Annotated in this window: 55 protein-coding genes and 1 riboswitch (2 of these 56 cut by a window edge); of the genes, 18 read left to right on the top strand and 37 right to left on the bottom strand. The window is 59.5% G+C overall.

The window, feature by feature from the left end; translation table 11 throughout:
• The 7 genes from ileS to ACR0C5_RS15435 all read right to left on the bottom strand — a co-directional run.
• A protein-coding gene (gene ileS / locus ACR0C5_RS15465; protein ID WP_480877730.1) for an isoleucine--tRNA ligase crosses the window boundary here: on the bottom strand, positions 1-554 show its beginning. The gene continues 2,359 nt to the left of window position 1, outside the view; only the first 554 of its 2,913 coding nucleotides appear in the window; it begins with the start codon at positions 552-554; its stop codon lies beyond the left edge, outside the window.
• A 208-nt stretch (positions 555-762) separates the two neighbouring features.
• A complete protein-coding gene (locus tag ACR0C5_RS15460; protein ID WP_170790504.1) occupies positions 763-1,242 on the bottom strand; it encodes a DUF2269 family protein in 480 nt (159 codons plus the stop codon).
• A complete protein-coding gene (locus tag ACR0C5_RS15455) occupies positions 1,242-2,564 on the bottom strand; it encodes an SDR family oxidoreductase (RefSeq protein WP_480877728.1) in 1,323 nt (440 codons plus the stop codon). Before ACR0C5_RS15455 ends, ACR0C5_RS15460 begins: the two co-directional genes overlap by 1 nt.
• Before the next feature lie 76 nt (positions 2,565-2,640).
• Positions 2,641-3,351 carry a VIT1/CCC1 transporter family protein gene (locus tag ACR0C5_RS15450; protein WP_480877726.1) on the bottom strand — a complete coding sequence of 237 codons (711 nt, stop codon included), beginning with the start codon at positions 3,349-3,351 and terminating at the stop codon, positions 2,641-2,643.
• 54 nt (positions 3,352-3,405) lie between these two features.
• Positions 3,406-4,395, bottom strand: a complete 990-nt coding sequence (locus ACR0C5_RS15445) for a YcjF family protein (protein WP_480877724.1) — start codon at positions 4,393-4,395, stop codon at positions 3,406-3,408.
• Positions 4,388-4,843 (bottom strand): N-acetyltransferase family protein, encoded by a 456-nt coding sequence (locus ACR0C5_RS15440; protein WP_480877722.1) that lies wholly within the window; start codon positions 4,841-4,843, stop codon positions 4,388-4,390. The genes ACR0C5_RS15445 and ACR0C5_RS15440 overlap by 8 nt, the downstream gene beginning before the upstream one ends.
• The gene (locus ACR0C5_RS15435) at positions 4,840-6,252 is read right to left on the bottom strand and encodes a YcjX family GTP-binding protein (RefSeq protein WP_480877720.1); all 1,413 of its coding nucleotides are present in this window, start codon (positions 6,250-6,252) and stop codon (positions 4,840-4,842) included. The genes ACR0C5_RS15440 and ACR0C5_RS15435 overlap by 4 nt, the downstream gene beginning before the upstream one ends.
• 107 nt (positions 6,253-6,359) lie before the next feature.
• Between ACR0C5_RS15435 and truA the strand changes: the two genes are divergently transcribed.
• A complete protein-coding gene (truA, locus tag ACR0C5_RS15430) occupies positions 6,360-7,127 on the top strand; it encodes a tRNA pseudouridine(38-40) synthase TruA (RefSeq protein ID WP_170790370.1) in 768 nt (255 codons plus the stop codon).
• Here truA and ACR0C5_RS15425 read toward each other — a convergent pair.
• The 4 genes from ACR0C5_RS15425 to ACR0C5_RS15410 form a co-directional block, all read right to left on the bottom strand.
• Positions 7,124-8,044: a nickel/cobalt transporter gene (locus ACR0C5_RS15425; RefSeq protein ID WP_170790369.1), complete on the bottom strand. Its 921-nt coding sequence runs from the start codon at positions 8,042-8,044 to the stop codon at positions 7,124-7,126. The two genes, truA and ACR0C5_RS15425, sit on opposite strands and share 4 nt — an antisense overlap.
• Positions 8,029-8,676 carry a DUF1007 family protein gene (locus ACR0C5_RS15420; protein WP_480877717.1) on the bottom strand — a complete coding sequence of 216 codons (648 nt, stop codon included), beginning with the start codon at positions 8,674-8,676 and terminating at the stop codon, positions 8,029-8,031. Before ACR0C5_RS15420 ends, ACR0C5_RS15425 begins: the two co-directional genes overlap by 16 nt.
• A gap of 72 nt (positions 8,677-8,748) precedes the next feature.
• Positions 8,749-9,555, bottom strand: coding sequence for a thioesterase family protein (locus ACR0C5_RS15415; protein ID WP_480877715.1), 807 nt, complete (start codon positions 9,553-9,555; stop codon positions 8,749-8,751).
• Between the two features lie 8 nt (positions 9,556-9,563).
• Positions 9,564-10,799, bottom strand: coding sequence for an acyl-CoA dehydrogenase family protein (locus ACR0C5_RS15410; protein ID WP_480877713.1), 1,236 nt, complete (start codon positions 10,797-10,799; stop codon positions 9,564-9,566).
• Between the two features lie 124 nt (positions 10,800-10,923).
• On the opposite strand from ACR0C5_RS15410, the gene ACR0C5_RS15405 reads away from it, so the two are divergent.
• The gene (locus ACR0C5_RS15405) at positions 10,924-11,859 is read left to right on the top strand and encodes a 2-hydroxyacid dehydrogenase (protein ID WP_480877711.1); all 936 of its coding nucleotides are present in this window, start codon (positions 10,924-10,926) and stop codon (positions 11,857-11,859) included.
• A 7-nt stretch (positions 11,860-11,866) separates the two neighbouring features.
• On the opposite strand, the gene ACR0C5_RS15400 is transcribed toward ACR0C5_RS15405, so the two are convergent.
• Positions 11,867-12,223, bottom strand: a complete 357-nt coding sequence (locus ACR0C5_RS15400; protein WP_237217229.1) for a hypothetical protein — start codon at positions 12,221-12,223, stop codon at positions 11,867-11,869.
• Between the two features lie 394 nt (positions 12,224-12,617).
• Between ACR0C5_RS15400 and ACR0C5_RS15395 the strand changes: the two genes are divergently transcribed.
• The 4 genes from ACR0C5_RS15395 to ACR0C5_RS15380 all read left to right on the top strand — a co-directional run bounded on the left by ACR0C5_RS15395 (position 12,618) and on the right by ACR0C5_RS15380 (position 20,180).
• Positions 12,618-12,941, top strand: coding sequence for a hypothetical protein (locus tag ACR0C5_RS15395; protein ID WP_170769937.1), 324 nt, complete (start codon positions 12,618-12,620; stop codon positions 12,939-12,941).
• Between the two features lie 54 nt (positions 12,942-12,995).
• The gene (locus ACR0C5_RS15390) at positions 12,996-13,982 is read left to right on the top strand and encodes a type I glyceraldehyde-3-phosphate dehydrogenase (protein WP_170769936.1); all 987 of its coding nucleotides are present in this window, start codon (positions 12,996-12,998) and stop codon (positions 13,980-13,982) included.
• A gap of 325 nt (positions 13,983-14,307) precedes the next feature.
• The gene (locus ACR0C5_RS15385) at positions 14,308-16,110 is read left to right on the top strand and encodes an autotransporter assembly complex protein TamA (protein ID WP_480877708.1); all 1,803 of its coding nucleotides are present in this window, start codon (positions 14,308-14,310) and stop codon (positions 16,108-16,110) included.
• Positions 16,107-20,180: a translocation/assembly module TamB domain-containing protein gene (locus ACR0C5_RS15380; protein ID WP_480877706.1), complete on the top strand. Its 4,074-nt coding sequence runs from the start codon at positions 16,107-16,109 to the stop codon at positions 20,178-20,180. The genes ACR0C5_RS15385 and ACR0C5_RS15380 overlap by 4 nt, the downstream gene beginning before the upstream one ends.
• On the opposite strand, the gene ACR0C5_RS15375 is transcribed toward ACR0C5_RS15380, so the two are convergent.
• From ACR0C5_RS15375 to ACR0C5_RS15360, 4 genes are all read right to left on the bottom strand, one after another.
• Positions 20,174-20,683, bottom strand: a complete 510-nt coding sequence (locus ACR0C5_RS15375) for a thioesterase family protein (RefSeq protein WP_237217226.1) — start codon at positions 20,681-20,683, stop codon at positions 20,174-20,176. The two genes, ACR0C5_RS15380 and ACR0C5_RS15375, sit on opposite strands and share 7 nt — an antisense overlap.
• A 94-nt stretch (positions 20,684-20,777) precedes the next feature.
• Entirely contained in the window at positions 20,778-23,561 is a 2,784-nt protein-coding gene (fdhF, locus tag ACR0C5_RS15370; RefSeq protein WP_480502818.1) for a formate dehydrogenase subunit alpha, read from the bottom strand.
• Positions 23,562-23,575: 14 nt separating this feature from the next.
• Positions 23,576-25,279 carry an NAD(P)H-dependent oxidoreductase subunit E gene (locus tag ACR0C5_RS15365; protein ID WP_480877704.1) on the bottom strand — a complete coding sequence of 568 codons (1,704 nt, stop codon included), beginning with the start codon at positions 25,277-25,279 and terminating at the stop codon, positions 23,576-23,578.
• Between the two features lie 85 nt (positions 25,280-25,364).
• The gene (locus ACR0C5_RS15360; protein ID WP_170769931.1) at positions 25,365-26,246 is read right to left on the bottom strand and encodes a LysR family transcriptional regulator; all 882 of its coding nucleotides are present in this window, start codon (positions 26,244-26,246) and stop codon (positions 25,365-25,367) included.
• Positions 26,247-26,402: 156 nt separating this feature from the next.
• Here ACR0C5_RS15360 and ACR0C5_RS15355 point away from each other — a divergent pair, with 156 nt between their 5' ends.
• Positions 26,403-26,759 carry a YybH family protein gene (locus ACR0C5_RS15355; protein WP_170782911.1) on the top strand — a complete coding sequence of 119 codons (357 nt, stop codon included), beginning with the start codon at positions 26,403-26,405 and terminating at the stop codon, positions 26,757-26,759.
• Positions 26,760-26,781: 22 nt separating this feature from the next.
• Here ACR0C5_RS15355 and ychF read toward each other — a convergent pair whose 3' ends face one another.
• Positions 26,782-27,879, bottom strand: coding sequence for a redox-regulated ATPase YchF (gene ychF / locus ACR0C5_RS15350; RefSeq protein WP_170769929.1), 1,098 nt, complete (start codon positions 27,877-27,879; stop codon positions 26,782-26,784).
• 193 nt (positions 27,880-28,072) lie between these two features.
• Between ychF and ACR0C5_RS15345 the strand changes: the two genes are divergently transcribed.
• The 7 genes from ACR0C5_RS15345 (at position 28,073) to ACR0C5_RS15315 (ending at position 34,089) form a co-directional block, all read left to right on the top strand.
• Positions 28,073-28,558, top strand: coding sequence for an acyloxyacyl hydrolase (locus ACR0C5_RS15345; RefSeq protein WP_480877701.1), 486 nt, complete (start codon positions 28,073-28,075; stop codon positions 28,556-28,558).
• A 78-nt stretch (positions 28,559-28,636) separates the two neighbouring features.
• Positions 28,637-29,428, top strand: a complete 792-nt coding sequence (gene trpA, locus ACR0C5_RS15340) for a tryptophan synthase subunit alpha (RefSeq protein ID WP_480877699.1) — start codon at positions 28,637-28,639, stop codon at positions 29,426-29,428.
• 153 nt (positions 29,429-29,581) lie between these two features.
• Positions 29,582-30,748: an alpha-hydroxy acid oxidase gene (locus ACR0C5_RS15335; RefSeq protein ID WP_480877697.1), complete on the top strand. Its 1,167-nt coding sequence runs from the start codon at positions 29,582-29,584 to the stop codon at positions 30,746-30,748.
• Between the two features lie 247 nt (positions 30,749-30,995).
• Positions 30,996-31,649 carry a 50S ribosomal protein L25/general stress protein Ctc gene (locus tag ACR0C5_RS15330; protein WP_170769925.1) on the top strand — a complete coding sequence of 218 codons (654 nt, stop codon included), beginning with the start codon at positions 30,996-30,998 and terminating at the stop codon, positions 31,647-31,649.
• 126 nt (positions 31,650-31,775) lie between these two features.
• Positions 31,776-32,456, top strand: a complete 681-nt coding sequence (gene pth, locus ACR0C5_RS15325) for an aminoacyl-tRNA hydrolase (RefSeq protein WP_480877694.1) — start codon at positions 31,776-31,778, stop codon at positions 32,454-32,456.
• A gap of 82 nt (positions 32,457-32,538) precedes the next feature.
• Positions 32,539-33,702, top strand: coding sequence for a serine hydrolase domain-containing protein (locus tag ACR0C5_RS15320; RefSeq protein WP_480877692.1), 1,164 nt, complete (start codon positions 32,539-32,541; stop codon positions 33,700-33,702).
• A 9-nt stretch (positions 33,703-33,711) separates the two neighbouring features.
• On the top strand, positions 33,712-34,089 hold the full coding sequence (locus tag ACR0C5_RS15315) for a DUF2237 family protein (protein ID WP_480877690.1): 378 nt from the start codon (positions 33,712-33,714) through the stop codon (positions 34,087-34,089).
• 120 nt (positions 34,090-34,209) lie between these two features.
• On the opposite strand, the gene trpB is transcribed toward ACR0C5_RS15315, so the two are convergent.
• The 8 genes from trpB to ACR0C5_RS15275 all read right to left on the bottom strand — a co-directional run bounded on the left by trpB (position 34,210) and on the right by ACR0C5_RS15275 (position 41,754).
• Positions 34,210-35,457: a tryptophan synthase subunit beta gene (gene trpB / locus ACR0C5_RS15310; protein ID WP_170782916.1), complete on the bottom strand. Its 1,248-nt coding sequence runs from the start codon at positions 35,455-35,457 to the stop codon at positions 34,210-34,212.
• A 67-nt stretch (positions 35,458-35,524) separates the two neighbouring features.
• Positions 35,525-36,166: a phosphoribosylanthranilate isomerase gene (locus ACR0C5_RS15305; RefSeq protein WP_480877688.1), complete on the bottom strand. Its 642-nt coding sequence runs from the start codon at positions 36,164-36,166 to the stop codon at positions 35,525-35,527.
• Between the two features lie 4 nt (positions 36,167-36,170).
• Positions 36,171-36,521 (bottom strand): lipopolysaccharide assembly protein LapA domain-containing protein, encoded by a 351-nt coding sequence (locus ACR0C5_RS15300; RefSeq protein ID WP_170783005.1) that lies wholly within the window; start codon positions 36,519-36,521, stop codon positions 36,171-36,173.
• A gap of 6 nt (positions 36,522-36,527) precedes the next feature.
• A complete protein-coding gene (gene ihfB, locus ACR0C5_RS15295; RefSeq protein ID WP_050603110.1) occupies positions 36,528-36,812 on the bottom strand; it encodes an integration host factor subunit beta in 285 nt (94 codons plus the stop codon).
• 270 nt (positions 36,813-37,082) lie between these two features.
• On the bottom strand, positions 37,083-38,759 hold the full coding sequence (gene rpsA / locus ACR0C5_RS15290) for a 30S ribosomal protein S1 (RefSeq protein ID WP_170769919.1): 1,677 nt from the start codon (positions 38,757-38,759) through the stop codon (positions 37,083-37,085).
• A 225-nt stretch (positions 38,760-38,984) separates the two neighbouring features.
• Positions 38,985-39,278, bottom strand: coding sequence for a DUF6525 family protein (locus tag ACR0C5_RS15285; protein ID WP_269149768.1), 294 nt, complete (start codon positions 39,276-39,278; stop codon positions 38,985-38,987).
• Between the two features lie 141 nt (positions 39,279-39,419).
• A complete protein-coding gene (locus tag ACR0C5_RS15280; protein ID WP_170769917.1) occupies positions 39,420-41,099 on the bottom strand; it encodes a tryptophan halogenase family protein in 1,680 nt (559 codons plus the stop codon).
• Positions 41,100-41,220: 121 nt separating this feature from the next.
• A complete protein-coding gene (locus ACR0C5_RS15275; protein ID WP_170790351.1) occupies positions 41,221-41,754 on the bottom strand; it encodes a hypothetical protein in 534 nt (177 codons plus the stop codon).
• 218 nt (positions 41,755-41,972) lie between these two features.
• Between ACR0C5_RS15275 and ACR0C5_RS15270 the strand changes: the two genes are divergently transcribed.
• The gene (locus ACR0C5_RS15270; RefSeq protein ID WP_170769915.1) at positions 41,973-42,452 is read left to right on the top strand and encodes a YHS domain-containing (seleno)protein; all 480 of its coding nucleotides are present in this window, start codon (positions 41,973-41,975) and stop codon (positions 42,450-42,452) included.
• 31 nt (positions 42,453-42,483) lie between these two features.
• Here the strand turns inward: ACR0C5_RS15270 and ACR0C5_RS15265 are convergent, their stop codons facing one another.
• The 10 genes from ACR0C5_RS15265 to miaB form a co-directional block, all read right to left on the bottom strand.
• Entirely contained in the window at positions 42,484-43,101 is a 618-nt protein-coding gene (locus tag ACR0C5_RS15265) for a (d)CMP kinase (RefSeq protein WP_170769914.1), read from the bottom strand.
• Positions 43,098-44,444: a 3-phosphoshikimate 1-carboxyvinyltransferase gene (gene aroA / locus ACR0C5_RS15260; protein ID WP_170769913.1), complete on the bottom strand. Its 1,347-nt coding sequence runs from the start codon at positions 44,442-44,444 to the stop codon at positions 43,098-43,100. Before aroA ends, ACR0C5_RS15265 begins: the two co-directional genes overlap by 4 nt.
• Positions 44,445-44,513: 69 nt before the next feature.
• Entirely contained in the window at positions 44,514-45,224 is a 711-nt protein-coding gene (trmB, locus tag ACR0C5_RS15255) for a tRNA (guanine(46)-N(7))-methyltransferase TrmB (RefSeq protein ID WP_480877684.1), read from the bottom strand.
• 125 nt (positions 45,225-45,349) lie between these two features.
• Positions 45,350-46,531, bottom strand: a complete 1,182-nt coding sequence (metK, locus tag ACR0C5_RS15250; RefSeq protein WP_480877682.1) for a methionine adenosyltransferase — start codon at positions 46,529-46,531, stop codon at positions 45,350-45,352.
• A 5-nt stretch (positions 46,532-46,536) separates the two neighbouring features.
• Positions 46,537-46,585, bottom strand: a riboswitch (SAM-SAH riboswitch).
• A 42-nt stretch (positions 46,586-46,627) separates the two neighbouring features.
• Positions 46,628-48,124: an apolipoprotein N-acyltransferase gene (gene lnt / locus ACR0C5_RS15245; RefSeq protein WP_480877680.1), complete on the bottom strand. Its 1,497-nt coding sequence runs from the start codon at positions 48,122-48,124 to the stop codon at positions 46,628-46,630.
• Positions 48,121-49,008, bottom strand: a complete 888-nt coding sequence (locus ACR0C5_RS15240) for a hemolysin family protein (protein ID WP_170769909.1) — start codon at positions 49,006-49,008, stop codon at positions 48,121-48,123. Before ACR0C5_RS15240 ends, lnt begins: the two co-directional genes overlap by 4 nt.
• Before the next feature lie 36 nt (positions 49,009-49,044).
• Complete coding sequence (ybeY, locus tag ACR0C5_RS15235) at positions 49,045-49,539, bottom strand: rRNA maturation RNase YbeY (RefSeq protein ID WP_170769908.1); 495 nt, start codon at positions 49,537-49,539, stop codon at positions 49,045-49,047.
• Positions 49,540-49,577: 38 nt separating this feature from the next.
• Complete coding sequence (locus ACR0C5_RS15230; RefSeq protein WP_170769907.1) at positions 49,578-50,600, bottom strand: PhoH family protein; 1,023 nt, start codon at positions 50,598-50,600, stop codon at positions 49,578-49,580.
• Between the two features lie 156 nt (positions 50,601-50,756).
• Complete coding sequence (locus ACR0C5_RS15225; RefSeq protein ID WP_480877677.1) at positions 50,757-51,488, bottom strand: outer membrane protein; 732 nt, start codon at positions 51,486-51,488, stop codon at positions 50,757-50,759.
• 218 nt (positions 51,489-51,706) lie between these two features.
• Positions 51,707-53,026, bottom strand: a complete 1,320-nt coding sequence (miaB, locus tag ACR0C5_RS15220; RefSeq protein WP_480877675.1) for a tRNA (N6-isopentenyl adenosine(37)-C2)-methylthiotransferase MiaB — start codon at positions 53,024-53,026, stop codon at positions 51,707-51,709.
• Between the two features lie 120 nt (positions 53,027-53,146).
• Between miaB and ACR0C5_RS15215 the strand changes: the two genes are divergently transcribed.
• Positions 53,147-54,010: a glycosyltransferase family protein gene (locus tag ACR0C5_RS15215; protein ID WP_480877817.1), complete on the top strand. Its 864-nt coding sequence runs from the start codon at positions 53,147-53,149 to the stop codon at positions 54,008-54,010.
• A 68-nt stretch (positions 54,011-54,078) separates the two neighbouring features.
• Here the strand turns inward: ACR0C5_RS15215 and ACR0C5_RS15210 are convergent, their stop codons facing one another.
• Positions 54,079-54,876: a phytanoyl-CoA dioxygenase family protein gene (locus ACR0C5_RS15210; protein ID WP_170769905.1), complete on the bottom strand. Its 798-nt coding sequence runs from the start codon at positions 54,874-54,876 to the stop codon at positions 54,079-54,081.
• An 86-nt stretch (positions 54,877-54,962) separates the two neighbouring features.
• Here ACR0C5_RS15210 and ACR0C5_RS15205 point away from each other — a divergent pair, with 86 nt between their 5' ends.
• The gene (locus ACR0C5_RS15205) at positions 54,963-55,853 is read left to right on the top strand and encodes a LysR family transcriptional regulator (protein WP_480877673.1); all 891 of its coding nucleotides are present in this window, start codon (positions 54,963-54,965) and stop codon (positions 55,851-55,853) included.
• Positions 55,854-55,855: 2 nt separating this feature from the next.
• On the opposite strand, the gene irrA is transcribed toward ACR0C5_RS15205, so the two are convergent.
• Positions 55,856-56,272: an iron response transcriptional regulator IrrA gene (irrA, locus tag ACR0C5_RS15200; RefSeq protein WP_170769903.1), complete on the bottom strand. Its 417-nt coding sequence runs from the start codon at positions 56,270-56,272 to the stop codon at positions 55,856-55,858.
• Positions 56,273-56,460: 188 nt separating this feature from the next.
• Between irrA and fabA the strand changes: the two genes are divergently transcribed.
• Positions 56,461-56,481 carry the start of a bifunctional 3-hydroxydecanoyl-ACP dehydratase/trans-2-decenoyl-ACP isomerase gene (fabA, locus tag ACR0C5_RS15195; RefSeq protein ID WP_170326986.1) on the top strand. 489 nt of this gene lie beyond the right edge of the window, so the window shows 21 of its 510 coding nt (coding positions 1-21); the start codon lies at positions 56,461-56,463; the stop codon falls past the right edge of the window.

The following is a 56,481-nucleotide window of genomic DNA, read 5'->3' as shown; positions in this document are numbered from 1 at the left end:
CCGTTCATCAGGAACTTCATGAACTCATCGGCGATCACGGCCTCGGCGTGATAATCCATGGTGATATAAGGGTCAGGCCAATTGCCGGTGATCCCCAGGCGCTTGAATTCTTCGCGCTGGATGTCGATCCAGCCTTCGGCGAACTTGCGGCATTCCTGACGAAAATCGACGACGTTCACCTCGTCCTTGTTCTTGCCCTTCTTGCGGTACTGCTCTTCGATCTTCCATTCGATCGGCAGGCCGTGGCAGTCCCAACCCGGCACATAGCGCGCGTCATGGCCCATCATTTGGTGCGAGCGCACGATCATGTCCTTGATGGTCTTGTTCAACGCGTGTCCGATATGCAGGTGGCCGTTCGCATAGGGGGGGCCATCGTGCAGGGTAAAGGGCGTCCGACCCTTTTTCTCACGCAGGCGGTCATAGACGCCGATGGTTTCCCAACGCTCCAGCCATGCAGGTTCGCGCTTGGGCAGGCCAGCGCGCATGGGGAAATCGGTTTTGGGTAGGTTCAGCGTGTCTTTGTAGTCAGGTGTCTGGATCGTGTCGGCGCACATTGGGGGCGTCCTTTGAATGATCTGGTCGTCGTATGGATCGAAGCGGTCGGTGCGAAGTCTCAAACACCTTTGCCCGGCGTCTCAGGATGTCAGAGCGCCGGGGATATAATTCGAATAATGATGGCCATCCGGTCATACATGGCCGCGCTTATAAGACGCCCTTGGCGGATGGTCCAGAGCTTCCGCCCCCTGCGGTGAATGGTGCGGTTCAAAACAGCTCGATCGCGGGGCGCGCGATCATCAACCAGAGGATGCTCAGCACCGAAAGAAAGGCCGGGATGCCGCATAGAAACCAGATGCGGAACAAGCGGTGATAGCTATCAGGCAACGGTGCACCCTGTGCAGCAGCCGTCTGTGCCAGATCCCGCAGGCGGACCTGTATCCACACCACAGGCAGCCAGAACACGCCCGTCACGCCGTAAAGCATCAGCGACAGCACGATCCACCCTTCGGCAAGGGACCAACCCAGTCGCCAGGCCAACAAAGCTCCGGTCACGGGTTGGACGACTACGGCGGTCGTCGTGAACAGAAGGTCAGCCAGAATGACCACACGGGCAGTTTGCGCAATAAACCGCGCGTCGCCGGACCGATGCGCCATCAGCATGAAAAACGCGATCCCGGCTCCGGTGCCCAGCAGAACGCTAGCACCGATGACGTGCAGCCATCGCAGGATCAGGTCTGGATCCATCATCGGCTTTGCACCATAGGCCAGGCAACCAGCGACAGCAGCATTGCAGGCAGCACTTTGACGAGTGGGCCCAACGGGTCCAGCCACAGGCCTGGTGTCACGACCGTTGCCGCCAGCACATAGAACGCTGCCACCCCAACTTGCGCCAGACACACGCGCGCGGTCCAAGGACGATATAGAACGGCCAGTCCCAAAGCGATATCGACGAAAGACCAGAACACGACAGAACTGACGGCAGCGGCATCGGTCCATCCGGCCTCGGTCAGAACACCGGCAGCCTCGGGCAGTCCGACCAATCCGAAAATGCCGGACAGGACCCAGAAAAGACTCAGTACAGCTATGACAAGCGGGGCCAACAAGGACATTCGCGCGGTCAGCCGGTGTTCACGCGCGCTGGTCATTGACCCATAAATTTCGGGAAGCGGCCTGAGCGACCGACCCGTTGCTGCGCGATAGGGCGCGGGATCACCCACAACACCCGAAGCCATGACCGTCATCGTCGTGCTGCGCAGGGGCGAGCGCCACCCAAGATAGCCCAGCGCGTCAGCACACCGTGCAACTGCCTTGGTCAAGACCGGAGGCATGACAAGCCGAAAGCGGGCCGCCGGGAAACCCAGCCAACGGCGCGTGGTGGCCAGGACATCCCCCAACGATTGGGCTTGATCCTCAACAAGATCGTAGGCGCCTTGCGGTATTTCGTCGGCGCAGCAGGTAACCACGGCATGGCACAAATCCTCCATCCCAACGCACTGGACCGGTGTCGCTGGATAGGCAATCGGCTGCACCAGCGGAACCGCTGCCAGCATCCGCAGTAGGGCCGTTCCACCGTAATCTGATTGCCCGATAACCAGCCCGGGGCGCAAAATCCACAGGTCCGCACCGCTGCTTTCAAGGGCCGCATCACCAGCGGCCTTCGTGCGCATGAACTCGGTGTCCGCATTGGGCGTCGCCCCGATGGCTGATATTTGTACGACCGAAACACCTCGTTTTGCACAGGCCTGACCCAGCGCTGCAATGGCGTGATGATGCACCGCCGCAAGATCATCCGAGGGGCCGTCCTGCAACGCGCCTGCGCAGTTCACAACGCAGTCGATGCCAGTGAGTGCGGCCTCCCAATCCTGCGGGTGCGTAAAACGGCGCAAATCGCCCTGAACCAACTTAATTCCGTCCAGTAGCAACGCGCCTTGCACAGGCTTACGAACAAGCCCCGTGACCTGCGCGCCCCGGCCTCGCAAGGCGCGGACCACCGCCGCGCCTATGAAGCCGTAAGCGCCTAGAACAAGGATATTTTTCCCAGTGAGTGTCAGAGCACACCTCGCCACCACGTTGATGCCTTCACCCTAGCCATCTGAGGTATATCCGCCATGGGGACTGTGCCGCCTGCGACAATTCTAGCCGTCAGGGATGAAACAGCGATCCAACCAGATAGGCGATTGATGCCGCAGCGCCCCCAATCAACAAGGTCTCACCACCCGACCGCCACCACGGGGCCAGCGACCAGCGGCTTTTGAGCGCGCCGATGGCAAAAAAGACCCCCATCGTCATCCAAGCTGAGAGCGCAAAGGCGCGCTCGACCCCGGCCAGAAACGGCAAGAGCGGGATCATGCCCGCAACCAGAAAGGCCAGAAACGTCGCCATCGCGGCCTTCATCGGGTGCGGGTCCACACTGCCCAGACCATATTCACCCTCGATCATCAGGTTGATCCAGTTGTCGTGATTGGCGGTGATGGCATCGGTTGCCTCATCCAGAACGCGCCCCGACAGGCCCTTCTGCGACAGGATTTCCCGGACTTCATCGCGCTCACCATCCGGGTAAAGGTGGATGTGGCGCTCTTCGATGGCGCGGATGCGGCGGATATTGTCCAACTCAGCTTTGGTGCCCGAGTAATTACCTGCAGCCATGGAAAACCCATCAGCCAGCACATTGGCCAGCCCCAAGGCCACGATGACGAACGGCGACAACCCGGCCCCCGCAACGCCAGCTACGATCGCAAAAGTCGTCACCGATCCGTCGATGCCGCCGTAAACTACATCGCGCAACACGCCCCGACCGGGGGGCGCGTTGATCCGGGCTGCAATTTCCTGCTGGCTGTGTCCGTGCTCGGTCATGGCTGGCTCCACCTTTGGTATGGCAACCAGCAGGGCAGAGGTCTTTGCGTCAGGTCAAGTCTTGGAAAACAATCCCGCCAACGCCCCTTTGATGATCCGCCGGGTCGAGGGCTTGTGACGGTCCGAGAAAGGCAGCGGGCGGCAGACCTCCATCGCGGCCACCCCGACGCGCGCGCTAAGCGCGCCGTTGACCAGACCTTCGCCGAACCGGCGGGACAGTTTGCTTAGGACCGAGCCCCCCAGAACCGGTTCCAGCAGGTCATCGCCCACAGCCACCGCGCCCGTGGCCACCAGATGCACGAACACAGCGCGAGTCAAACGCCAGCTGCCCAGAAACCCGGCGTGGCCCCCGTAGATTTCAGCAATTCGCCGGATCATCCTCAGGGAAGCCGCCAGTGCCGTTACCACATCTGCCAGCGCCAGCGGAACCAGCGCCGTCACCGTGGCCACCTGACGGGCGGCGGCCTCAACCTCGCGGCTGGCGGCTTCGTCCAGCGGGGCCAGAAGTTCGTCTTCTGTCAGGGTAAGCAGGCCGGAGGCATCAAACTGCTCGCCCATGCGTTCGGATAGGCGATCGCGGCCCCATTTGGTGTCGTCGCGCCCCTTGTAGAAGGCCATCAGCCGGTTCGTGACTGCCCGTGCCTGCCCCAGATCACCCTCGGCCAGCGCGGCATCGGCGGCGCGACGCATCCCGTCCACCCGCGACAGACGCCCAATCGCAGCCAGCTCGCGCAGGGCGATGATCAGCCCGACTACCAGCAACGCGCCGATCAAGCCCGTTACGACCCAGCCCAGAACCGGCGCGCGCAGCAACAGAGACGTCACGAAATCCCAAGCCGCGACCGAGACCACAACCCCTATCACAGCCACCGCCAGCCCCCAGAACCAATGCGACAAGGCCGAAGGTTTTCGCGCTGCCAACCGCGCAGCGGTCTGCATCGCCTGCCCCTGCGGAGCGGCGACATCCGGAACCGGCGGTGCCTGCGCCACGTCCGCACCGGGGGCCTCGGCCTCCAAGTCAATCAGGACCGGACCTTTAGCCATCTGCGTGTTCCTCTCGATGCCAGACATATTTAATGTCGGGCAGGTTTTCGTCGTTGTCAGAACCATCGCTGCGGGCAACCTCGGCAAACCCGTTGCGTTCGTAGAACCGGCGCGCGCCACCATTGGCCTGAAAGGCGAACAGCGACAGGTGTGAGCGTTCGGCTTTGGCGTGATCCAGCAAGCGCTGTCCGATCCCCTGCCCACGTGCCGGGGCACTTAGATATAGTGAGTGTACCTCGACCCCGTTCAGGGCCAGAAACCCGATTACACCATCGTCGGATTCCGCTACCGTGACCCAATCCTGATCTATCATGCGGCCGCAAAAGGCGATGGTTTCCGCACAGGAGTGCAGCTCGGGCATCCAGTCATGCTCGCGGGCGAATCCGTGCAGGATTTCTCCGGTGGCTCCGGCATCGGTGCTGCGGGCGGGGCGCAGGACTACAGTCATAGCCGATCTCCGATCAGGAACTGGGCCGCGCGATCCAGCCGGATATGTGGAGGGCCGTCACCGGGGCGAAGGGTCAGCTGCGCGGGCGCAAAGGCCATGAACTCATAGTCTTCGCCCAGCCAGCTTTCAGCCCCGTTGCGCGCAGGCCCCAACAGATGCGCGGGGTCTTCGGGCAACTCGCCGGGATAGAAAGCGGCTTGCTTCCCGTCCAGCAAAGTGCCGCGCACGCACGGCAAGTCCGCCCCATCATGTGCGCGAATTTCTTCGGTCGTGGCGCGGAGCGAGGCCAGCGACAATGCCGCCGTTTCCGCCCCGGCAAAGCTGGCCCGATCGCGCGCGTCGCGGGTCAGCGCCTCCATGATGTGGGTTAGGCGGGCGTGTTGGTGGTGGTGCAGATGATCCGCCTTGGTGGCGGCAAACAGGATGCGTTCCACGCGCTTTCCCAGCAGCAACTGGCTGAGCCACGCGTTCCGCCCCGGCCGGAACGCCGACAGGATATCGCCCATCGCGCGGCGCATATCCTCAACTGCCTGCGGCCCTTTGTGAATCGCGCCCAGCGCATCAACCAGTACCACTTGCCGGTCAATGCGCGAAAAGTGATCGCGGAAGAAGGGTTTGACCACTTGCGATTTATACGCCTCGAACCGACGGGCCATTTCGCGGTGCAGGCTGCGTCTTGCACCACTCCCTTCGACAGGCAGCGGCGCGAAGGTCAAAACCGGAGAACCCGCCAAGTCCCCCGGCAGCAAAAACCGTCCGGGCGTGCAATCATAGTAACCGGCATCGCGCGCGGTGTTGAGGTAATCGGAAAACGCCTTCGACAGGGCCTGCGCCTGCGGCTCATCATGTTCGGCCTCTGGGACGGCGGCTTTGGCCTGCGCAAGGTAGCCTGCCGCTTCGGCGCGGTTGGCGATACGGTCCAGTGTCTCGGACGACCAAGTGGCATAGGACTTGTCCAGCAAAGCCAGGTCCAAAAGCCATTCGCCGGGGTAGTCCACGATGTCCAGATGAACCTTACGCGGGCCTTGCAGGCCGGACAGCAACCCCGCAGGCCGGGCCTTGAAGGACAGGCGCAGTTCAGAAACCGCCCGCGTGCTGTCCGGCCAATGCGGCTTTGGGCCGGTCAAGGCTGCCAAATGGTTTTCATAATCGAACCGCGGCACCGTGTCGTCGGGCTGGGGTTGCAGATAGGCTGCGTTGATCCGCCCCTCTTGCTGCGCCACTAAGCCGGGCATCCGGCCCCTGTCCAGCAGGTTGGCGACCAGCGACGTGATGAACACCGTCTTGCCCGACCGTGCCAAGCCGGTCACACCCAGACGGATCACCGGTTCGAACAATGCCTCGGACACGCTGTCGCCCACGGTTTCAAATCCGCGCACAAGACTGTCTGCCAGCGATGAAATGACCAAATTGTCGTCCCGCTTTTATCGTTTTTCCCAAGATAGGTAGCCGGTGCGCGACATACCAGCGCTTTCCTGCCCTTGCCCGTCTCGTCACCGCGCGCTACCAGCAGCACATGCCCAGATACGCGCTGAAAGTCGAATACCTTGGAGAACCGTTTGCCGGATGGCAGCGGCAAAAGGATCAACCCTCGGTTCAGGGGGCGATCGAGCAGGCCTTGTCGCGCATTCAACCCGGCGCGCATACCATTGCCGCCGCTGGTCGTACTGATGCGGGCGTTCACGCGCTGGGACAGGTCGCCCATTGCGATCTGGTCAAGGATTGGGACCCGTTTCGCCTGTCCGAGGCGCTGAACTATCACCTCAAGCCCGACCCTGTTGCGATTGTGCAAGCCGCGCGGGTCGAGGACGATTGGCATGCCCGGTTCTCAGCGGTCGAGCGGCAGTATCTGTTCCGTATCCTGATGCGCCGCGCGCCCGCGACCCATGACGCGGGGCAAGTTTGGCAGATCAATCACCAACTGGACGTGGCGGCGATGCAGGCCGGGGCAGATATGCTGATCGGGCGGCATGATTTCACCACCTTCCGGTCGTCCATTTGTCAGGCCGCCAGCCCGGTGAAAACGCTGGATGAGCTGCGGGTTGAACAGGTGCAGGGTTTCTCTGGTCCCGAGATTCACTTTCACGTCCGCGCGCGGTCTTTCCTGCACAATCAGGTCCGCAGTTTCGTCGGCACGCTGGAACGGGTGGGCGCCGGTGCTTGGTCACCCGAAGATGTGCGGGACGCGTTAGAGGCACAAGACCGCGCCGCCTGCGGGCCCGTATGCCCGCCGCAGGGGCTGTATCTGGCGCGGGTCGGCTATCCCGAACCCATCTTCAACTAGATCGCACGCAGCAGCAGCCCGCTAGCAATAACGGCAATCAACAACCCTGCCACCAGTTCAATCGTGGGGGCCAGCACCTGCGCGAAACGGGTGGCAGAGGCTGAGGCCAACAACCCGCCGCGTAAGCCAAACGAAGTCCAACCGACCAGAGTTGTCACTGTCGCCGTGCCCAGTGCCATGGCGAACGCACCGGCAATACCCACCATGGCGATACCCATCTGCCACGTCAGGATCAGCACGAACAAAGCGCCGGTACAGGGGCGCGCCGCGATGCCTGCGATTAGCAATGCCGCCTCTTTCCAATTGCCGATCTGCGCCACTTCTTCAGCGGTGGGGCCGTGGCGGTGGCCGCAATCGGAACAGACCTCATGATCATGGTGATGATGATCGTGGTGATGATGCGCGTGAGATTTCTCTGCCCGGTTTCGGCGGGCGAAACTACGCAGGCCCCGGAACACCAGCCACAGACCGATTGCAGCGATGGCGCCGTAGCTGACCGGGGCCATGACCTGCTCGGTCGTGCCAACCAGACTGTCCCGCGACATCTGGAACACCAGAACACCCGCATAAACCAGCACAACAGCCGTGACGGCCTGGCCCAGACTGGACAGCACGCTGATCGCAGACAAACGCCAAAAGGCGACGTTGCGGCCCAGTCCATAGCCTCCGATCAGCACCTTGCCGTGACCGGGACCGATGGCGTGAAAAAACCCATAGGCGAAACATACGGTCAACAGAGTGGCTACGGCCTGAGGCTGTTCTGCCCGCGCAGCACGCAGGGATCGGGCGATCTGGTTCTGAAATTCCCGCTGTTCCCCGGCGGCCCAAGCGGCGAGGTTGTCAAACCCTCCGCTGCCCCAGAACCACAACAGCAGGCCCAAAGCCAAGGCGACAGGGACAATCAGGTACTTGGACATGAAACGCGGATCTCAGTCGCGAAGTCTTCGCCCACCAGCGGGATATCGTTTTCCTCAAGATCATAATCGGCATCCAATGTCAGAAGGAACGCCCGCATCTGCGCAAGCTGGCCGTCAATGTCGGGAACAATCTTTTCGATATTGCACGATATATTTCCCGTGACCGTCACAGGGCGCGTCACTTCGTAGGCGGTGTAGTAGGTCTCGTCGAACGCTTTGGCTGAAAGCGCAGACGCCGCCACCGGTGCGCCATCAACCGCCCGCAGATGGGTCGAGACGATGCGGCCATTTTCGGTGGTGGCCGTGGGTTCAGTCGGACCCGACAAAGGTACGATGCGCCCCTCGGACCTAAGAACCAGATCACCATTGTAGCCTTCCAACCATTGGGCGTCGAACCCGGCCAGAAACGCCTGCTCGCTTTCGCTCAGCAGACCATCACCATCTTGATCCAGCTTTCTGTCTTCAAGCTCGAACAGGGAATACAGCTCATCATAGGCCCAAGTGACGCGCACATGGGTCAGGTTGCCCGCGTCATCCACGATAAACTCCAGCCCCGTGTCGATGAAAACATGAGGGTGGGCCAATGCCGGGATCGGCAGGCAACAGGTCAACAAGGAGATCAACAAACGCATGATCGGAAGATAGGGCCTTGTCCCCGCCGCGACAATGCACATTCAAGCCAACGCGCAGAAACCGGCCCACCTTCAGGCCCGAGGAAACAGAACCAGTGTTTGCAGGGCCGTGCCCACGGGGCCTTGGGTGTCGAACAAAACCGACTGCGACATGCCGATACCCGATGGCTGCCAATGGCAGACCGACTCTGACGCCAGCCAGTCCGAGACCGGTTCGCGGTGGACTTGAACCGTCAGGTCAGTGTTCATGAAGCCCATCTCGGTTGTCGGCGCGTTCCACGAAATACCGTTGCCGCAATCGGCCAGCGGACAGAGCGCCTGGATCGGAGATTGCGTTTCGTCCGCCAACAGCGGCGGCGTGCGCATCCAGATGGTTTTGGGGCCCGGCCCCTGATTGCCGCCCTTGGGGTAGAGGATATCGGAGTGATTGGCGAAACCGGGCAGGTTGTGGCGGGTCTCTCCAATCGGAAACGGCCCGGTCACTGCGTCATCCAACTGCGGCGGGGGCATGGTCACATTCGCAACGGGGCCAAGATCACGGCGCACCAAATGCATGGTAGTGGCCGTCGCGCAGAGCGTGTCGTCAAGATCATGCACCGTGACCCGCGTGGTCGCCAGTGTCTTGGTGTGGCGGGTCGTCTCGGCGGCGACACGCAGTCCGGCCAGCGGTAGCGGGCGCAACAAGTCTACTGACAGCCGGGTCAGCATCTTCTCGGGCCCGACCTCGGTTTCGGCTGCGCGCACGATCAGGCCGCTGACGGGACCTGCATGGCAATGATCGGCGGACCAAGGTCCCCGAGCCGCGTCATTGCCCACAAATGCGCCATCCGAGCTGATTTGGAAATAGGCGGGTTGGCTCCCGTCGAGCTCTGCCTGCATACCGATGCTTACACCTTTTCCTGCGTGTGTTTCTTCAACTCGGCCCGCGCGACCTGACGGCGATGCACTGCATCCGGCCCATCGGCCAGACGCAGCGTGCGCACGTGGGTCCAGGCCGTGGCCAACGGCGTATCCTGACTGATCCCTTGCGCACCAAACATCTGGACCGCCTCGTCAATCACCTTCAACGCGACCCGAGGGGCCACGACCTTGATCTGGCTAATCCAAGGCGCCGCCGCCCGCGCATCGCCCTGATCCATGTACCACGCGGCCTTAAGGCACAGCAGGCGGGCCATCTCGATCTCCATCCGGCATTCGGCGATGATATCGAAATTCGCTCCAAGCTGCGCCAGTTTCTTGCCAAATGCCTCGCGCTGAAGCGACCTTTTGCACATCTGTTCCAGCGCGCTTTCTGCCTGACCGATGGCGCGCATGCAGTGGTGGATACGTCCCGGCCCCAGACGGCCCTGCGCGATTTCGAATCCCCGCCCTTCGCCCAGCAGGATGTTTTCTGCAGGAACGCGCACATTGGTGAACCGGATATGCATATGCCCATGGGGCGCATCGTCATGGCCATAAACTTCCATCGGGCGCAGAACCTCGATCCCCGGCGCATCGGCAGGCACGACGATCATCGACTGACGTTGGTGCTTGGGCTGTTCCTCGCCTGCGGTCTTAACCATCACGATATAGACCTTGCAGCGCGGATCACCGGCCCCCGACGACCACCACTTTTCGCCGTTCAGAACATAGTCGTCCCCGTCCCGCACACAGGACATCGACACATTCGTGGCATCCGACGAGGCCACATCCGGTTCCGTCATCAGATAAGCCGAGCGAATCTGGCCGTCCAGCAGAGGCTTCAGCCACTGTTCTTTCATCTTGTCCGAGCCGTAGCGTTCGAACACCTCCATGTTGCCGGTATCGGGCGCCGAGCAGTTGAACACCTCAGCCCCCAACGGGGTCTTGCCCATCTCTTCGGCGAAAAAGGCATATTCGACCGTGGTCAGCCCAATCCCTTTCTCGCTATCCGTCAGCCAGAAATTCCACAGCCCCGCCGCCTTGGCCTTGGCTTTCAGACCTTCCAGAATCTCGGCCTGACGTTCGGTATATTGCCAGCGGTCGCCCTTGGCGATTTCACCCTGATATTCTGCCTCCAGCGGCATAACCTCGTCACGGATCATCTCGACCACCCGTTGCAGCAGGGCGCGGTTTTCCTCGCGCAGGGTGAATGACATGTTCATGGGCTTCCTCCTTGCACCCGGCAGACGGGCTTTACCTTCGGCCTGAGAATGACTTAGCTGCCGACATGATGTCCAGTTGGGTGACGAAACGTCAACTCAATCAAATTAGTAGGTGGAGACAAATATGGCGCTGTTGATCGAAACCGGGTTAACCGGCTGGATGGGTGATGCGGATATCGCTCGTGACATTCGAGCTGTGGACCCTGATCTGGATGTGCGGACGCCCGATACGATCGGCGATGCGGATCAGATTACCATGGTGGCTGTGGCTGGACTGCGAGACGCGCGCTTAAAAGAATTGCCCAACCTTAAACTGGTGCAAAAGCTTGGTGCAGGGGTTGAAACGATTGTGGGCAACCCAAATCTGCCAGACCACGTCCGCGTCGCAAGGTTGAAACCGGATGCGCCCGCGCAAGGCATTGCCGAGTGGTTCGTGGCCTATGTTCTGCGACACCAGCGCCACATGCCCTTTTACGAAGCCGCCCAGACCCGCGCTGAATGGCTGCCAAAAGAGCCCGGCTATTCGCCCGATACCACGGTCGGCGTACTGGGGCTGGGGCATATCGGGTCACGCAGCGCCCTGATGCTGCGCGCAATCGGCTTTCAAGTTTTGGGGTGGAGCCGCTCGCCCAAAGAAATTGACGGCGTAACCTGCCTTCACGGCGATGATGCTCTACCCGAACTGCTGGGGCAATGTGATCATGTCTGCGCGATCTTGCCCTCGACCCCTGAAACCAAGGGCCTGTTTGATGCCGACATGCTGGGGACTATGAAACCGGGTAGCCAGCTGTTGAATGCTGGACGCGGGGACCTGATCGACGAGGCGGCCCTGATTGACGCGCTGGATGTGGGCCGCCCGGCTCACGCGGTTCTGGACGTGACAAGCACCGAGCCGCTTCCGTCGAACAGCCCGCTCTGGTCCCATTCCGGTGTCACGATCACCCCGCATGTTTCGGGTTGGCATTTGGGCGACGCATTGGCTGATGTGGCCGAGAATTACCGGCGGCTGAATGCAGGATCGCCCCTGCTTCATGAGGTAGACCGCACACGCGGCTATTGATGGCGGTTCAAGGGGTCAAAATCCACTTGCCGTCCGCGCTGCGGCAACGCTGTGTGCCCACCTCACGCGTTTGATCGGTGCCGTCGGGCTGGATAAAGTGTTGCAGTTGCACGCAATTGTCGCGCACGCCTTGCACCCGAATTGTGCCTTTGGACCCACTTTCGGGATTGCTCCAGCTTTGTTCTGCCCCTACTTGCGGCCTGCCGGATTCAAGCATCGCGTCTGCCGTCGCATTGACGACTTTGAAATCGTCAGGGCTCAGCCCCATTTCTGCGATGATCCGCGACAATGGTTTCGCATAGCTCAACGTGCCGGCGGTCAACGCCACCGCCAAAACCGTAGCTGAAATAATCCGGGCCATCATAGCTGCCTCTTCTTTTTCGAAATGAATTTGCAATCAACACTATACAGGCTCTGACCATGCGTCCAAGCCCCCGCCGCGCCCATCAGTCAAACACAGCCGTCCCCGCCCCAAGGCATCGGAACCCTTCGCAATAGGTACGACCCAAATTCCAAAGCCGCTGCTTGGCTCTGGTCCAGATTTGCGCGCTCATCACCCTCACATTCCCTGCCCGCAAGCCGCACATTCCAGCTATTCAGGACGTTTTTGATACCCGACCTTCTGGGACAAGTAGCGTCGCATGCCCATAACCCTGTAAAAACAGTGTGTTTCCGAGCGGTTTCTTTGGCGCAGGGCTTCACAGGATGAGTTGAATCTGATGAAATACGCGTAGTTTTTTAGCACTGGAGATTGTTCAATGGTACTGCGTGGATCCCTGTTGGCGCTGGCCGCTGTCATCGGCTTGACGGCTTTTAACGCAACCCCTGTTGTCGCCAAGGAAGAGACCAAGTCCGTCTCGGTCTTCAGCCGTACCTGGGCGATCACGCAAGTCTCGGATGGTCCGATCGTATATCGTGCGACGCGGGACAACAATAACCTCAATCCATTTGGCCCGCCGCCGCGACTGCGCACGCTACAGGCCATTGCGGCGATCCAGCAGGCCACCGGGTGCAAACCCATCGTATCCAGCATGTATCAGAACATCTCGGGCCAGTTCTTTTCCCAAGTTAGCTGTAACTGAACCCGGCACAAAACGGGCATTGAGGTCAACGCAACGCGCTGCCATAGCTTGCGCATGAAACTTGCGATCAACGGATTCGGCCGCATTGGCCGCACGATCCTGCGGCAGCTGCTGGCCATGCCGCAGGACAATGGTATCGACCTGGTGCTGATCAACGATATCGCACCGCTGGAGACCTGTGCCTATCTGTTCAAATATGACAGCACCTTTGGCCCCTATGCGGGACAGGTAGATCAGGACGACGCCCATTTGGTCGTGGACGGGCGCAGGATTCCCGTGACGCACAGCCCCGACCTGTCACGCGTTGATCTGACAGGCGTGGATGTGCTGATGGATTGCACCGGCGTTGCCCGAACTTCGGATGTGGCTGGTCAAGGGTTGGTGGCAGGTGCAGGCAAGGTCTTGATCTCGGGCCCATCACCTGCGACCGAAGTTACGATTGTTCTTGGAGCAAACGAAGATCAGCTTGGGTCTGCGCGCATCGTTTCGAATGCCTCGTGCACGACCAACGGTTTGGCGCCTCTGGTCAAGGTGCTGGACGGGATCGGCGGCGTCGTTTCCGGGCACATGACCACCATTCACTGTTATACCAACAGCCAGCCCATGGTGGACGCGCCCCGCGGTGATCTGACCCGGTCGCGGGCGGGGGCGCTGTCGATGGTTCCGACAACCACCAGCGCCATGCATCTGATCGACGAGGTTTTGCCCCATCTTGCGGGCCGTATCTCGGGTGCGGCGGTACGGGTTCCCACGGCCAGCGTGTCAGCAGTCGATCTGATCGTGACGCTGGAACGCGGTATGCCGGCCGAAATTTTCGAAACAGCGCTGCGAGAGGTCGTGACACAATCGCCGGTTCTGGGCTGGACGGATGAACCTCTGGTCTCATCGGATTTGCGCACGCGCCCCGAGTCTCTGGTGATCGCTGGCCCCGAGACGCGTCAAATCGGAGAACACCAGATCCGCGTATTCGGCTGGTACGACAATGAATGGGGATTTTCCGCCCGGATGCTGGATGTCGCGCAGCTAATGGCTGCAAGCTAAAAATCGCGGACCAGCTACAGCACCCTCCGGGTCGCAGATCAACGTGACGCTGAAGAACACCCGCACATTGAATTCACTTGGCGCTTTTGCGCGACCTGCCGCGATGCGGCCAAATATCACCAATTTAACGCGCCACTACCATTCAATACGGTCCTCCAGCACCATTGCGTAGGGTCCTGGCCACCACACCCGCCTGCAATTCCCAGTACATATTCGATAATTTCTTTCCCAACGCCGTGACTGATGATCTAACTGTTCAGAAAGAGCTGTCACCCTTCTTAAGGCAGCAATATTGCGTTCGATTTTGGGCAGTTGGAGCCAACAGATGCAGGGAAGCAGGCTGCGCTTTTCTAAACCCTTGGTACTGGGCATCATGGCTGCCGCTATGCCGACCGGACTGTCCGCTCTGGAAACCTCGCTGGTCGCGCCAGGCGCTCCGCAAGAGTTGGTGGACCGGATCGAGGAGACATCTTCGGTTACCACCGCAGAATCCCGCGGGTTGGATACTCCGCTGGAAATCCTGTCCGCCGCACTGTCGGATTATCGGACTATCGTCCAGATCATGTATGATGAGGGATATTTCAGCCCGGAAGTCAGCATCAAGCTAGATGGTCAGGAAGCAGCAGAGCTCAGCTCGCTCAGCGTCCCGGCCAAGATAGACCGCGCGGTGATTACCGTGGCAACGGGCCCTTCCTACCGTTTTGGCGAGGCGACCTTGCGACCGATTGCACCGGAAACCGTCTTGCCCGAGGATTTTGCGATTGGCAAACCAGCCTCGACCGGGGCCATCCAGCGGGCGGCCTCGGCCGGTGTTCAGGGCTGGCGCAACGTAGGTCATGCCAAGGCCGGTGTCGCCGGACAAAAGGTGATCGCTCGCCACCCACAGGCCCGGCTGGACGCAGAGATCGACGTCGATCCCGGTCCGCGCCTGAGATTTGGCGAAATGTTCATTCTGGGTGATTCTGACGTCAAACACTCTTCGATCGAAAAGATCGCGGGTTTCCCCTCGGGTCAGGTCTATTCACCCGAAGAAATCCAGAAGGTCGGCACCCGATTGCGCAGGACCGGAACGTTCAATGTGGTCGCCATCGAAGAGCGTGAAACCCCGAACGCCGACGGCACGTTGGATTTCGACGTCTATTTCGAAGACCTGCCCAAGCGCCGCCTGACGCTGGGTTTCGAAATAGCCTCGCGCGATGGGATCGACCTGACCGCCACCTGGACACACCGCAACGTGTTCAAACGCGCCGAGCGTCTGCGTTTTGAAGCTGCATTGCGCAACATCGGCGGGTCCGAGGACTTGGATGGCCGGATCGGCTTGCGACTGGACCAGCCAGACCGGCTTGGCCCCGATGACAGCACCTTCTGGAATGCCCTGATCGACCGCCGCAATACGGACAACTACAGTGTGTCAATCACCTCGCTGGCATATGGTGCGCGCCGGACCTTCTCAGACCGGCTTTATGCCGAGGCTTCGGCAGGGTTTCAGTTGTCAAACGCGGACGATGCCTTCGGCGACGGACGCAAATTCAGGTATTTCATCCTTCCGTTCCGCGCCGAGTGGGATGAACGCGACAGCAAGGTCAGCGCCACGCGCGGGTTCTATCTGGATGCGCAGGCTATGCCATTTGTTGGACTGTCAGGCACGGAAACAGGTGCCCGCTTCTTCGCGGATGCGCGCAGCTATACCAGCCTTGGAACCGACGGGCGCATCGTGCTGGCGGGTCGGGTGCAAATCGGCTCAGTCATCGGCCCCTCGCTGGACGGTGTGACCCCGGACTTCCTGTTCTATTCTGGCGGCGCAGGCACAGTTCGCGGGCAGCCCTTTGAAAGCCTTGGTATCCCCATCGGAGATGAGGTCGCAGGCGGCAAGTCGTTTTTGGGGCTTTCGGGCGAAGTTCGTGGTAAAATCACCGATACTATCTCGTTGGTCGGGTTTTATGACTACGGGGCGGTCGATACGACGGCTTTTGTGACCAGCACGGCGAACTCCCATTCGGGGGCTGGTCTGGGGGTCAGGTACGATTTGGGCGGCTTTGGCCCGTTGCGGCTTGATCTGGCTGTGCCGGTTCAGGGTGACACGGGCAATGGTCTGCAATTCTATATCGGGATCGGACAGGCATTTTGATACGACGCACTTCATATACGATTGTCAGTGCCACTCTGATCGCAATCGCACCGCCGGTATTCGCGCAGGAAGACGGCGGCGGCAGTATGCTCGAGACCTTCTTGCAGGACACATTGTCGGGCGACAATCAGAACGTAACGGTCAAGGGCCTGCAAGGCGCGCTCAGCGCCCGTGCCACGATTGAGGAAATCACTGTCGCCGATGATGAAGGTGTCTGGCTGACCATCAAGGACGCCCAGCTTGATTGGAACCGACTGGCCCTGATCCGGGGACGGTTCTCGGTCAATGCGCTGACGGCGCAGGAAATCGACATCGCCCGCGCGCCGGGGGCGACGACAACGCAGGAACCCGCCGCTTCGGCTGAGACACAGCCCTTTCAACTTCCTGAATTGCCGGTTTCCATTGAGATCGGCGAGATTCGGGTGGATGAGCTGGCCTTGGGAGAGCCTCTAATCGGTGTGGCGGCCGATCTGTCTGTCACTGGAAATCTGTCTCTGGCCGACGGAACGATGGACACCAATCTGGACATCACCCGGCTGGATCGCGCTGGGGATGAGATCAAGCTGACCGCTGGATTCCAGAACGACTCGAGCCAGATCACACTGGATTTGCAGGTGATCGAGGCGTCGGGCGGGCTCATATCGACCGCGCTGAAAATCCCTGACAGCCCGCCGATTGGGTTGACGGCCAAGGGATCAGGCCCGCTGACGGATTTTACTGCCGATATCGGGCTGAGCAGCGATAACAAGCAGCGCGTTTCGGGCCAAGTGCGCCTGCGCGCGGCTGAGGCCGATCAGGGTATCGCCTTCACCACCAACCTCAGCGGCGACCTGACCCCGTTTCTGACCGCCGAGATTGACCCGTTCTTTGGCCCCGAGACCCGCCTGTTCGTCGACGGGCAGACCAAACCCGACGGCGCTCTGGAAGTATCGGACCTTGAACTGACGACGCAGGCTCTGAGCCTGAAAGGGGAATTGCAACTGGGCGAAGGCAGCGCTTTGCAACTGGCGGCCCTGCAAGGGCGGATCACCCCGCCCGACGGGCAATCCGTGACCCTACCCGTCGCAGGTGGGGATACGTCGATCAAAGCGGCACAGATTTCGGCGCTGTTTGACCGGAAAAACGGCAATCTGTGGGATCTCAGCCTGACGGCCAACGGGCTGAACGCACCGCAAGCCAATCTGCAAAACGCGCGCATTACCGCTCAGGGCGTTCTGGATCAGGACGAGGGCTTTGCGGTCAGCGGCGATCTTCAGGCCAGTGTTTCCGGCATTGACCTGAACGATCCCGCCCTGAACGCCGCTTTGGGGCAGCGGATCATATTGGACGGACAGTTCGACTATGGCAGCGATCAGTCCTTGAACCTGTCCGGGTTCGAGCTGATCGGCTCGGACTATGATCTGGCGCTGGATGCGCTGGTCAACGGCCTGAACAGCGGGCTCAGCATCGATGGCTCGGCCGAGTTGAACGCAACCGACCTGTCGCGCTTTTCCGATCTGGCGCAGATGGAACTGGGCGGTCAGATCACGGCGCGGGTCGAGGGCAAAGGATCCCCGCTTGATGGCAGCTTTGACGGCAAACTGACCGTTGAGGGGGCCGACCTGTCGACTGGGCGCGAGGATATCGACCCGATTATCACCGGCAACACCACCGTCACGCTGGACGGTCAGCGGGGGGCGGACGGCATCACGGTGCGTACCTTCGCTCTGGACAGTTCCGCCGCGCAGGTCGAGGCCAGTGGCAACGTCACGACACCAGATGGAAACCTGACAATTGACGGGCAGGCAAAAGTCAACGCCCCGGATCTGTCGGTCTTTTCCGGGTTGGCCCAACATGATCTGGGCGGCTCTGTCCGGGCCGAGTTCGCGGGCCAGGGCACCGCGCAAACACAAGAATTCGACGGTACGCTCAACATCGTCGCGCGCGATCTACAGACCGGCTTGGCCGATTACGATCCATTGCTGACCGGGCAAACCACGATTCTGTGGGATGGCGCGCGTTCGCTCGACAAGATTGAAATTCGCAAAGCAACCGTGAACGGCACAGCGCTGCGTGCGCAGGTACAGGCGACGGTCAACAACCCAACGGACGCGCCTTCGGGTGAAGGGACGGTGCAGTTGGTCGTGCCCGACCTGTCGCTTTTCTCGGGCATTGCGGATCGGGAACTGACCGGTGTGGTCAACGCCAATTTGACGGGCAGCGGCGACCTATCGAGCCGCGCTTTTGATGTGCAAGGTGATGTGGATGCCGACAATATCCAGATTGGAATGGACCTTGTGGACCGCCTAATTCAGGGCCGCACGACCCTGTCTGTGGACGCCCAAAACAGCGACGAAGGCTTGGATGTCAGAACCTTTCGCCTGAAGGGCACCGCAATCTCGGCCGATGCGTCGGGCAAGGTGGCGCGTCAGTCGGGCGGGCTGAATTATTCGGTTCAGCTGGATGACCTAGCGCGGATCACGGACATCCTGTCAGGGCCGCTAACATTGACAGGCAATGTCGCACCCACCGCGGATGGCGTCGAGGGCACGACAACCCTGAGTGGTCCCGACAGCTCCTACGCGTCATTGATCGGGTCGGTAGACGCGGACGGTTCGGCGGATTTTGACTTTGACGCCAAGTTCAACCGGATCGAGCGGTTCCTGCCAGAGTTCCCTGGCTCAGTCGCCACAAGCGGCACGGCAAAGCGGCAGAACGGGGTCTGGACCATCGATTCCAACACCGAAGGTCCGGCACAAATTAGCAGCACTTTGTCGGGTACGTTCGATGAAACCTCGGGCGAAGCCGATTTGAAGGCCGTGGGCGGTGTCAATATCGGCATCGCGAACCTGTTCATCTCGCCCAACAAGATCGACGGCACGGCCCAGTTTGACGTGGCGCTCAAGGGCAAGCCCGCGCTGGATGCGCTGAGCGGGACAATCACCACCAACGGCACCTCGCTGGCGCTGCCAACCGCAGGACAGACCTTCACCGGGATCGACGGAACGGTAACATTAGCGCAAAGCCGGGCAACCATTGCGATAACCGGCGGCCCGCGCTCGGGTGGCAGTTTCAACGTGTCCGGACCGATTGACCTGACCCCGCCCTTCAACGCCAATGTGACGACGACGCTGAACAATCTGGTGCTGACAGATCAGCTCTTATTCGAAACATCGCTGAACGGTCAGATCGCGCTGACCGGCGCCCTGGCTGCCAACAGTGCCGTTTCAGGCCAGATCAATTTCGGCGAAACCAATATCAATCTTGCTGCGGCGTCCGGCGCCGTAGGTGCCGCGCCGATCCCGAATATCGAACATGTCGGGGAAAGCCCGGCCAGCTACCTGACGCGGGAACGCGCTGGTTTGATCGTGGACGAGGAGGCCACCCAAAGCGACTCGCGCATCGCGCTTGATGTTTCACTGCTGGCTCCGAAGGCTGTGTTCGTTCGCGGTCGCGGCGTAAATGCAGAGCTGGGTGGGCGTTTGTTCATTGGCGGGACAACCAGTTCCGTGGTCCCATCCGGTCAGATCGAGCTGATCCGAGGTAACTTGGACATCCTTGGCCGCCGTCTGGCCCTGACCAAGGGGGTCGTAACCCTGCAAGGCGACCTGACGCCCTATATCGAGTTCGCATCCTCGACCAGCACATCAGAGGGCACCGCGACAATCGAGATCGCAGGCCCGCTGGATGCGCCCGAGGTCAATGTATTCTCAGACCCCGAGCGCCCTGCAGAAGAGGCGTTGGCGATCCTGCTGTTCGGCAACCGGTTCTCGGAATTGTCGCCCTTTGTCATCGCCCAGATGGCCGCGTCATTGGCGCAGCTCAGCGGGGCGGGCGGGGACGCGACCAAAGGCCTGCGCGACAGCACCGGAGTTGATACTGTTGATATCGGCGCCACCGAGGGCGGCGCTGGACGCCTGGGCGCAGGCGCGTATCTGAGCGACAACCTCTATACCGATTTCACCGTGAACACCGAAGGTGACACCGAGGTGAACCTGAACCTGGACGTGACGGATAACTTCACCGTGCGCGGCACTGTCGACGGACAGGGTGAGACAGGGATCGGCATGTTCTTTCAACGCGACTACTGACGGCGGATACCAATCGGCTGACCGACCTGCGGCGCAGGCGTAAGCCCCGCGTGGTCGCGCACCATTTGGGCCAACCGGGCGGCGGCCCACTCTGGATACGCCTCAGACCGACCGGTGGTGTGGCTGACATTCATGAACAACGCCTCTTGCGTGGCGCAAACCTCTCCCGTGTCTGACAGCATTTCGGCAAAATAATGCCCGCGCTTGTGATCGGCATCCAACATGCGGATACGAAATGTCAGAGGCTGCCCCTCGAGCACCTCTTGCAGGAAGGACATCTGCGATTGCAGCACATAGGGTCCCTGCCCCAGCGCGTTGACCTGCACCTCACCCAAGCCCAGATGATCCACCATCAGCCGCTCGAGCGCCATGTCGAACGCAACGCCGTAGTAGCCCACATTCATATGGCCGTTATAGTCGATCCATTCGGGCAGCACTTCAAAGCCCCGAATCTCGACCGGCGCATCATAGGGGCCGTCATGCCCGCTTAACGGTTCTGTCATCTGCATCATCCTCGCAACAGGGCGGCATGTTTGGACGCACGAACCCTGCTGTCAAGAAAAGTTAAAGGCGGCCATAAGGGCCGCCTTTGTTCGGTTATTCCGCCGCGATAGCGTCTTCGATCTTTTCTACCCTGATGGCCGAGAACTTGAACTCGGGGATTTTGCCATATGGGTCGATAGCCGAGTTGGTCAGGATGTTGGCCGCCGCCTCGACGTAGGCGAAGGGGATGAACACCATATCCTCGGCAATCGCACGGTCGGCGCGCACCATGATGTCGATGCTGCCGCGACGGGTCGTCAGTCGGATTGTCTCGCCCGGCTCGATCCCCATCAACTTAAGCGTTCGGGGGTTCATCGAACAGTTCGCCTCGGGCTCAACCGCGTCCAGAACGTTGGACCGGCGCGTCATCGACCCGGTGTGCCAGTGTTCCAGCTGACGGCCCGTAGTGGCAATCATCGGGTATTCGTCATCCGGGGCTTCATCCGGCGGGATAACGCTTGCCGGGGTGAACTTGGCCTTACCGTCCGTTCGCGGGAAGCCATCACCAAACACGATGGACTGACCAGGATCGGTTTCCGACAGAGACGGATAGGTGATCGTCTCGGACTTCAGTCGATCCCAAGTGATGTTATCGAGCGATGCCATTGTCAGCTTCATCTCATCAAACACCTGAGACACGTCCGTGTAGCCCCAGTTCAGCCCGATGCGCTGCGCTAGTTCAACAGTGATCGCCCAGTCCTCGCGCGCCTCACCCGGAGGCGGCACGGCGGGGCGCACCCGCTGCACCTGACGGTTGGTGTTCGACACGGTGCCGTTCTTTTCATACAGCGCCGAGGCAGGCAGGATGATGTCGGCATAGTTCGCTGTCTCGGTCAGGAAGATATCCTGCACGATCATCAGGTCCAACTTGGCCAGCGCATCGCGGGCGTGGTTCACATCCGGGTCAGACATGGCCGGGTTCTCACCCATGATGTACATACCCTTGATGTTGCCCTGATAGGCTTGGTCGATGATCTCGGTCACCGTCAGACCCTTCTCGTTCGAGAAGTCGTCCGAGTTCCAGACCTCGTTGAACTTGGCGCGAATGCCATCGTCAGTCACGGTCTGATAGTCGGGCAGGAACATCGGGATCAGACCCGCGTCCGAGGCACCTTGCACGTTGTTCTGACCGCGCAGCGGGTGCAGACCTGCGCCCGGTTTACCAACGTTGCCGGTCATCAGGGCCAGCGAGATCAGGCAGCGCGAATTATCCGTGCCGTGGATGTGCTGACTGACGCCCATCCCCCAGAAAATCAGACCGGCCTTGGCCTGCGCAAAAGTGCGCGCGACGCGGCGCAGCTGATCGGCTTCGATACCGCAGATCGGGGCCATTGCCTCGGGCGTAAACTGGCGCAGATGCTCTTTCTCCGCTTCCCAGTTCTCGGTCCAACGGTGGATGTACTGGCTGTCGTAAAGCTCTTCCTCGACGATCACGTTCATGATCGCGTTGAGCATCGAGACATCCGCCCCGGGGCGGAATTGCAGCATCTCATCGGCAAACTTGCGCATGCCGACGCCGCGCGGATCCATTACGATCAGCTTGCCGCCGCGTTTGGCGAATTGTTTGAAATACGTTGCCGCGACGGGATGGTTTTCAATCGGGTTCGACCCGATAATGATCGCCACGTCCGCGTCCTTGATGTCGTTGAACGCAGCTGTCACCGCACCTGATCCGACATTTTCAATCAGCGCTGCCACAGACGACGCGTGGCACAGACGGGTGCAGTGGTCGACATTGTTATGCTTGAACCCCTGACGGATGAACTTCTGGAATAGATAGGCTTCTTCGTTGGTGCATTTGGCCGAGCCGAAACCGGCCACGCTGCGCGGGTCTTCGTCGCGCAGGGCCACCAGTTTGGAGGCGGCCAGATCCATCGCCTCTTCCCATGTCGCTTCGCGGAAATGGGTCGACAGGTTCGCGGGATCGACATTCAGCCCCTTGGCAGGCGCGTCCTCGCGCCGGATCAGCGGCTTGGTCAAACGGTGCGGGTGGTGGATGTAATCAAAGCCAAAACGGCCTTTGACACACAGACGGCCTTCGTTGGCGGGGCCATTGATGCCCTCGACGTATTTGACCTTGCCGTCCTTAACCTTCAGCGAGACCTTACAGCCCACACCACAGAACGGGCAGACGCTTTCGGTTTCGCTGTCATAATCCTTGCTGTCGCCCTTCTGCTGATCGTCCAGAACGGTGGCAGGCATCAGCGCGCCGGTGGGGCAAGCCTGAACGCATTCACCACAGGCTACACAGGTCGAATCGCCCATCGGGTCGTTCTGGTCGAACACCACCTGCGCAGTATGGCCACGACCGGCCATGCCGATCACGTCATTCACCTGAACCTCGCGGCAGGCACGGACGCAGAGATTGCAGTTGATGCAGGCGTCCAGATTGACGCGCATCGCAACGTGGCTGTCATCCAGCAGCGGGATTTTCTCGGCCTCTTTCGCAGGGAAACGGCTGCCCGATACATCGTTCAGCTTGGCCATATCCCAGAAGTGGCTGGAGGTGTCATGCGCCTCTTCCGGCTGATCTGCGACCAGCAGTTCCATGACCATCGCGCGTGATTTCTCGGCGCGGTCACTGTCGGTCTTGACGACCATACCGTCCGCCGCAGGACGGATACACGAGGCGACCAGAGTGCGCTCGCCTTCCACCTCGACCATACAGGCGCGGCAATTGCCGTCCGGGCGATAGCCGGGCTGCGGCTTGTGGCACAGGTGCGGAATGGTGAACCCTTGGCCCTTGGCGGCTTCCCAGATGGTCCAGCCTTCGGGCACGGTGACATCTTCGCCGTTCAGGTTGAAGGTGACGGTCTTGTTTGGGCTTGCGTCTAGCATGGCACTGTCTCCCTTCAGATTTCGTCAGCGAAATGTTTGATGACAAGGCGGATCGGGTTCGGAGCCGCCTGCCCCAGACCGCAGATCGAGGCGTCGCCCATCACCTGACACAGATCCTCGAGCAGATCGGTGTCCCACTTGTCGGCCTGCATCAGCTTGACCGCCTTTTCGCAGCCTGCGCGGCAGGGCGTACATTGGCCACAGCTTTCATCCTCGAAAAACCGCAGCATGTTCAGCGCCGCATCGCGGGCCGTGTCCTGATCGGACAGAACCACAACCGCAGCGGACCCGATGAACGTGCCCAGCGGCTGCAACGTGTCAAAGTCGAGCGGGACGTCGTCAATATGGGAGGGGAGAAGACCTGACGACGGCCCGCCCGGTTGATACGCCTTGAATACATGGCCGTCCGCCATGCCACCGGCGGCATCAATCACGTCAAGAATGGTCGAGCCTGCGGGCAACAAGTAAACACCCGGCTTCGCGACACGGCCCGAGACCGAGTAGCTACGCAGGCCCTTACGGCCATTCTTTTCAACTGAATTCAAAATCTGCGGGCCCTCGCGGCAGATTTTCGACACCCAATACAGCGTCTCGACATTGTGGACCAAGGTCGGGCGGTTGAACACGCCGACCTGGGCCACGAACGGAGGACGGTGGCGCGGCAGGCCCTTTTTGCCCTCGATGGATTCGATCATCGCGGATTCTTCACCGCAGATGTACGCACCAGCACCCCGACGCAGGTCAATATAGCCGGGCGCAACGATACCGGCCTGCTCAAGCGCGGCAATCTCACGGTGCAGGATTTCCAGCACCGCCGGGTATTCGTCGCGCATGTAGATAAAGCAGGTCTCGGCCTCGACCGCCCATGCGGCGATCAGCATGCCCTCAAGGAAAACGTGCGGCGTGCGCTCAAGGTAGTAGCGGTCCTTGAACGTGCCGGGCTCGCCTTCGTCGCCGTTCACGGCCAGATAGCGGGTGCCTTTGTTCATGCGAACAAAGCCCCATTTCTTGCCCGACGGGAAACCCGCACCGCCCAGACCACGCAGGCCTGAGGACAGGACGTCTTCCTGCACCAGCTCCCAATCACCGATGTCGCGCAGCTCTTTCAGCTTGGCGTAACCGCCGTTCGTCTCATAGGCCGCGAAGGTTTCGTAGTCGGGCAGATGCGCATGCGTATCATCGGCAGCAATCGCGGCCTGAACCTTTTCGGGGGTCGCGTGGTCGATATGGTTGTGACCGATCTCAAGTACAGGCGCGGTGTCACAACGACCCATGCAAGGCGCACGCACGACGCGAACCTCCGACGCATCCAGACCATCCTCCAGCGCCTTCTGCAACTGCTGGGCACCGGCCATTTCGCAGGACAGGGAATCACAGACACGGATCGTCAGCGCGGGCGGAGGCGTCTCATCCTCTTTCACCACATCGAAATGGGCATAAAAGGTGGCGGTCTCATAGATCTCGGCCTGACCGATGCGCATCTCGACCGCCAAGGCGGCGATGTGGTCGGCGCTGATATGGCCGTGTTCGTCCTGAATCAAATGCAGGAATTCGATCAGCAGATCGCGGCGGCGCGGGCGGTCGCCCAACAGGCGCGCAACTTCGGCCTGTGCCTCATCCGTGAACTGACGGCCTTTGGGCGTGTGCCGCCCCTTGCCTTTACCTGACTTCCAGACGCCCTTGGGTGCGCCTGATGGCTTGGTGTCTAATGGTGCCATGATGCCCTCCGATTAAGGCCCCGTGTCTCATCAGACCAGCATATCGTCAAATCTCTTGTCGCTATCGCACGATAACGACAGCTTATCACCGCAATGAGGCGACGACGGCGCGCAAAGCCTCGACCGTGGGCAATTCGGGCTCGCGGGTCAGGGTGGCCAGACAAATCGGTTTGCTGACAACAGGATCGACCAGCGGCAGCACCTTGGTGCCCCGCAAATCGCCCAAAGCACGCACCAGAACGCGCGGAACAACAGTGGCTGCCAGCCCCTCGCGCGCCATGACCATCGAGGCGGTAAAGCCGCTGGTTTCCGCCACCACATGCGGATGCAGGCCCTGTTCGGCGAATATTCGATCCAGAATGCGGCGGTTCTGCATCTGCGGCTCAAGCAGGCTGATCGGAAATTCGGCCACCTGCGCCCATGGGATCGGACCCGTCTGTTCGGTCATATGTGAGGGCACAAGCAGCACATAGGTTTCCTCGTAAAGAGGCTGAACCTGCCGCAGATCGGTGCCGATACTGTCGCCATAGGTGATGCCCGCGTCTAGACTTCCCTCATCCAGCCGGTGCTGAATGGCGCTGGCCGACATGGTCTCAATCCGCGACAGGATGCGCGGATGCGCCTGCTGCAAACGCTTGATCAGCCGCCCGGTGAAAGCGATCGCCGTCGGAATGACCCCTAGGATCAACGTGCCCGTAATCTCTCCCCGCGCGGCCAGCACTTGTTGCTCCAGCGCCTTGGAATCATCCAATATCCGCCGTGCCCGACGAACCATCATCTCGCCCTCTTCGGTGAGGCCCTGAAACCGGTTGGCACGACGGACGATCGAGACACCCAACCGGTCCTCAAGATTGCGGATGCGCATCGAGAACGCGGGCTGCGATATCCCGCATTCCTCAGCTGCCTTGGCGAAATGTTGGTGTCGCGCAAGGGCGCTAAGGAGTTGGAGGTCGCGGATTTCGATCATATTCGAGTTTTCCAATAACGGGCCGACGACCACTTTAGCCGTATTAACCTGCGGGAAAAGCACCGTCTGCAGGCGAGCATACCTTTGAACGCATTCTTGTCTTACTCAAGAAACTCGCCTGTAATACACGGCAAGGGCAACACGGAGAGGCTTCGGATGACCGCAGTAGAAGTTTTTCAGAAATTGTATGACAAGTATGTTGATTGCTATCGGTTAAAAGATGCAACTGGTTGTGCGTCATTCTTTATGGATGACGCACAACTATTTTCGCCCTACGGCCCTGCAGCCAAAGGCCGAAAGGCTATAGAAGCTACCCATTCTGAATGGGTTGAGGAAGGTGGCGAGGACAAAATCGTTACGGTTGTTCAGGCCGGCATCGACGGTCAAATCGGCTGGTGCCTTGTCCACTTTAGTGAAGGGACGACCGGTTACGGGACATCCCTTAACGTTTTGTACCGGCAACCTGACGGCGGGTGGCTGATCAGCCATTGCAGCCTGAACGAAAAGCTCTGATACAGACGTTTGCCAGACGGGCTCAGTTGTTAAACAAAAAGTGCATCACATCGCCGTCCTTGACGATGTAGCCCTTGCCCTCGGCGCGCATCTTGCCTGCCTCCTTGGCTCCTTGCTCGCCATTAGCGGCGATGTAGTCGTCATAGGCGATGGTCTCGGCCCGAATGAAGCCCTTTTCGAAATCACCATGGATCACGCCAGCCGCCTGCGGTGCCGCGGTGCCGGTGCGGATGGTCCAGGCTCGGGCCTCTTTCGGGCCGACGGTGAAATAGGTTTCCAGCTTGAGCAGGTCGTAACCGGCGCGGATCAGACGGTCGAGGCCGGGTTCTTCCAAACCCATCTCGGTCAGAAACATCTCGGCTTCGTCTGCTTCCAGCAGGCTAATCTCTTCTTCGATCTTGGCGCTGATGATGACGTGAGAATTGCCCTGCGCGGCAGCCATTTCAGCGACCTTGGCGGAATATTCATTGCCCTCGGCGGCCTCTTCTTCGGACACGTTGCAGACATACAGAACCGGTTTGGTGGTCAGCAGTTGCAGCATCTTCCACGCCTTGGCGTCCTCGGCCGTAACCTCAACCAACCGCGCGGGTTTACCGCTTTCCAGCATAGCCTGCGCTTCGGCCAGCAGGCGGTCTTGTTGCTGCGCCTCTTTGTCGTTGCCCTTCAGCTTGCGCACCAGATTGGCGCGGCGCTTTTCGATGCTTTCCAGATCGGCCAGCATCAGTTCGGTCTCGATCGTGTCAGCATCAGCCACCGGGTCGACACGGCCATCCACATGGGTCACATCGCCATCTTCGAAACAGCGCAACACATGGGCGATCGCGTCGGTTTCACGGATATTGGCCAGAAACTGATTGCCCAGCCCCTCGCCCTTTGACGCCCCCTTCACCAGACCAGCGATGTCCACGAAGGTCATGCGCGTCGGGATGATTTGCTTCGAGAACGCAATTGCCGCCAGCTTGTCCAAACGCTCGTCCGGCACGGCCACGTCGCCCACATTCGGCTCGATGGTGCAGAACGGGAAATTCGCCGCTTGCGCCGCGGCAGTCTTGGTCAGCGCGTTGAACAAGGTCGACTTGCCCACATTCGGCAGACCCACGATTCCCATTTTAAAGCCCATTGCGGCCTCCTGAAGCGATGTGACGGCGTCTTCTAGGCGGGTTGTGGAAAATGCGCAACCCAAGCGGTGCAACCGGCAGATGGCCACCGCAGCTTCACTAAACCGTTACGGTATTTGTACTTGCGTGAGTTGAACCGCGCGGGTCATGGTCCCCAATTAGGAATTCACACACAATTAATTGACGAAGAACCCAATGAAAGCGTTACTTACTTCTGTCGCCTTGCTCGTGGCTGCAACCTCGGTACAGGCCCAATCTGTCATCTTTGGCGCGGGTTTTGCGGATTTTTCTAACGGCAACGGCGACGATCAGGGCGTCTTTTCGCTAGAATACCAGCATCGCCCGTTTCACGAAGCAACGCGTTTCAGCGCTGGTTTGGGTGCAGCCCTGACTGTCGACACCGACGGTGACACGCATATCGGCGCAGGTTTGGTGGGCATCTATTCCCTCTCGGATCGCTGGTTCGCTGAGTTAAGTGTGATGCCAGGCTACTTTAACGCCTCTAACGGCGACAATGACTTGGGTGGTGGCTTTCAGATTCGCAGCCTTCTGGGTGTTGGCTATACTTTGGACAGCGGCAACGCCATTTCGCTGGCCGTCACTCACAAGTCGAACGCCAGCACAGAAAGCTTCAACCCCGGCGTCAACGCACTGTTCCTGCGGTATCACTACGGGTTCTAGGCCAATCTGAGCGGTCGGGATTGATTTCCGGCGAAAGTTTCTGCACATCAGGTTCAAACCTGAATGCAAGGACCGCAGATGACCCGTATCGACGCCAAGTTCGCCGCTCTCAAGGCCGAGAGTAAAAAGGCTTTCGTTGCCTATATCATGGCTGGTGATCCCGACTTTGACACCTCGCTTGAGATCGTCAAAGGATTGCCGGGGGCCGGTGTGGACGTGATCGAGCTTGGCCTGCCTTTCACCGATCCTATGGCGGATGGTCCGACCATCCAGGCCGCAGGTCAGCGTGCCCTGGACGGTGGGATGACCTTGCAGCGCACGTTGGACCTGGCCGGTGCATTCCGCGAAACGGATGACACGACGCCGATTGTTCTGATGGGATATTACAACCCGATCTACAGCCGTGGGGTAGATACCTTTCTGGCCGATGCCAAAGCAGCTGGCATCGACGGGCTGATCGTGGTGGACCTGCCGCCCGAAGAAGACGATGAACTCTGCCTGCCTGCGCAGGCTGCAGGCCTGAACTTCATCCGCCTTGCGACCCCTACGACCGACGACAAGCGCCTGCCGCGCGTTTTGCAAAACACGTCCGGCTTTGTGTACTATGTCTCAATCACCGGTATCACCGGCGCAGCCGAGGCCGAGGCCACCAATGTCGGCCCAGAAGTGGCCCGCATCAAATCCGCCACAGACCTGCCCGTCATCGTCGGCTTTGGCATCAACACGCCCGAGAAATCGCAGGCCATTGCAAGCGTTGCTGACGGGGCCGTAGTGGGATCCGCCATTGTCAGCCAAATCGCGGCTGGCAAACCGGTGGCCGAGGTTCTGGATTTCGTAAAATCCCTATCTGACGGCGCACACTCCGCCTGACCCTGCCCTGCTCGACATCAAGACCATGAACCGCGCCTGGAAGCCCCAGTCGCGGTTTTGTGTTAGCGCACTAAAATCCTGCTCAAACCTTACATTGCGACGCGGCATAAAGATTGGTAAACAAAGTGAACCAATCCTACGAAAGCCTGCTTCATGCCCGTCATCACCAACATAGAAGACCTCAAACGCATCTATGAGCGGCGTGTCCCGCGTATGTTCTATGACTATGCGGAAAGCGGCAGCTGGACCGAGCAGACCTTCCGCGACAACAGCTCGGATTTCGATGACATCCGCCTACGGCAAAGGGTTGCCGTCGATATGTCAGGGCGTTCAACCGCATCGCAGATGATTGGTCAGGACGTGTCAATGCCGGTCGCCTTGGCCCCGGTCGGTCTGACGGGCATGCAACACGCGGACGGAGAGATCAAGGCCGCCAAAGCCGCCGAGGAGTTCGGCGTGCCCTTCACCCTGTCCACCATGTCGATCAACTCGATCGAAGACGTGGCAGAGCACACGACCAAACCGTTCTGGTTTCAGCTCTATACGATGAAAGATCAGGACTATGTCAGCCGCCTCATTCGACGAGCCAAGGACGCCAAGTGTTCCGCGTTGGTCATTACACTGGATCTACAAATCCTAGGCCAACGGCACAAAGACCTCAAGAACGGCCTGTCTGCACCACCAAAGCTGACGCCCAAAACCATCGCAAACCTCATGACCAAATGGTCCTGGGGGATTGAGATGCTGGGCGCCAAGCGCCGCGAATTCGGCAACATCGTCGGCCATGTCGAAGGGATATCGGATGCTTCGTCCCTTGGCGCGTGGACGGCCGAGCAGTTCGACCCCAGCCTCGACTGGAACAAGGTCGAAAAGCTGATGGAGCAATGGGGCGGCAAGGTGATCCTCAAGGGCATTTTGGACGCCGAAGACGCAAAGATGGCCGCCAAACTGGGGGCGGATGCGATTGTTGTCTCAAACCACGGCGGTCGCCAACTGGACGGCGCGCTCAGTTCAATCCGGGTACTGCCCGAAATCATGGACGCCGTAGGCAGTGATGTTGAAGTCCATCTGGACAGCGGCATACGCTCGGGCCAGGACGTCTTGAAAGCCGTCGCCTTGGGTGCGCAAGGCACCTATATTGGCCGCGCCTTTGTCTATGGTCTGGGAGCGATGGGACAAAAAGGTGTCACCACCGCGCTGGAGGTGATCCACAAGGAACTCGACACAACAATGGCGCTGTGCGGTGAACGCAATCTCGGGGACGTCGGGGCGCACAACCTGTTGGTGCCCGAAGATTTCGGGGGCCGTTGGCAAAAGTGATCACTGGGTCAGGGGGCTCTGCCCCCGCCGCCCGTTCCGGGCGCCTCCCCCGGGATATTTTCAGCCAGATGAAGTCTGGATCCGCTCTTCATCTGGCCCCAAATATCCCGGAGCGCGAGGCAGAGCCTCGCAAAAAAACGATGGCTCGAAAAAGCCCTTTCCAAATCCAATGAATCAAGCTAAGGACGCGGCTTCACGCGGGCATACAGCCTTGGAGGATGCCCGCCCTAACATTTGGAGATATATCATGGCTGGTGAGATTCCTGATCTCGTAGCTCTGGAACGGACGGGGACAGGCAAGGGCGCCGCTCGTCAAGCACGCCGCGACGGCATGGTTCCGGGCATTGTTTTTGGTGGCGACAAAGAGCCGCTGCCGATCAACATCCCGTTTAACGTTCTGTTCAAGCGCCTGAAAGCAGGCCGCTTCAAGTCGACCCTATGGAACCTGAAGGTTGAAGGCCACGAAGACGTTCGCGTCATCTGCCGCGACGTTCAGCGTGACGTTGTCAAAGACCTGCCGACCCACCTGGACCTGATGCGTCTGCGTCGGACCACCAAGATCGCGCTGTTCATCCCCGTTGAATTCGTCAACGAAGACGAAGCGCCCGGCATCAAGAAGGGCGGCGTTCTGACGGTTGTCCGTCCCGAGGTTGAGCTGGTCTGCACCGCTGGTGACATTCCTGAGAAGATCACCATTGATCTGACCGGTCTGAACATCAACGACGTTGTCACCATCTCGTCAGTTGACCTGCCCGCAGGCACCAAGCCGACCATTGACCGTGACTTCGTGATCGCCAACATCTCGGCCCCGACCGGCCTGTCGTCCAGCGATGATGAGGAAGGCGAAGAAGTGGCCGCGGATGAGGTTGAAGTCGTCGGCCAGGACGCAGCCGAAGAATAAACCAAGACCCGGTGTTTGGAGTTTGAAGCGGGGCCTGATTCAGGCCCCGTTTTCTTTTGCCCTGTGGGCTGGAAAGCAGGGGGCAAACCGTGGCATCAACCTGTAGCATCAGACAAGGGCGCGCCTATGAAACTGTTTGTCGGATTGGGGAACCCCGGATCGAAATATGCTCGCAACCGGCACAATATCGGCTTTATGGCCGTGGACCGGATTGCCGAAGATCACAATTTCGGTCCCTGGAAATCCAAGTTTCAGGCCGAGATTGCCGAAGGTCGTCTTGGCCGAGAAAAGGTTTTGCTGATCAAGCCGCAAACCTTCATGAACCGCTCGGGCCAGTCCGTGGGCGAGGCGATGCGGTTCTACAAGCTGGACTCAACCGACGTGACCGTTTTCCATGACGAGTTGGACCTTGCCCCTGGCAAAGTGCGCGTCAAGGCAGGCGGCGGGCATGCGGGGCACAATGGACTGCGGTCAATCCACGAACATATCAGCTCGGCCTATGACCGTGTGCGCCTTGGGATCGGGCATCCAGGGCGGAAAGAGATGGTCTCGCCCTATGTTCTGGGCGACTTCGCCAAGGCTGATACCGACTGGTTGGATGATGTGCTACGCGGTGTCTCGGATGGTGCAGGGCATCTGGCCGATGGTGACGGTGGCAAGTTCATGAACGCGGTTGCCATGCGCACCGCGCCGCCGCGATCGTCGAAAACTGCAGACAAAGCGCAAAAACCTGCGCCCCAACCAAAGCCGGAACCACAGGTTGATGACCGCTCGGCGATGCAGAAACTGCTGGATAAGTTCAAATAGCCCCTTAGCTCTTGCCGTAACGTCCTGATTGCAGATGGCTGCCGCACGCGGTCCAATGCGGCACGTCTATGGGAGGAGACATATGAGATCACTGCTGAAGTGGATGTTGCGCGTCGCCTTGATGCTGGCGCTAGCCGCAATCGTTGTCGGGGTCTGGAAGCGCGAAGAAATTCAGCGGCTCATGGCCGTGAACTCTTTGTTTGCAGAAGAAAAGATCGTCCACAATTTCTCTCATATGGATGAGGCGTTTCTAACGGTCGCCCTGCCCCGTGGTAACGGCCCAACCAGCGAATTGCCCTATGGCGCTGGATTCGACCTGCCCGAGGGCACCGATCAATGGATCGAGGACCGGGCGGTGACGTCCCTGCTGGTGATGCAGGATGGCGAAATCCGGTTTGAGGAATATTACCTGGGCACCGGTCCCGACGATCACCGGATTTCGTGGTCGGTTGCGAAAAGCTATCTATCGGCCCTGTTCGGCATCCTGCTGGCCGAAGGCGCGATCGGGTCGCTGGACGATCCGGTGGTGCAATATGCGCCCAAGCTGGCGGGAACGGCCTATGATGGCGCAACGGTCCGCAACGTGCTGAACATGACAAGCGGCGTCACCTTTAACGAAGACTATTTCGACCCGAACTCCGATATCAATCGGATGGGTCGCGTGGTGGCCTTGGGTGGTGAGTTGGACGATTTCGCGGCCTCGTTGCAGGACACTTTCGTAGAACCCGGCGCGCAATGGCAATACGTGTCCATCGACACACATGTCATTGGCATGGTGATCCGAGGGGCGACCGGGCGCAGCGTCTCGGATCTGTTGACCGAAAAGATCGTTCAGCCGCTAGGTCTGGAACAGGATGGTTACTATGTGGCGGACGGTGCCGGAGTGGCCTTTGTGTTGGGCGGGCTGAACTTTACCACCCGTGATTTCGCCCGCTTTGGGCAGATGATCCTACAAAATGGCACCTATGGGGGGCAGCAACTGGTCCCTGCCGACTGGATCGCCGAATCCGTTCTGCCTAGCGCCCCAACACAGGCGGGCAAGATCGGGTATGGCTATCAGTGGTGGATCCCCATCGGCGCGCATGAGGGTGAGTTTCTGGCGCGCGGCGTCTATGGCCAATATATCTATTTCGATCAGCCTCGGGGCGTTCTGATCGTAACAACCGGCGCGGACCGTAAATTCCGCGATGACGGGGTGAATGAGGCCAATGTAGAAATGTTCCGCAGCATCGCGCAAAGCCTGTAAAGTCGGATTATGCAGAAACAGGACAGCATAAATGTACTGGGCGGCGTGCTTGCGCCCTGTTCCCGCGATCCGCTGACCGGGTTCTTTCGCGACGGCGCTTGCAACACCTGCCCCGAGGATCAGGGCAGCCACACCGTCTGCGCAGTGATGACGGCCGAATTTCTGGCTTTTTCCAAATATGTCGGCAACGACCTGAGCACCCCTCGACCAGAGTTCGACTTTCCCGGCCTCAAACCCGGGGATAGTTGGTGCCTGTGCGCCGGGCGGTTCCTGCAAGCGCATGACGAAGGCTGCGCGCCCATGGTACACCTTGAGGCCACACACCAACGCGCCTTAGAGGTGGTGCCGTTGGATATCCTGCGCGACCACGCGGCTGCAGATGATTGATACCTGACTGAACCTCTGGTTTGCGACGTCAACAGACCGCCGCGCGGGCCCTCTTGTGGGCGCGGTCAAAAAAACCGGCCCTGTTTTGGGGCCGGCTCCAAACGTTTAATGCTATGGCGCTTAGCCCGCCGTACGCCCTTCGGTATCCGACATATCGAAGTTCAGATACTTGGCCACGGTCTGCACATCCTTGTCGCCCCGCCCGCACATGTTCATACAAATCAGATGATCCTTGGGCAGGTCGGGCGCAATTTTCATCACGTGGGCCAGCGCGTGGCTGGGTTCCAGCGCCGGGATAATCCCTTCGGTAGCGCAGCAGAGCTGGAACGCCTCGAGTGCTTCTTTGTCGGTGATCGAGACATAGTTCGCGCGGCCAATATCGTTCAGCCACGAATGTTCCGGCCCGATACCGGGATAGTCCAGACCGGCCGAAATCGAGTAGCCTTCCAGAATCTGACCGTCATCATCTTGCAGCAGATAGGTGCGGTTGCCATGCAGCACGCCAGGACGACCGCCGGTCAGCGAGGCGCAATGCTCCATCTTCTCGTTTACACCTTTGCCCCCGGCCTCGACCCCGATGATATTGACCGATTTGTCGTCAAGGAACGGGTAGAACAGGCCCATCGCGTTCGATCCGCCACCGATGGCGGCAATGATCGTGTCGGGCAGACGGCCTTCGGCCTTCAACATCTGTTCCTTGGCTTCCTTGCCGATAATCGACTGGAAATCGCGGACCATTGCAGGGTACGGGTGTGGACCGGCTACGGTGCCAATACAGTAAAACGTGTCGCGCACATTCGTCACCCAATCGCGCAGCGCGTCATTCATCGCGTCTTTCAGCGTGCCACGACCGGACGTGACCGGAATCACCTCGGCCCCCAGCAGGCGCATACGGAACACGTTGGGGGCCTGACGCTGCACGTCATGGGCACCCATATAGACGATGCACTTCAAGCCGAACTTGGCGCAGACCGTGGCGGTGGCCACGCCGTGCTGCCCTGCGCCGGTTTCGGCGATGATCCGGGTCTTGCCCATACGGCGCGCCAGAATGATTTGGCCCAGCACGTTGTTGATCTTGTGCGCGCCGGTGTGGTTCAGCTCGTCGCGCTTGAGGTAGATCTTCGCGCCGCCCAAGTGTTCGGTCAGGCGTTCCGCGAAATACAGCGGCGAGGGACGACCCACATAGTTCGCCCACAGATCATCCATCTCGGCCCAGAAGGTCGAATCGTCTTTGGCCTTCTCGTATTCCTCTTCCAGCGACAGGATCAACGGCATCAGGGTCTCGCTGACAAACCGTCCGCCGAAGATGCCAAAACGGCCCTGCTCATCCGGGCCGGACATGAAGGAATTGAAAAGATCGTTGGCCATGGGTGTCTCCCTCGTCATTCCCGTTGTTCATAGGAGGTAGCGGCGGGATTTGCCATGGCAAAACGTATCAGCTTGCTGCGTCAACAAATGCGCGGATCAGACCAGCATCCTTGACCCCCGGCGCGCTTTCGACCCCCGAGGATACATCGACCTGTTGTGCCCCGGTCATGCGGACAGCCTCGGCCACGTTGTCAGGGGTCAGGCCACCCGCCAACATCCACGGACGCCGCCAGTATTTGCGCCCAGCCAGCAGGCGCCAGTCAAAGGCCAGACCGTTCCCGCCGGGCAATTCGGCGTTGCGAGGCGGCTTAGCGTCGATAAGCAATTGGTCGGCCACCTCAGAATACAGATCAATCGCCATTAGATCTTCGGGCTCGGCCACACCTATGGCCTTCATCACAGGCAGGCCGTAACGCTGCCGGATATCAGCCACGCGGTCGGGGCTTTCCTTGCCATGCAGTTGCAACATGTCCAGCGGTACATCCGCGACAAGCCTGTCCAGTTCCGCGTCCGAGGCATTGACAGTCAGCGCAACTTTGGCCACTCCGACAGGCACAAGGTGGGCCATCGCGGCCGCGGCCTCAATCTCTAGGTGTCGCGGCGATTTTGGAAAAAAGACAAAGCCCACATACCGCGCTCCGACCTCAGCCGCAGCGCGCACGTGATCAGGGGCGGTCAGGCCGCAGATTTTCACCGATACGTCGGACATCGACTCAGCTGGCTTCGTCCAGAATGGCAAGCACTTCGTCCTTGCCTTCATTCTGCTTTTTCTTGAGCTTCTTGACCTCACGCTCAAGCTTGCGCACTTCGCCGGTTTTGGCCGACGCGTCCGCGCGGTGCTTGTGCTCGCGCAGCCATTCCCATAGGAACCCGATGACCAGACCGGCCACGATGCTGCCCAGAACCACAATAAACAACGGCAGCGAAATGCTGAAATTGACCCCGACCAGATCGGCAATTGCCTGAGGCATCAATGTCAGTTCAACGGCTTCGCGGTTGGCCAGCGAGACCGAAATCAGGACGATCCCGAGGGTCGCCAGAAAAGCATATCGAATGTAGCGCATCATGCCTTAGGCTTTACCGTTCAAACGGTCCCTTAGCAACTTGCCTGTCTTGAAAAATGGAACACATTTTTCTTCCACCTGAACAGTCTCACCTGTCCGAGGGTTACGGCCAACCCGCGCGTCGCGCTTTTTGACGGAAAACGCGCCAAATCCGCGCAGTTCCACCCGGTCCCCGCGGGCCATGGCATCCGTCACTTCTTCGAACACAGTATTCACGATCCGCTCGACGTCGCGTTGGTAGAGATGCGGGTTCTCGTCGGCGATTTTCTGAATCAGTTCTGAACGGATCATGTGCGTTACCCTCCCAGGCGACCGGATTACCATGTCTATTATTCTGATCACTATAGAAAAAAACTTGGTTCGGGGGAACGTTGACTCTGTGTGTGCGACCTTGATTCTACGTCAAACTCACGCGAATTTTTGCACTTGTCGGGGAATTGGCCTGCAAATCGTGAACCACAGATGAATAAAGCCTGCAAATCGGAACGTGTTGATTCGCAACAAAAACGGCCCCGCACTCTCATGCGGGGCCGCAAATTCTGCTTGGACTGAGGTCCGGGCTTAGTCGCCCGACTTCAGCGCTGCACCCAGGATGTCGCCCAGCGACGCGCCCGAGTCCGACGAACCGTACTGTTCTACAGCCTCTTTCTCTTCGGCGATTTCGCGCGCCTTGATCGACAGACCCAGACGGCGGGTTTTGCTGTCAACGTTGGTGACGCGGACGTCGACCTTGTCACCGGTCGAGAAACGCTCGGGGCGCTGCTCGGCGCGGTCACGCGACAGGTCCGAACGGCGGATGAAGGATTTCATGCCTTCGTATTCCACCTCGATACCACCATCTTCGATCGCGGTGACTTCGACAGTGATGACCGAGCCACGCTTCACGCCGCCCACGGCTTCGGCGAACTTGTCACCGCCCAGGGCTTTGATCGACAGCGAGATACGCTCTTTTTCGACATCAACTTCCGAGACAACGGCCGAAACCATGTCGCCTTTGCGGTAGTTCTGGATCGCATCCTCGCCACGCTCGTCCCAGGACAGGTCGGACAGGTGAACCATGCCGTCGATGTCGCCTTCCAGACCAATGAACAGACCGAATTCGGTGATGTTCTTGACTTCGCCTTCGACCTCGGTGCCCTCGGGGTGCGTTTCTGCAAACACTTCCCACGGGTTGCGCTGAGTCTGCTTCAAGCCCAGAGACACGCGACGCTTGGCGCCGTCGATTTCCAGAACCATGACGTCGACTTCCTGGCTGGTCGAAACGATCTTGCCGGGATGGACGTTTTTCTTGGTCCAGGACATCTCGGATACGTGCACCAGACCTTCGACACCGGCTTCCAGCTCGACGAACGCGCCGTAGTCGGTGATGTTGGTGACGCGACCCTGATGGACCGAGCCCAGCGGGTATTTCGCAGCAACCAGATCCCACGGATCTTCCTGCAACTGCTTCATGCCCAGGCTGATGCGGTGGGTCTCTTTGTTGATCTTGATGACCTGAACCTTGATGGTTTCGCCGATCGTCAGGATCTCGGACGGGTGGTTCACACGGCGCCATGCCATGTCGGTGACGTGCAGCAGGCCGTCAACACCGCCCAGGTCAACGAATGCACCGTATTCGGTGATGTTCTTGACAACACCCTCGACGGTCTGACCTTCGGACAGGTTGCCGATAACTTCGGCACGCTGTTCGGCACGCGATTCTTCCAGGATTGCGCGACGCGACACAACGATGTTGCCACGGCGACGGTCCATTTTCAGAATCTGGAACGGCTGCTTCAGACCCATCAGCGGGCCAGCGTCGCGCACGGGGCGAACATCAACCTGCGAGCCGGGCAAGAACGCAACTGCGCCGCCCAGATCGACGGTGAAGCCACCTTTGACGCGACCAAAGATTGCACCTTCGACGCGCTGGTCGTCGGCATATGCTTTTTCCAGACGGTCCCATGCCTCTTCACGGCGGGCCATCTCGCGCGAGATGACGGCTTCGCCACGGGCGTTTTCTGCGGCACGCAGGTAAACTTCTACCTCGTCGCCTACAGCGATTTCAGGGGCTTCGCCGGGATTTGCGAATTCTTTCAGATCAACGCGGCCTTCCATTTTGTAGCCGACGTCGATGATGGCTTGGCCGGCTTCGATCGCCAGAACCTTGCCTTTGACAACAGAACCCTCTTCGGGCGTGTCCATTTCGAAGCTTTCGTTCAGGAGGGCTTCGAATTCCTCCATGGATGCGTTAGCCATGTGGCGTTGTTTTCCTTTACAGTACGATTTTGCTGGCCGAGCGGTTGTCTCCGCCGGTCTTGTTTCATGGTGTCCTCTGGCGTGACCCGGTGCGCATCCGATTACACAAACACAAAGGGCCGAGGTAACCCGGCCCTGCTCAGATACGTCATCCGGACGTTGACCGCCCTTGTTCAGACAGCGCGCGTATAGGCCGAATTCAGGTAATGTGCAAGAGCAAAGCCCTTAGTTACTGGCTGCTCCGCTATCTTTCATGTGCCAGATGCCTGCGTCCTTCTGCAACATCGACCGTTCGATGGCATCCAGTCGGGACAGCGCCCCGGCAATATCCGTCGATCCGCCAGACCGGTTCCAGATCTTCAGCGCCGAGGCTGGGCTCCACGGCAGGCATGCCGCTGCCAACCAGCCGCGCAATTCAGGCGGCAGGGAATCATAGGTTCGCATCGGAGACACCCCGCACCGCCGCTTTAGACCGCTGCAAAGATTACGACCGCCTCGCCCGGTCTTGTTTCGTCGCATGGCAAACCTCGTCACAAAATTTTTTGTAATGTTATTACATTCCAATGCTGGTTAGACAAGCACTCCAAATGCAAAAAGGGCGGGATCAATTCACCGCCCTTTCCATGCTAAAGACGCGGCGCCGCAAAGCGCCCAGACTTCTCAAAACAGTTGCAGATCCTTTGCACCACTTTGAATCTCGGCAAAGTTCGGCATGTTCTGGACCGCCACTGGGGCCGGTTTCGTGCCAGGCATCGCCACTGTCGGTTTGGCTGGCTTGCCGAAGGCCGGTTTCTCAAGCTCGCCACGAATATCGCGCAGCAGCGTTTTGTGGTCCGGCATGGATTTGAGTATCTGCGCAAGGTCTACCTTCGCACCCTTCCACCACTGGAACCAAATCGGTTTCTTCAGCGGTCGGATACGGTCACGGATACCTGTACCATAGCCCGTGTCGTAGACCTGCTTGCCCAACAGTACCGTCTGGAAAACGCGATGGTCGAACAGGGTGGCGAACTCCACATCATGCTCCATCGGCAGGCGGTGCTGCCAAAGCTCAAGATTCTCAGCCAGACGATCGGGGATTTTCATCTCGGTCCGCGCGTCGATCCAGTATTGGTCATCCGTGCGGTTGCCCAACCGGTAATGCAGACAGATGAATTCCAGCACCTCATTGTAGAGCTTGTCCATCTGCCGGTTATAGCGCGCGCGCAACGACGGCTCGATGTCACGCGTCGGCAGATGTTCCGCGAACCAACGGATGGCGTGGTCGATCATATGGATCGCGGTGCTTTCCAGCGGCTCAATAAAGCCGCCCGATAGGCCGATGGCCACACAGTTCTTGACCCAGGCATTGCGCACTCGCCCAACCCGCATCGGGATCACACGTGGCGTAAGACCCTTGCCGCTGTCACCCAGCCACTCAAGATATTCATCGGCTGCCTGATCATCCGTCCGATGCGCCGAAGAATATACATAGCCCGTGCCTACGCGATTGAACAATGGCACTCGCCACGTCCAACCCGCCCCCAACGCGGTCGAGCGCGTGGCGCTTTCGATCTTCTCCGGATTGGGATGTTCGACCTGCAACGCCATGGCCCGGTCATTGGGCAGATAGTCCGAATAATCCATGAACGGCTCACCCAGAGCCTGATTGATGATCAACCCCCGGAATCCGGTGCAATCCACGACCATCTCGATGTCATGACGGCCTTTGCGTTCAAGCATCAGGTGGCTGACATTGCCCTGTTCGTCCAGTTCAACCGCCTGAACCTCATCCTGAATATGCTCGACGCCACGTTTGGTGCAAACCTTCGTCAGCATCCCGGCGAATTTCACCGCGTCCAGATGGTAGGCATAGCCGAACCGTTGTTCGAACTCCGGCGCGCCCAAAGGACGCGCACCTTTGCACAGCCGCGCAAGATCATCATGCGGGGCAATGGATTGAGTGAAATCCCGATCCCCGTTGCCGAAGCGCAGGAAATATTCCGAGGCCTCCAACCCTTCCAGCAACTGGCCATGCGCGAATGGGTTCATATAGTCGATACGATTGCCCTTGGCGTCCTTGTTCCAGTTGCAGAACTTCACACCCAATTTGAACGACGCGTTGGTTTCGCGGAAGAAATCGCGCTCGGATATGCCTGCCTGACGCAGTGTGACCGGCATACGCGGCACGGTTGCTTCGCCCACACCCACGGTCGAGATATTTGGGCTTTCGATCAGGCAGATGCGGGGGCGGTCCTTGGGGGCGGATGTGCGGGAAAACACCATCTCGAGGATCAACGCGGTCATCCACCCCGCTGTGCCACCACCCACGATGGTAATCTTGCTCAAACGCTTGCTCATTAGGCTCTGCTCCCCCTTGTTTTGGGGGACTATAACAGCTTTCCCTAACCTAGCCAGAGCCTATGACCGGTGCTTTGGAAATGTTGCCAGATAGCAGAAGTCTGCACCGCGACATCGGCGTTCAGATTTCCTCGCCCTTCTTCAAAAGCTCTTCGATGAGGGCGCGCTGCAAACCCTGACTGTCACCGCCCCCAAACTCGGCCGCACCTCCGGAATAGAGCGTGCCATATGTCTTGGCTATATTCACTGTCTGCGCCAGACCCGAGATCAGCTGATCCTTCTCAAGCGCCGACAACGGATGGATATAGGCCGCCCACAATGTACCATTGGCTATGGCATAGCGTGCATCCAAAGTACTGTCGAAATTCGCTTGCATCACGCGCTGCAGATCCGCTGGCGACAGATCGTCCGCACTGACAATCGCCACCATGGCCCGCATCCGGTCGGCGTTGATATCAGTAACAACAAAAACCGGGACGTCGCCCAATGTTAGTTGAAAACCCGGACCTTGCGGCAGTGCCTCGGGATCCAATGCAAACAGAATTTTACCCAGCCGTTCATAGGTCATGGGAGGTTCCAGTACCGGGGTCTCTTGCGCCTCTTGAGCAGCCAGACCTGTGGCCAGAAATATCATGAAAAAGGCTAGTCGGATCATGGCGAGGCTCCCGCTGGTTTCAGTGTCAGCATAAAAGGCAGCAGGTCACGTGACCAAACAAAGCTTAGTGAAGGCATCACCGAGAAGCGCCGCAATTTTGAACGATCTGCAAAACTGTAAGTCCTTTCTGTCATAGTTCGTTCGGTTGAGCGTTGTTAGATTTGTTTCAGCGACGGATACCCCGACCGCTCTGAGCCCAAAGCACGTAAGGAAACGCAATGAAATCTCTGATCCTGACCACCCTGATCGCCGCCCTGCCCTTGGTTGCTGCACCGGCCTTTGCAGCAGACGAAATCAACGTCTCGAACGGCATTTCAGCAGCGGGCGCTCCACTGGCCGCTCATGGTGTCGACCTGGTGGCGCTGGTGACAAATGGCAATCCGGTGGAAGGCTTTGCCAACCACTCGGCGACTTATGATGGCGCATCGTACTATTTCACCTCGGCGGATAACCTCGCCGCGTTCGAGGCCAACCCGGCGGCGTATCTGCCCCAACATGGCGGTTTCTGCTCGTTCGGTGTGTCGGTCGGGAAGAAATTTGATGGCGACCCGGATCAGTACCTTATTGCAGATGGCAAGCTGTACCTGTTCCTGAATGCAGAAACCCGCGCCGCCTTCCTGAAAGACGTCCCCGGCACGGCAAAAACAGCCGATGGTCAGTGGTCGAAAATCAAAAGCATCGCAGTCGGCGAGTTGTAATCCCGACACCTCGCAGCGATCACCCGCGGCGCTACGGCGTCGCGGGCTTGCGTTCTGCGATCAGCGTAATGGCCTGTGCCAGGGCCTCCTCGACGCTGAGGTCCGAAGTATCCAGCAAAACGGCATCCTCAGCCGGTTTCATCGGGGCTGTACTCCGCTCGGCATCGCGGGCATCGCGCTCGCGCACATCAGCAAGGACCTGTTCACGGGTCACATCGTCGCCCTTGGCGCTCAGTTCCAGATACCGCCGTTCAGCACGCACCTCGGCGCTGGCGGTGACGAACAGCTTGGCCTCGGCCTCGGGGCAGATCACGGTTCCGATGTCACGCCCGTCCAGCACTGCGCCGCTATCCCGTCGGGCAAAGGCGCGCTGGAAATCGACCAAAGCCGCGCGAACCTCGGGGATCACCGCCACTTTCGACGCGGCCTGAGCGATCTCGGCCGTGCGCAGATCGCCCTGCTGCAACTCCTCGGCGGTCAGGGCCTCGGCCGCCGCGATGGGCTCCATCCCTTCCAGCGTCCGCCGCCCCACCGCGCGGTACAAAAGCCCGGTGTCCAGATGCGCAAAGCCGAAATGTGCCGCAACCCCTTTCGAGATCGTGCCCTTCCCAGCAGCTGCAGGGCCGTCTATGGCGACCGTAAAGCTCATGTGCGTACGACCTTGGCGCCCAGCGCAGCCATCAGCGGTTCAAAAATCGGGAACGAAGTCGCAATCGGGCCGCCATCATCAACCGAGACCGGCGATTTCGCTCCCATTCCCATCACCATGAACGACATGGCGATGCGGTGATCCAGAAAGCTCTCGCAGGTGCCGCTGCCGGGGACATTGCCGATGCCCAGACCGTCAATCGACCACCAATCCTCGCCCTCATCCACGGTCACGCCATTGGCACGCAACCCCCGGGCCATGGCGTCGATCCGGTCGCTTTCCTTGACGCGCAGCTCTTTCACCCCGCCCATCATCGTGGTGCCCGTGGCATTGGCCGCAACCACAGACAGCACCGGGTATTCGTCAATCATCGAGGCTGCGCGTTCCGGCGGCACGTTGATGCCCTTCATGTTGGGCGAGTATTTCGCGCGCAGGTCAGCGACCGGCTCGCCACCCTCTTCGCGCTCATTCTCATAAGTCAGGTCCGCACCCATCTCGCGCAGCGTGGTAAACAGCCCCGCGCGGGTCGGGTTCAGGCCAATGCCCGGCACCAGCACATCCGAACCCGGCGTGATCAGCGCCGCGCAAACCGGAAAGGCCGCGCTGGACGGGTCACGCGGCACGGCAATAACCTGCGGTTTCAACTCGGGGCGACCGGTCAGAGTGATAACCCGGCCCTCATCGGTATCCTCAACGGTGATCTCTGCGCCGAACCCGGCCAGCATCCGTTCGGAATGGTCGCGGGTGGCCTCTTTTTCGATCACCACGGTTTTGCCCGGTGCGTTTAGACCGGCCAACAGCACAGCGGATTTCACCTGCGCCGACGGAACGGGAACCTCATAGCGCACCGGCACGGGTTCTGCCGCGCCCACGATGGTCATCGGTAAACGCCCGCCCGAGCGGCCAACCGATTGCGCCCCAAATAGCGCCAGCGGGTCCGTCACCCGCGCCATGGGGCGTTTGTTCAGGCTGGCATCGCCGGTAAACGTGGCTGAGATCGGGCAGGTCGCCATCGCGCCCATGATCAGCCGCACACCCGTGCCCGAATTGCCGCAATCAATCACCTGATCCGGCTCGGCAAAGCCGCCAACGCCCACGCCATGCACGGTCCATTCACCGCCACCATGATCCGTAACCTCAGCCCCAAAGGCGCGCATGGCCTTGGCGGTATCCAGAACATCCTCACCTTCCAGCAGGCCGGAAATCTTCGTCTCACCCACCGCCATCGCGCCCAAAATCAGCGACCGGTGCGAGATCGACTTGTCGCCGGGCACCTCTGCCGTTCCGGTCAGCGGACCGCAGGGATGCGAGGTCATCGGGATGGGCGTGCCGTGTCCGGACATGGGGGCTCCTGTTTTCGCTATCAGTGCCTTAGCCGATTAGCGAATTGGGGCCAGATGGTCCAGCGGCAATCAGCCCTTGCGGCGGAAGGTCAGGTAGTGCGGCGTGCGCCCTTCGCGCAGAGCTTTCTGTTCATAGCGGGTGGAAATCCAGTCGTCCCACGGTTCGCGCCAATCGGAGGGGCGCTCCGCCAGCCATTCGAACCCCGCGCGCGGCACTTCCTCGAGCGTTTGGCGGACATAGTCGGGAATGTCCGTCGCCACGCGAAAGATCGAACCCGGTTTCAGCGCCCGCGCCAACGGCTCCAGGTGCTCCGGGGTCACAAAGCGGCGGCGATGGTGCCGCGTCTTGGGCCACGGATCGGGATAGAGCAGGAACGCGCGCGAGATGCTGGCCTGAGGCAGCACGTCAAACAGATCGCGCGCATCGCCGGGATAGACGGCAAGGTTTTCAATCCCCGCCTGCCGGATTTTGCCCAACAACATGGCGACGCCGTTAATGTAAGGTTCGGCCCCAATTATGCCGATGTCAGGATTGCGCGCAGCCTGATGCACCAGGTGCTCACCACCACCAAAGCCGACCTCAAGCCAGACGTCGCGACCGTCAAACAGCTCCTGCAAGTCGAGCGGCTTGCGTTCAGGGTTGCTCTCCCAATCGACCGCACCCGGGGACAGCGCATCAAGGTCTTCGCTTAGATAGGTCTTCTGGCTTTGCTTCAGGGTTTTGCCTTTGAAGCGGCCATAAAAGTTCCGGCGGGGGCGTTGGGGGATCTCGGTGCTCATGGGCCGAGCCCATACTGTGCCGAAACCACGGACGCAAGAGGGCGACCGGTCCACTCAACAGACCTGCCGCCCCCAAAAAGCACCAGAATAGAGCGCGCCCGAATGGGCGCACCTTTGGTCTAAGATCAGACCGCCGCTTTCAGCGCGTCCGCCAGATCAGTGCTTTCCCAGCTGAAGCCGCCATCGGCATCGGGTTCGCGGCCGAAGTGGCCGTAGGCTGCAGTGCGCTGGTAGATCGGCTTGTTCAGTTGCAGATGCTCGCGGATGCCGCGCGGGGTCAGGTCCATTACCTGGCCCACGGCTTTTTCGATCGCTGCATCTGCGATCTGGCCCGTGCCATGCGTATCCGCGTAGATCGATAGAGGCTTGGACACGCCAATCGCATAGCTGAGCTGGATCGTGCAACGCTCAGCCATACCGGCAGCCACTACATTCTTTGCCAGATAGCGTGCGGCATAGGCGGCCGAACGATCCACTTTGGTCGGGTCTTTACCCGAGAACGCGCCACCACCGTGAGGTGCTGCACCCCCATAGGTGTCCACGATGATCTTGCGACCAGTCAGGCCAGCATCGCCATCGGGGCCGCCGATCACAAATTTGCCGGTCGGGTTTACGTGCCATTCGGTCTCGGCCGACAGCCAACCTTCGGGAAGAGTCTCGCGGATATAAGGCTCGACTATGGCGCGGATGTCATCCGAGCTCAGCGCCGCGTCCAGATGCTGGGTCGACAGCACGATCGAGCTGACACCGACAGGTTTTCCGTCACGGTAGACAACCGAAAGCTGCGACTTGGCATCGGGGCCCAGCGCAGGCTCGGAGCCGTTTTTGCGCACTTCAGCCAGCCGACGCAGGATCGCGTGGGAATACTGGATCGGAGCCGGCATCAACGCAGGCGTTTCGGTCGTGGCATAGCCGAACATGATCCCCTGATCGCCTGCCCCTTCCTCCTTGTCATCGGCGGCATCGACACCCTGCGCGATATGGGCGGATTGTTCGTGCAGCAGGTTCGTCACTTCGACGGTTTCGTGGTGGAACTTGTCCTGCTCGTAGCCGATATCCTTAATACAGGCGCGCGCGATGTCGTCGATATGCGCCATGTAGTCGTGCAACTTGTCCTGATCCGACAGGCCAACTTCGCCACCGACGACAACCCGGTTGGTGGTGGCAAACGTCTCGCACGCTACGCGTGCTTCGGGTTCTTCGTTCAAAAAGGCATCAAGTACGGCATCGGAAATACGATCGCAGACCTTATCCGGGTGCCCTTCGGACACGGATTCCGAAGTGAAAGTATAGTTCTGTCGGGACATGAATGTGCTCCATTAAGATTTCCCCATCACGCCAGGAAGCCGTTGTGACGGGCATGCGAGGGGATACGCCCGCACAAAGCCGGGGTCAATCGGTATTTATGCGTCTACCCGCCGGGCGTTGCGCCAAAGCAGCGCGGTCAGGCCGAATAGCACAAAAAAGACCGGATAGTCGCCGATCCGCGCATACAGTGTCCGAGCCAGCGGGGCAGGCAAAAGCGCGTCGATAAACCCCGCCTCTCCAAGTGGCAGTGCCTTGGTGATCCGCCCCAAAGGGTCGATCATCGCCGAGACACCAGTATTGGCGGCGCGCATCATTGGCAGGCCCTGTTCAACCGCGCGCATTTGGGCTTGGGCGAGGTGCTGATACGGCCCGGACCGAGTGCCAAACCAAGCATCATTGGTAATCTGCATCAGAAAATCCGCGCGCCCCGGTGCCGACAAGACATCTTGCGTGAACACCGCCTCATAGCAGATCAACGGCAGGGCCAGCCCCAGCTTTCCCGCCTCGATCAGCTCAGCGCCCGGACCGGCGCTGAAGCCGTTGCCCGTGGTCGTGGCCATGCCGTGAATGCCGAACCGGGCCATCACGTCCCCAAACGGAACGTATTCGCCAAACGGGGCCAGATGGTGCTTGTCATACAGGCCCTGCTGCTGCCCATCTTCATTCAGGTAGATCATCGAGTTGTAGATCCGGGGCCCATCCCCCCGTTGAATGCCCAGAAAAACCGGCGTTCCCTGCGCGGCTTCGGCAATCGCGTCCAGATGAGGCTGCGCGCTACCCAGCCAAGCGGGAACCGAGGTTTCCGGCCACACGATCAGGTCCGGGCGTGGCTGCTGCGCCGAAAATTCAATCTGGCGGGCAAAGAAAAGCGGAGCATAGTCTGGGTCCCATTTCTGGTGCTGCGGCGCGTTCGGCTGGATCAGACGGACGATGTGTTCGGTATTGGTAACGTCCGGGCGCATCGCGGCGTATCCCAAACCCAGACCTACAAAACCAACCGACAGACACAAAGGCAGGAAAATCCCCTTGCGCCGCGACAGCGCCGCGCCCAGCGGCAGAGTAGCCAGCAAGGTCAACGCCCCCAACCCATAGGGCCCGGTCAGAGCAAGAACCTGCGCCACGGGTGTGTCCACCCAGACCTGCGCCAACCCGGCCCACGGAAACCCGGTCAGCACATAGCCACGCCCCGCTTCTGCCAGCGCGATGATCAGTGCGAGCAAAACAGTTTGCCCCACCCCCGATGCGCCGGGTTTTCGTGCCACCCAAAATGCCAGAGCCCAGAACAGGGCAAGCCCTCCGGCCATAAACACCAGCGCAAAAGGCGCCATCCATCCGTAGCGCGGCGCGTCGACCAGAAATGGCTCAACGATCCAGCTTAGGGCATGGGCGAAATAGCCCGTCGCGAAGGCCCAACCGATCCAGGCCGCCTGCCCCCGGCTTTTGCTGGACAGGTAAACCGGGGCCAGCAGCGTCAGCGCGATAACTGTCGCCCACCAATACCCGAACGGAGCAAGGCCAAAGGCGGCCACGCCACCAAGCACTGCGGCAGACAGGAATATCAGCCAGAATGGCCAGCCCCCCACAGGGGTCATGCAACAAGATCCGGCAACATTACGCGCAGGCGCTTGATACGGCGCGGGTCGGCGTCGATCACCTCAAACTCAGGGCCTTCGGGATGCAAAACAACCTCGCCGCGCGCAGGCACGCGGCCGGACAGCATAAAGACCAACCCGCCCAACGTGTCGATTTCTTCCTCGTCCACATCCTCGTGGCTGGTCAGAGACCTTCCAATCTCGGCCTCGAACTCCTCGACTGGGACGCGGGCTTGAACGACATAGCAGCCTGGCTTTTCCTGCACCCATAGCTGACTTTCGTCAGCGTCATGCTCATCTGCAATCTCACCCACAACCTGCTCAATCAGGTCTTCGATGGTCAGCAACCCGTCAACACCACCATATTCATCGATAACCAAGGCCATATGCCTACGTTCTGTCTGCATCTTGGTCAGCAGAACCCCAATTGGCATCGAGGGCGGAACAAACAGCAAAGTCCGTAACATCGAGACGAGATCGAATTCGGATGATGTTCCGTTGAACCCATGGGTCAGCGCGAAATCCTTAAGGTGCACGAAGCCCAAAGGCGTATCCAGTGTCCCTTCATAAACAGGGATCCGCGACAGGCCGCTTTCGCGAAACACCTGCGCAAGCTCGTCTTTGGAGATGGTCGAAGGAACTGACACGATTTCTGCTGTGGGGATGGCCACATCTTCAACCCGCATCCGCCGCAGGTTGATCATGCCGCGTGGCTGTGTCGCCTCGGTATCATGACCATTCATCGCAGTGGCCTCCCCCTCGGTCGGGGTTGAGAACGCATCTACTATTCGAGAGAAAAACCCTGTCTTCTCTTTGCTATTTTCGCCGCTGTTCTGCGGTTGCGCGCTTTGCGCCGCCATAGAACTGCCGTCTGTTTCGCCCATTATCCTAGTCCAAATGATCGGCCTGACTGGCCTGTATTAAACTATATATGGGTTATCAATACCCATTTTGCCAAGTATCTCGACCTCAAGCCCCTCCATCAAAGTGGCGTCGGGGTCACGAATGTGATCATAGCCCAACAGATGTAACAATCCGTGAACGATCAGATGCGTCACGTGATCGTCCATGGGTTTGCCTGCCTCGGCTGCCTCGCGGGTGCAAGTATCGAAGGAAATGGCGATATCACCAAGGGCGATTTCACCGGTAAAATCGGGCTGCGGATGGTCAGGGATGTCGCCTGCGGCCTCGGGCGACAGATCCTCGGCGGGCCAGCTCAGCACGTTGGTTGGGCTGGGTTTTTCCCGAAACTCGGCGTTCAGCGCGGCAATGTGGGCATCATCGCAGGCCAGAACACTGACTTCACACAGATCTGCGTCCAGATCAAAACGATGGAACACCGCCTGAGCGGCACGGTCTACCAATGCTTCCAGACCGCTCCAACGGGGGTCTTCGACCGTCAGTTCAATAGCCATGTCAATTCGCCCAATACCCGGTATCCGCGGCGCGGGCCTTATCCGGTTTCACGCCCCGCGTCGGCCTCATACGCCTCGATAATGGCGGCGACAAGCGGGTGGCGGACCACATCTTTGGAAGTGAAGTAGTTGAAGCTGATATTCGGGATCGTTTTCAACAAACGTTCCGCATCTGCCAGCCCCGATTGCACCCCGCGCGGCAGATCGACCTGCGAGCGGTCACCGGTGATCACCATCCGGCTACCTTCACCCAGACGGGTCAGGAACATCTTCATCTGCATGGTCGTGGCGTTTTGCGCCTCATCAAGCACCACGAAGGCATTCGCAAGGGTACGCCCCCGCATGAAGGCCAGCGGCGCGATTTCGATACGCTTTTCTTCGATCAGTTTGGCCAGTTGCTTGCCGGGCAAAAAGTCGTTCAACGCGTCATAGAGCGGCTGCATGTAGGGATCGACCTTGTCCTTCATATCGCCGGGCAGGTATCCAAGCTTCTCGCCCGCCTCGACCGCCGGACGGCTGAGGATGATGCGGTCCACATGCCCGCCGATGAACATCGACACACCAACAGCAACGGCAAGATAGGTTTTACCCGTGCCTGCCGGCCCGATTCCAAAGGCCAGTTCATTGTTGAACAGCGACTGCACATAGGCTTTCTGCGCGTCCGTGCGGGGCTCGACCAGTTTCTTGCGAGTCTTGATCTCGACCGTGCCGCCCTTGAACATCTCAAGCTGATCGCCGTCGCGGCTGCCGGTTCCGGTCTCGGACCCGCCCATGCGCAACTCACGATCCACATCTGCGGCTTCAACCTCGCGCCCGCCTTCCAGACGCGTGTAAAGCGCCTGGAGCACCTCAATCGCCTGTTTCTGAGCATCCTCGTCACCCATGACAACAAGCTGATTGCCACGGCGCACGATCTGAACCGATAGCTTGTTTTCGATGTCGGTCAGATTGCGGTCATATTCGCCGCAAAGGTCAATCAACAACCGGTTGTCTGGAAATTCAACAAACGCCTCACGCTGGGGCATTTCATCTTGCGGTGGGGTCAGGGCACCGATGGCCAATCCGTTCTCCTGTCTTGGCGTTTCACCCTGAGCGTGACAACAATTGCCGGTAGGTGCAAGCCACAGATTCAAATTTTCCGGATCAGATGATAATTCCGCCGATTGTTTGTGATTTCAGCCAATCATCCCGGTATTCGACAGAGCACCCTCTGCAAATCAGAACGTATAAGTCAGACCAAACCGAAGACTGCGATACTCCGGCGTGGAACGGGTCGAGAATCCGTTGCCAAATTCGATATCCTCACCCTGAAACTGAACATATTCATATTCGCCGGTGATTGACCAATCGTCGTTCAGGTAGTGCTCAGCCCCAATACTCAGCGAGAATCCATCCCGGCTGTCACTCTCCTGAAATGACTGTGTCGTTGCGCCGGTGGTAATGCTGTTTGTCGTTTCGATGTCGCCGCGCACATAACCAGCGGACACAAAATAAAGGATGGAGCCGCTTTTGTTTGTCAGGCCATTGCGGAATCGGATGGACAACACGTCCGACACTTCGGACCCGCCGGTGACTGTCGTTCCACTGATCAGCGCGGTTGTTTCATCGTCAATCGAGCCGAACTCATACCCGATTTCAAGGCCGTAAACATAGTCGCGCCCGCCTTTGGCCGGAAGAACACCGCGCCATCCAGCCCGAACGCCACCGAATGACCCGTTCAAGTCCAATTCGCCAATGGGAAACGTGCCGCCTGGTGTGGCCAAACCGAACTGATCCGTTCCGCCACTTGCGTATCCCGCCGTCAATCCCAGATAGAAAGCGCTAACGTCGTGATCAACCCGCTGCGGATCCAATACCGGAGGATCTGACAAGGCGGCATCGGTATTGCCCGCAATCGCTGCCCCTGAGAGCCCCAAGAGCGAAACCATCACCGCCAAAACAAACTGCAAACAAAGCTTTGTTTTATTTCTTTCGACTACCACTCGCACCCTCCAAGGCCCAGACACTTTGCCCGCGTCAGTACACAACCCGAAAATTCAGAGGCTACAAATGTCGTAGGTCCCTAAAAAATCTGGCTTTTCTCGGAGCATAGAACGAAGCGATAAATCAAGCGTTAATTTTCAGTTCAAATTGACCCTTGGCGTTTTCATCACAGATAGCGCGCGTGTCAGACAAGCTCACCCGCCAGCGAATTCGCGCCCGACGAGGTGATGCGTACGTCTCGCAACTCTCCGATGGCCAAATCCGCGTCTGCCACGTGAACCGAATGAAGATACTCGGATTTTCCGACCATCTGCCCCGGTAGACGACCCGGCTTTTCAAACAAAACACGCACGTTTCGGCCCACCATCGCATCCTGAATTTCGCGTTGATGCCGGGTGATCACGGTCTGCAGGCGCTGTAGGCGGTCATCCGCCACCTCAGGATCAACCTGAGACCGCTCGGCCGCCGGCGTTCCCGGACGGGTCGAATATTTGAACGAGTACGCGTATCCGTATCTGACTTGCTCAACCAAATCCAATGTCGCCTGAAAATCCGCATCGGTTTCCTCGGGGAAGCCCACGATGAAGTCGCCTGACATCATGATATCCGGCCGTGCCTCGCGAATACGTTCGATCAGACGCAAATAGCTGTCTGCCGTATGGCTGCGGTTCATCCGCTTCAGAATTCGATCCGAGCCCGACTGAACCGGCAGATGCAAATAGGGCATCAGCTTGTCGCAGGTTCCGTGCGCCTCGATCAGGTCATCGGCCATGTCGTTGGGGTGCGACGTGGTGAACCGGATACGCTCCAGCCCGTCAACCTTGTTCAAATCCCAGATCAGCCCGGCCAGCGTCATGTCACCGTTGGGTCCGGCCCCGTGATAGGCGTTGACGTTCTGACCCAGCAAAGTGATCTCACGCACGCCGCGTTCGACCAGATCCTGCGCCTCACGGATGATGCGATCCGCCGGGCGGCTAACCTCGGCCCCGCGGGTATAGGGCACAACGCAGAAGGCACAGAACTTGTCGCAGCCTTCCTGAACGGTCAAAAACGCCGTCGGGCCACGCTTGGCTTTGGGCCGGTTCTTGAGCTTTTCGAACTTGTCTTCCTCGGGGAAGTCGGTGTCCAGCGCCTTGGCGCCCTCGCGGGTCTTGGCCTCCATCTCGGGCAGACGGTGGTAGCTTTGCGGCCCCACCACCAGATCGACCAGAGGCTGACGACGCATGATCTCTTCACCCTCGGCCTGTGCAACACAACCGGCCACACCGATCTTCAAATCGGGCTTTTCCGCTTTCAGCCCTTTGAAGCGACCCAACTCGGAATAGACTTTCTCAGCCGCCTTTTCGCGGATATGGCAGGTATTCAGCAGAATCATATCCGCGTCATCGGGGCTTTGGGTTTCCACATATCCCTGACCGCCCAGCGTTTCGGCCATACGCTCGCTGTCATAGACGTTCATCTGACAACCATAGGTCTTGATGTACAGCTTTTTGGATTCCGACATGGGTAAGGCCTTTGCGTTCGCGGGATCGGCGTCGTCTATACCTTACGAACGCCGCTTGCAATGCCCGCGCGATTACCCGATTTTGGCCCGAAACGCCAGCAAGACGAGCGCGAACAGGCCATGCAATACGACTCGGTGAATTCCTTTCTGCGATCTGGTATGCCCACGCTGTCAAAAGGCCCAATTGCTCTGATCTTTGCCGAGGATGAGGTCGAGGTCGAAAGCACGATCCGTCACCACCTGAACCTCGGCTTCGCTGCGCTGGTAGCCTTCATGCCCACCGAATTCACTTTGTCCGACGATCTGGCCGAGCGCATACACCGTGTCACTTTGACCTGCGCCCCGCGCACAGTCGTCTTCGACACGATCAATACTATGATCGCATCGGCCCCGACGCGTTGGATGTATTATTGCTACAACGCCGAATACCTGTTCTTCCCCTTCTGCGAGACCCGCACCATCGGCGAGATGCTGGCCTTTCACACCGAAGAACGCCGTGATGCAATGTTGACCCACGTGGTCGACCTCTATGCTGACGATCTGGCGGCTTTCCCCAACGGGGTTGCTCCGGATCGCGCGATGCTGGACCGAAGCGGGTACTACGCACACACCCGCCACACGCCCGACGGCCACCCGGTTGAACGGCAGTTGGACATGTCAGGGGGGCTGCGCTGGCGGTTTGAAGATCACATTCCTTATGAACGCCGCCGCATCGACCGGATTGGTCTGTTCAAATCCCGCAAGGGCCTGACGCTCCGGTCAGATCACACGTTCAACACACAGGAATACAACACCTATTCCTGCCCCTGGCATCATAACCTGACGGCTGCGATCTGTTCCTTCCGTGCGGCAAAGGCTCTGAAATCAAACGCAGGATCGACCTTTGAAATCCCAAGTTTTCAATGGCGCAACTCGGTCGCGTTCGAATGGACCTCAAACCAGTTGCTGGACCTGGGCCTGATCGAACCGGGACAATGGTTCTGATCCGCCCTTCATCTGGCCAAAAATATCCCGGGGGAGGTGCGGCCCCGCCGCGCCGGGGGCAGAGCCCCCTATCGCGGCCACACCATCGGAAACCAATCCTCGCGCAGGCGCTGCCCCGGCACCATGTCATGGCCCGGAAATGGGGGTGAGGTGCGGCCGGGTCGCTCCACATAGCGCGCATCATCCCCCACCAACCGCAACGAAAACGCGCGGCGGCGACTGTCTGAGTGATTCCCTCGTGCGCCGTGCAATGTGCGATAGTTGAAAGCTACCGCGTCGCCCGGCTGCATTTCGAATTCGACCACATTCATCCCTTCGGTGTCCGGGTCAGGTACAGGGATGTACTGGCCCTCATCCGCAAAGAACCCCTCCTCAGACACCCAGCGGGTCGGCAATACCTCTTTCTCCCACCGATGCGATCCGGCCACGCAGCGCAAGGTTGCCTGTGTCACCGAGTCCAGCGGGGACCAAAAGCTGATCGTCTGCCGACCCTCGACAAAGTAATACGGCCCATCCTGATGCCAGGGCGTCGCCATCGAGGTCCCTGGCTCTTTCACCAGCACATGATCGTGAAACATTTGCACGGTCTGCGATTGCATAAGATCCGCCGCGACCTCGGCCGCCGGAGAGTTGTGGACTACGTCCTGAAACTGCTCGATTCGCGACCAGTTGCAGTAGTCGTCAAAGAACAGTCCCGTTTCGCCCTGTTTCTTGTTGTCCGAGGCATATGGACCGGGATCCGCCATATTCGCTGCTACTCCGTCGCGCAGGCGATCAACGTAGTCGGCAAACAGCCCCCTGATCAGCACGACGCCGTCACGCTGATAAGTGTCGATCATGTCTTGCGTCACAAGGGAGTGGGTCATGTTCGTCTCCGAGCCGGTTGTGCGATGATCTGCGCATGGCATTGCACTCTGTTCAAGTCATATCTTTTGAAGGTAGATATAAAATCATGCTATATCTTTCTCTACGACAGTACGAATATGTCTGCGCCATCGGTCGACATGGGGGCCTGTCGGCGGCAGCGCAGCATCTGAATGTGTCCCAACCCGCTCTGTCCAACGCCCTGACACGGGTCGAAGAACAAGTGGGCCACCCACTATTCACCCGCAAACGCGGCGCAGCCATGAGCCTGACCCCACAAGGGCGCAGGTTCATCGAACAGGCCGAGGCCCTGCTGGCCCGCGCAGCGCAACTGGAAAACTCATCTGCCGAGGGACCTGCGGCGGCGCGCCTGCGCTTGGGATGTTTCGAAGATCTTGCGCCGTTCTTGCTGGCGCGCGCTTTGCGCCTGTTGCGCAGGGAACTTCCAGATGTCGCTGTGACCTACCGCGTGGCGGGCTTTCAGGGCCTAGTCTCGGGCCTGGTTCAGGGGGAAATCGACTTGGCATTCACCTACGGCCTGACTTTGGATGCTGGCTTCTCGACGACGCAGTTGTTTGCAAATTCCCCGAACGCGGTGATGTCTCCGGATCACCCGCTTGCGGGGCGGGAACACGTCTTGTTAAGCGACGTGGCCGCCTATCCCTTGATCCTGTCGGATGAAGGGCTTTCGGCACAACATTTTCTCAATCTCTTCCGCTCAGCCGGACAGACCCCAAAGGTTGCCCACCGGGCAGCATCGCTGGAAATTCAACGCAGCTTTGCGGCGCATGAAGAAGGCGTTGCGATGACTTATGCCAACATCCCAGCCCCGCTCAGCTACGACGGAACGCCGCTGGTCAGCCTGCCCGTCACTGACCAGATCGCGCGCGAGCCGGTTGTGCTGGCGCGGCACGGTACGGGACCGCTGGATGCGCTTACCGAACGGGCGCAACAGGTCCTGGCTGAATTATCGACGTAAGGTTATTTCTTCCGCAGACGGATCACCACATCGACCGACGCGATTTCGACCCCCTCAGGCGCGTCAGGCAGGCGCTGAATCACCAACTGGTCCGACGGCGCATCGCTCAGGCGGCCTTCGTCTTCCCAGAAGAAATGCGGATGGTCATGGGTGTTGGTGTCGAAATAGCTTTTCGAACCGTCCACGGTGATTTCCTGCAACACCCCGGCCTCGCAGAACGCGCGCAGCGTGTTGTAGACCGTCGCCAAAGACACAGCATCGCCGTTCTTTTTGGCCGATTCAAACAGGCTTTCCGCGGTGACATGACGATGATTTCCGTCACCCACCAAAAGCTCCGCCAGGGCCACGCGCTGACGTGTCGGGCGCAATCCGGCGTGAACCAACCAATTAGTGGCTATGCTCTGGCTTTCTGGTGTCATGAATCCGATACCGATTTGTTGCTTGTGTATATATAAGTGCTGAGGCCTAGGAATTTCAAATGAAATTCATTCGCAAGAACAGACGGAACTGGTCATGATGTATGTCACCGCTCTTGCAGGACCTTGCATACGGGTGCTAGACGAGGCCAGATTAGATAAACGGACCCCTGGCAGGAGAGGCGGCAAGAATGGCCCAATTCCCGAGCAGC

The organism is Ruegeria sp. N8 (assembly GCF_056531325.1).
This window is presented reverse-complemented; position numbering and strand designations above follow the sequence as displayed.

Excerpts from the sequence above, each read along its gene's own strand:
- ACR0C5_RS15320 (WP_480877692.1), top strand. The coding sequence starts at position 32,539 with ATGAGATCACTGCTGAAGTGGATGTTGCGCGTCGCCTTGATGCTGGCG.
- ACR0C5_RS15450 (WP_480877726.1), bottom strand. The coding sequence starts at position 3,351 with ATGACCGAGCACGGACACAGCCAGCAGGAAATTGCAGCCCGGATCAAC.
- ACR0C5_RS15400 (WP_237217229.1), bottom strand. The coding sequence starts at position 12,223 with ATGATGGCCCGGATTATTTCAGCTACGGTTTTGGCGGTGGCGTTGACC.
- ACR0C5_RS15375 (WP_237217226.1), bottom strand. The coding sequence starts at position 20,683 with ATGACAGAACCGTTAAGCGGGCATGACGGCCCCTATGATGCGCCGGTC.
- ACR0C5_RS15270 (WP_170769915.1), top strand. The coding sequence starts at position 41,973 with ATGAAATCTCTGATCCTGACCACCCTGATCGCCGCCCTGCCCTTGGTT.
- ACR0C5_RS15265 (WP_170769914.1), bottom strand. The coding sequence starts at position 43,101 with ATGAGCTTTACGGTCGCCATAGACGGCCCTGCAGCTGCTGGGAAGGGC.
- aroA (WP_170769913.1), bottom strand. The coding sequence starts at position 44,444 with ATGTCCGGACACGGCACGCCCATCCCGATGACCTCGCATCCCTGCGGT.
- ACR0C5_RS15360 (WP_170769931.1), bottom strand. The coding sequence starts at position 26,246 with ATGATCGAAATCCGCGACCTCCAACTCCTTAGCGCCCTTGCGCGACAC.
- ACR0C5_RS15345 (WP_480877701.1), top strand. The coding sequence starts at position 28,073 with ATGAAAGCGTTACTTACTTCTGTCGCCTTGCTCGTGGCTGCAACCTCG.
- ACR0C5_RS15215 (WP_480877817.1), top strand. The coding sequence starts at position 53,147 with ATGCAATACGACTCGGTGAATTCCTTTCTGCGATCTGGTATGCCCACG.
- fdhF (WP_480502818.1), bottom strand. The coding sequence starts at position 23,561 with ATGCTAGACGCAAGCCCAAACAAGACCGTCACCTTCAACCTGAACGGC.
- ACR0C5_RS15425 (WP_170790369.1), bottom strand. The coding sequence starts at position 8,044 with ATGTCCAAGTACCTGATTGTCCCTGTCGCCTTGGCTTTGGGCCTGCTG.
- rpsA (WP_170769919.1), bottom strand. The coding sequence starts at position 38,759 with ATGGCTAACGCATCCATGGAGGAATTCGAAGCCCTCCTGAACGAAAGC.
- ACR0C5_RS15330 (WP_170769925.1), top strand. The coding sequence starts at position 30,996 with ATGGCTGGTGAGATTCCTGATCTCGTAGCTCTGGAACGGACGGGGACA.
- ACR0C5_RS15460 (WP_170790504.1), bottom strand. The coding sequence starts at position 1,242 with ATGGATCCAGACCTGATCCTGCGATGGCTGCACGTCATCGGTGCTAGC.
- ACR0C5_RS15445 (WP_480877724.1), bottom strand. The coding sequence starts at position 4,395 with ATGGCTAAAGGTCCGGTCCTGATTGACTTGGAGGCCGAGGCCCCCGGT.
- ACR0C5_RS15205 (WP_480877673.1), top strand. The coding sequence starts at position 54,963 with ATGCTATATCTTTCTCTACGACAGTACGAATATGTCTGCGCCATCGGT.
- ACR0C5_RS15390 (WP_170769936.1), top strand. The coding sequence starts at position 12,996 with ATGAAACTTGCGATCAACGGATTCGGCCGCATTGGCCGCACGATCCTG.
- miaB (WP_480877675.1), bottom strand. The coding sequence starts at position 53,026 with ATGTCGGAATCCAAAAAGCTGTACATCAAGACCTATGGTTGTCAGATG.
- trmB (WP_480877684.1), bottom strand. The coding sequence starts at position 45,224 with ATGAGCACCGAGATCCCCCAACGCCCCCGCCGGAACTTTTATGGCCGC.
- ACR0C5_RS15315 (WP_480877690.1), top strand. The coding sequence starts at position 33,712 with ATGCAGAAACAGGACAGCATAAATGTACTGGGCGGCGTGCTTGCGCCC.
- trpA (WP_480877699.1), top strand. The coding sequence starts at position 28,637 with ATGACCCGTATCGACGCCAAGTTCGCCGCTCTCAAGGCCGAGAGTAAA.
- ACR0C5_RS15335 (WP_480877697.1), top strand. The coding sequence starts at position 29,582 with ATGCCCGTCATCACCAACATAGAAGACCTCAAACGCATCTATGAGCGG.
- ACR0C5_RS15420 (WP_480877717.1), bottom strand. The coding sequence starts at position 8,676 with ATGCGTTTGTTGATCTCCTTGTTGACCTGTTGCCTGCCGATCCCGGCA.
- ACR0C5_RS15440 (WP_480877722.1), bottom strand. The coding sequence starts at position 4,843 with ATGACTGTAGTCCTGCGCCCCGCCCGCAGCACCGATGCCGGAGCCACC.
- truA (WP_170790370.1), top strand. The coding sequence starts at position 6,360 with ATGCCCAGATACGCGCTGAAAGTCGAATACCTTGGAGAACCGTTTGCC.
- ychF (WP_170769929.1), bottom strand. The coding sequence starts at position 27,879 with ATGGGCTTTAAAATGGGAATCGTGGGTCTGCCGAATGTGGGCAAGTCG.
- ACR0C5_RS15275 (WP_170790351.1), bottom strand. The coding sequence starts at position 41,754 with ATGATCCGACTAGCCTTTTTCATGATATTTCTGGCCACAGGTCTGGCT.
- ACR0C5_RS15410 (WP_480877713.1), bottom strand. The coding sequence starts at position 10,799 with ATGAACATGTCATTCACCCTGCGCGAGGAAAACCGCGCCCTGCTGCAA.
- ACR0C5_RS15210 (WP_170769905.1), bottom strand. The coding sequence starts at position 54,876 with ATGACCCACTCCCTTGTGACGCAAGACATGATCGACACTTATCAGCGT.
- ACR0C5_RS15305 (WP_480877688.1), bottom strand. The coding sequence starts at position 36,166 with ATGTCCGACGTATCGGTGAAAATCTGCGGCCTGACCGCCCCTGATCAC.
- ACR0C5_RS15365 (WP_480877704.1), bottom strand. The coding sequence starts at position 25,279 with ATGGCACCATTAGACACCAAGCCATCAGGCGCACCCAAGGGCGTCTGG.
- ACR0C5_RS15385 (WP_480877708.1), top strand. The coding sequence starts at position 14,308 with ATGCAGGGAAGCAGGCTGCGCTTTTCTAAACCCTTGGTACTGGGCATC.
- ACR0C5_RS15355 (WP_170782911.1), top strand. The coding sequence starts at position 26,403 with ATGACCGCAGTAGAAGTTTTTCAGAAATTGTATGACAAGTATGTTGAT.
- trpB (WP_170782916.1), bottom strand. The coding sequence starts at position 35,457 with ATGGCCAACGATCTTTTCAATTCCTTCATGTCCGGCCCGGATGAGCAG.
- ACR0C5_RS15280 (WP_170769917.1), bottom strand. The coding sequence starts at position 41,099 with ATGAGCAAGCGTTTGAGCAAGATTACCATCGTGGGTGGTGGCACAGCG.
- ybeY (WP_170769908.1), bottom strand. The coding sequence starts at position 49,539 with ATGGCTATTGAACTGACGGTCGAAGACCCCCGTTGGAGCGGTCTGGAA.
- ACR0C5_RS15300 (WP_170783005.1), bottom strand. The coding sequence starts at position 36,521 with ATGCGCTACATTCGATATGCTTTTCTGGCGACCCTCGGGATCGTCCTG.
- pth (WP_480877694.1), top strand. The coding sequence starts at position 31,776 with ATGAAACTGTTTGTCGGATTGGGGAACCCCGGATCGAAATATGCTCGC.
- ACR0C5_RS15395 (WP_170769937.1), top strand. The coding sequence starts at position 12,618 with ATGGTACTGCGTGGATCCCTGTTGGCGCTGGCCGCTGTCATCGGCTTG.
- lnt (WP_480877680.1), bottom strand. The coding sequence starts at position 48,124 with ATGACCCCTGTGGGGGGCTGGCCATTCTGGCTGATATTCCTGTCTGCC.
- ihfB (WP_050603110.1), bottom strand. The coding sequence starts at position 36,812 with ATGATCCGTTCAGAACTGATTCAGAAAATCGCCGACGAGAACCCGCAT.
- ACR0C5_RS15240 (WP_170769909.1), bottom strand. The coding sequence starts at position 49,008 with ATGGGCGAAACAGACGGCAGTTCTATGGCGGCGCAAAGCGCGCAACCG.
- ACR0C5_RS15405 (WP_480877711.1), top strand. The coding sequence starts at position 10,924 with ATGGCGCTGTTGATCGAAACCGGGTTAACCGGCTGGATGGGTGATGCG.
- metK (WP_480877682.1), bottom strand. The coding sequence starts at position 46,531 with ATGTCCCGACAGAACTATACTTTCACTTCGGAATCCGTGTCCGAAGGG.
- irrA (WP_170769903.1), bottom strand. The coding sequence starts at position 56,272 with ATGACACCAGAAAGCCAGAGCATAGCCACTAATTGGTTGGTTCACGCC.
- ACR0C5_RS15285 (WP_269149768.1), bottom strand. The coding sequence starts at position 39,278 with ATGCGACGAAACAAGACCGGGCGAGGCGGTCGTAATCTTTGCAGCGGT.
- ACR0C5_RS15415 (WP_480877715.1), bottom strand. The coding sequence starts at position 9,555 with ATGCAGGCAGAGCTCGACGGGAGCCAACCCGCCTATTTCCAAATCAGC.